The 57,291-nt window shown below is 70.6% G+C and carries 44 protein-coding genes and 2 pseudogenes; 19 read left to right on the top strand and 27 right to left on the bottom strand.

Translation table 11 applies throughout. The features are described 5' to 3' along the window. The first annotated feature begins 372 nt into the window (after window positions 1-372). From ACWDR4_RS25795 to ACWDR4_RS25805, 3 genes are all read left to right on the top strand, one after another. Window positions 373-1,011, top strand: coding sequence for a hypothetical protein (locus tag ACWDR4_RS25795; RefSeq protein ID WP_450412052.1), 639 nt, complete (start codon window positions 373-375; stop codon window positions 1,009-1,011). 155 nt (window positions 1,012-1,166) lie between these two features. Continuing rightward, window positions 1,167-1,829, top strand: a complete 663-nt coding sequence (locus tag ACWDR4_RS25800; RefSeq protein WP_450412054.1) for a hypothetical protein — start codon at window positions 1,167-1,169, stop codon at window positions 1,827-1,829. Next, on the top strand, window positions 1,817-2,857 hold the full coding sequence (locus ACWDR4_RS25805) for a hypothetical protein (RefSeq protein WP_450412056.1): 1,041 nt from the start codon (window positions 1,817-1,819) through the stop codon (window positions 2,855-2,857). Before ACWDR4_RS25800 ends, ACWDR4_RS25805 begins: the two co-directional genes overlap by 13 nt. Before the next feature lie 126 nt (window positions 2,858-2,983). Here the strand turns inward: ACWDR4_RS25805 and ACWDR4_RS25810 are convergent, their stop codons facing one another. Both ACWDR4_RS25810 and ACWDR4_RS25815 read right to left on the bottom strand, forming a co-directional pair. Further along, the gene (locus tag ACWDR4_RS25810; protein WP_450412058.1) at window positions 2,984-3,391 is read right to left on the bottom strand and encodes an Imm50 family immunity protein; all 408 of its coding nucleotides are present in this window, start codon (window positions 3,389-3,391) and stop codon (window positions 2,984-2,986) included. Beyond that, window positions 3,381-3,980, bottom strand: a complete 600-nt coding sequence (locus tag ACWDR4_RS25815; protein ID WP_450412061.1) for an Imm50 family immunity protein — start codon at window positions 3,978-3,980, stop codon at window positions 3,381-3,383. Before ACWDR4_RS25815 ends, ACWDR4_RS25810 begins: the two co-directional genes overlap by 11 nt. A gap of 11 nt (window positions 3,981-3,991) precedes the next feature. On the opposite strand from ACWDR4_RS25815, the gene ACWDR4_RS25820 reads away from it, so the two are divergent. Next, window positions 3,992-4,504: a SigE family RNA polymerase sigma factor gene (locus tag ACWDR4_RS25820; RefSeq protein ID WP_450412063.1), complete on the top strand. Its 513-nt coding sequence runs from the start codon at window positions 3,992-3,994 to the stop codon at window positions 4,502-4,504. A gap of 110 nt (window positions 4,505-4,614) precedes the next feature. Further along, on the top strand, window positions 4,615-5,904 hold the full coding sequence (locus ACWDR4_RS25825) for a hypothetical protein (protein WP_450412065.1): 1,290 nt from the start codon (window positions 4,615-4,617) through the stop codon (window positions 5,902-5,904). Between the two features lie 14 nt (window positions 5,905-5,918). Here the strand turns inward: ACWDR4_RS25825 and ACWDR4_RS25830 are convergent, their stop codons facing one another. The 3 genes from ACWDR4_RS25830 to ACWDR4_RS25840 form a co-directional block, all read right to left on the bottom strand. After that, entirely contained in the window at window positions 5,919-7,256 is a 1,338-nt protein-coding gene (locus ACWDR4_RS25830; protein ID WP_450412067.1) for an Nramp family divalent metal transporter, read from the bottom strand. Between the two features lie 105 nt (window positions 7,257-7,361). Continuing rightward, window positions 7,362-7,907, bottom strand: a complete 546-nt coding sequence (locus tag ACWDR4_RS25835; RefSeq protein ID WP_450412069.1) for an ATP-binding protein — start codon at window positions 7,905-7,907, stop codon at window positions 7,362-7,364. Between the two features lie 136 nt (window positions 7,908-8,043). Continuing rightward, on the bottom strand, window positions 8,044-10,593 hold the full coding sequence (locus tag ACWDR4_RS25840; protein ID WP_450412071.1) for a LuxR C-terminal-related transcriptional regulator: 2,550 nt from the start codon (window positions 10,591-10,593) through the stop codon (window positions 8,044-8,046). Window positions 10,594-10,913: 320 nt separating this feature from the next. On the opposite strand from ACWDR4_RS25840, the gene ACWDR4_RS25845 reads away from it, so the two are divergent. Then, the gene (locus ACWDR4_RS25845; RefSeq protein ID WP_450412073.1) at window positions 10,914-12,272 is read left to right on the top strand and encodes a M14 family metallopeptidase; all 1,359 of its coding nucleotides are present in this window, start codon (window positions 10,914-10,916) and stop codon (window positions 12,270-12,272) included. A 65-nt stretch (window positions 12,273-12,337) separates the two neighbouring features. On the opposite strand, the gene ACWDR4_RS25850 is transcribed toward ACWDR4_RS25845, so the two are convergent. The 6 genes from ACWDR4_RS25850 to ACWDR4_RS25875 form a co-directional block, all read right to left on the bottom strand. After that, window positions 12,338-12,871: a hypothetical protein gene (locus ACWDR4_RS25850; protein WP_450412075.1), complete on the bottom strand. Its 534-nt coding sequence runs from the start codon at window positions 12,869-12,871 to the stop codon at window positions 12,338-12,340. Between the two features lie 98 nt (window positions 12,872-12,969). Beyond that, complete coding sequence (locus ACWDR4_RS25855) at window positions 12,970-14,535, bottom strand: AAA family ATPase (protein ID WP_450412077.1); 1,566 nt, start codon at window positions 14,533-14,535, stop codon at window positions 12,970-12,972. Window positions 14,536-14,626: 91 nt separating this feature from the next. After that, window positions 14,627-15,184: a hypothetical protein gene (locus ACWDR4_RS25860; protein WP_450412079.1), complete on the bottom strand. Its 558-nt coding sequence runs from the start codon at window positions 15,182-15,184 to the stop codon at window positions 14,627-14,629. After that, entirely contained in the window at window positions 15,181-15,381 is a 201-nt protein-coding gene (locus ACWDR4_RS25865) for a hypothetical protein (RefSeq protein ID WP_369035022.1), read from the bottom strand. The genes ACWDR4_RS25860 and ACWDR4_RS25865 overlap by 4 nt, the downstream gene beginning before the upstream one ends. Then, the gene (locus tag ACWDR4_RS25870; RefSeq protein WP_450412082.1) at window positions 15,378-17,168 is read right to left on the bottom strand and encodes a hypothetical protein; all 1,791 of its coding nucleotides are present in this window, start codon (window positions 17,166-17,168) and stop codon (window positions 15,378-15,380) included. The genes ACWDR4_RS25865 and ACWDR4_RS25870 overlap by 4 nt, the downstream gene beginning before the upstream one ends. A gap of 104 nt (window positions 17,169-17,272) precedes the next feature. Then, window positions 17,273-17,812: a hypothetical protein gene (locus ACWDR4_RS25875; RefSeq protein WP_450412084.1), complete on the bottom strand. Its 540-nt coding sequence runs from the start codon at window positions 17,810-17,812 to the stop codon at window positions 17,273-17,275. Window positions 17,813-18,093: 281 nt separating this feature from the next. On the opposite strand from ACWDR4_RS25875, the gene ACWDR4_RS25880 reads away from it, so the two are divergent. Continuing rightward, on the top strand, window positions 18,094-20,175 hold the full coding sequence (locus ACWDR4_RS25880; protein WP_450412086.1) for a caspase family protein: 2,082 nt from the start codon (window positions 18,094-18,096) through the stop codon (window positions 20,173-20,175). On the opposite strand, the gene ACWDR4_RS25885 is transcribed toward ACWDR4_RS25880, so the two are convergent. The 8 genes from ACWDR4_RS25885 to ACWDR4_RS25920 form a co-directional block, all read right to left on the bottom strand. After that, window positions 20,156-25,072, bottom strand: a complete 4,917-nt coding sequence (locus tag ACWDR4_RS25885; RefSeq protein WP_450412088.1) for a CHAT domain-containing protein — start codon at window positions 25,070-25,072, stop codon at window positions 20,156-20,158. The two genes, ACWDR4_RS25880 and ACWDR4_RS25885, sit on opposite strands and share 20 nt — an antisense overlap. A 45-nt stretch (window positions 25,073-25,117) precedes the next feature. Next, window positions 25,118-25,771 (bottom strand): RES family NAD+ phosphorylase, encoded by a 654-nt coding sequence (locus tag ACWDR4_RS25890; protein ID WP_450412090.1) that lies wholly within the window; start codon window positions 25,769-25,771, stop codon window positions 25,118-25,120. Between the two features lie 28 nt (window positions 25,772-25,799). Then, on the bottom strand, window positions 25,800-26,501 hold the full coding sequence (locus ACWDR4_RS25895; RefSeq protein ID WP_450412092.1) for a hypothetical protein: 702 nt from the start codon (window positions 26,499-26,501) through the stop codon (window positions 25,800-25,802). After that, window positions 26,501-27,634: a hypothetical protein gene (locus ACWDR4_RS25900; protein ID WP_450412094.1), complete on the bottom strand. Its 1,134-nt coding sequence runs from the start codon at window positions 27,632-27,634 to the stop codon at window positions 26,501-26,503. Before ACWDR4_RS25900 ends, ACWDR4_RS25895 begins: the two co-directional genes overlap by 1 nt. 181 nt (window positions 27,635-27,815) lie before the next feature. Beyond that, complete coding sequence (locus ACWDR4_RS25905; RefSeq protein WP_450412096.1) at window positions 27,816-29,267, bottom strand: GntP family permease; 1,452 nt, start codon at window positions 29,265-29,267, stop codon at window positions 27,816-27,818. A 147-nt stretch (window positions 29,268-29,414) separates the two neighbouring features. Further along, entirely contained in the window at window positions 29,415-29,837 is a 423-nt protein-coding gene (locus ACWDR4_RS25910; RefSeq protein ID WP_450412098.1) for a RidA family protein, read from the bottom strand. A gap of 17 nt (window positions 29,838-29,854) precedes the next feature. Continuing rightward, the gene (locus tag ACWDR4_RS25915; protein ID WP_450412100.1) at window positions 29,855-30,607 is read right to left on the bottom strand and encodes an IclR family transcriptional regulator; all 753 of its coding nucleotides are present in this window, start codon (window positions 30,605-30,607) and stop codon (window positions 29,855-29,857) included. Then, window positions 30,604-31,680 (bottom strand): sugar kinase, encoded by a 1,077-nt coding sequence (locus tag ACWDR4_RS25920; protein WP_450412102.1) that lies wholly within the window; start codon window positions 31,678-31,680, stop codon window positions 30,604-30,606. The genes ACWDR4_RS25915 and ACWDR4_RS25920 overlap by 4 nt, the downstream gene beginning before the upstream one ends. A gap of 168 nt (window positions 31,681-31,848) precedes the next feature. Between ACWDR4_RS25920 and ACWDR4_RS25925 the strand changes: the two genes are divergently transcribed. Continuing rightward, on the top strand, window positions 31,849-33,144 hold the full coding sequence (locus ACWDR4_RS25925) for an amino acid deaminase (protein ID WP_450412104.1): 1,296 nt from the start codon (window positions 31,849-31,851) through the stop codon (window positions 33,142-33,144). A gap of 38 nt (window positions 33,145-33,182) precedes the next feature. Beyond that, window positions 33,183-34,811 (top strand): N-acyl-D-amino-acid deacylase family protein, encoded by a 1,629-nt coding sequence (locus tag ACWDR4_RS25930; protein ID WP_450412105.1) that lies wholly within the window; start codon window positions 33,183-33,185, stop codon window positions 34,809-34,811. A 76-nt stretch (window positions 34,812-34,887) separates the two neighbouring features. Here ACWDR4_RS25930 and ACWDR4_RS25935 read toward each other — a convergent pair whose 3' ends face one another. The 3 genes from ACWDR4_RS25935 to ACWDR4_RS25945 form a co-directional block, all read right to left on the bottom strand. Then, window positions 34,888-35,781, bottom strand: a complete 894-nt coding sequence (locus tag ACWDR4_RS25935; RefSeq protein ID WP_450412107.1) for a S1 family peptidase — start codon at window positions 35,779-35,781, stop codon at window positions 34,888-34,890. Window positions 35,782-35,917: 136 nt separating this feature from the next. After that, entirely contained in the window at window positions 35,918-37,681 is a 1,764-nt protein-coding gene (locus ACWDR4_RS25940; protein WP_450412109.1) for a P-loop NTPase fold protein, read from the bottom strand. 53 nt (window positions 37,682-37,734) lie between these two features. Continuing rightward, window positions 37,735-38,448: a hypothetical protein gene (locus ACWDR4_RS25945; protein WP_450412111.1), complete on the bottom strand. Its 714-nt coding sequence runs from the start codon at window positions 38,446-38,448 to the stop codon at window positions 37,735-37,737. Between the two features lie 155 nt (window positions 38,449-38,603). Here ACWDR4_RS25945 and ACWDR4_RS25950 point away from each other — a divergent pair, with 155 nt between their 5' ends. The 5 genes and pseudogenes from ACWDR4_RS25950 to ACWDR4_RS25970 all read left to right on the top strand — a co-directional run bounded on the left by ACWDR4_RS25950 (window position 38,604) and on the right by ACWDR4_RS25970 (window position 42,098). Next, entirely contained in the window at window positions 38,604-39,815 is a 1,212-nt protein-coding gene (locus ACWDR4_RS25950; protein ID WP_450412113.1) for a pyridoxal phosphate-dependent aminotransferase, read from the top strand. 103 nt (window positions 39,816-39,918) lie between these two features. After that, on the top strand, window positions 39,919-40,338 hold the full coding sequence (locus ACWDR4_RS25955; RefSeq protein ID WP_450412114.1) for an SCO4983 family protein: 420 nt from the start codon (window positions 39,919-39,921) through the stop codon (window positions 40,336-40,338). A gap of 349 nt (window positions 40,339-40,687) precedes the next feature. After that, window positions 40,688-41,095, top strand: a pseudogene (locus ACWDR4_RS25960) (hypothetical protein); the annotation flags it as partial. Continuing rightward, window positions 41,075-41,458: pseudogene (locus ACWDR4_RS25965) on the top strand (vWA domain-containing protein); the annotation flags it as partial. The pseudogenes ACWDR4_RS25960 and ACWDR4_RS25965, both read left to right, overlap by 21 nt. After that, complete coding sequence (locus ACWDR4_RS25970) at window positions 41,445-42,098, top strand: hypothetical protein (protein WP_450412116.1); 654 nt, start codon at window positions 41,445-41,447, stop codon at window positions 42,096-42,098. The pseudogene ACWDR4_RS25965 and the gene ACWDR4_RS25970, both read left to right, overlap by 14 nt. Before the next feature lie 23 nt (window positions 42,099-42,121). Here the strand turns inward: ACWDR4_RS25970 and ACWDR4_RS25975 are convergent, their stop codons facing one another. Further along, window positions 42,122-44,146: a calcium-binding protein gene (locus ACWDR4_RS25975; RefSeq protein WP_450412117.1), complete on the bottom strand. Its 2,025-nt coding sequence runs from the start codon at window positions 44,144-44,146 to the stop codon at window positions 42,122-42,124. Window positions 44,147-44,377: 231 nt separating this feature from the next. Next, complete coding sequence (locus ACWDR4_RS25980; RefSeq protein WP_450412119.1) at window positions 44,378-46,225, bottom strand: phosphoenolpyruvate carboxykinase (GTP); 1,848 nt, start codon at window positions 46,223-46,225, stop codon at window positions 44,378-44,380. A gap of 327 nt (window positions 46,226-46,552) precedes the next feature. Between ACWDR4_RS25980 and trhA the strand changes: the two genes are divergently transcribed. From trhA to ACWDR4_RS25995, 3 genes are all read left to right on the top strand, one after another. Then, window positions 46,553-47,269: a PAQR family membrane homeostasis protein TrhA gene (gene trhA, locus ACWDR4_RS25985; RefSeq protein WP_450412121.1), complete on the top strand. Its 717-nt coding sequence runs from the start codon at window positions 46,553-46,555 to the stop codon at window positions 47,267-47,269. Window positions 47,270-47,398: 129 nt separating this feature from the next. Continuing rightward, window positions 47,399-48,994 carry an MFS transporter gene (locus ACWDR4_RS25990; protein WP_450412123.1) on the top strand — a complete coding sequence of 532 codons (1,596 nt, stop codon included), beginning with the start codon at window positions 47,399-47,401 and terminating at the stop codon, window positions 48,992-48,994. Window positions 48,995-48,999: 5 nt separating this feature from the next. Beyond that, window positions 49,000-49,623: a TetR/AcrR family transcriptional regulator gene (locus ACWDR4_RS25995; RefSeq protein WP_450412125.1), complete on the top strand. Its 624-nt coding sequence runs from the start codon at window positions 49,000-49,002 to the stop codon at window positions 49,621-49,623. 460 nt (window positions 49,624-50,083) lie between these two features. Here the strand turns inward: ACWDR4_RS25995 and ACWDR4_RS26000 are convergent, their stop codons facing one another. Further along, window positions 50,084-52,117: a thioredoxin domain-containing protein gene (locus tag ACWDR4_RS26000; protein WP_450412127.1), complete on the bottom strand. Its 2,034-nt coding sequence runs from the start codon at window positions 52,115-52,117 to the stop codon at window positions 50,084-50,086. A 225-nt stretch (window positions 52,118-52,342) separates the two neighbouring features. On the opposite strand from ACWDR4_RS26000, the gene ACWDR4_RS26005 reads away from it, so the two are divergent. Further along, window positions 52,343-55,549, top strand: a complete 3,207-nt coding sequence (locus ACWDR4_RS26005) for a tetratricopeptide repeat protein (RefSeq protein ID WP_450412129.1) — start codon at window positions 52,343-52,345, stop codon at window positions 55,547-55,549. 48 nt (window positions 55,550-55,597) lie between these two features. Here ACWDR4_RS26005 and ACWDR4_RS26010 read toward each other — a convergent pair whose 3' ends face one another. Both ACWDR4_RS26010 and mca read right to left on the bottom strand, forming a co-directional pair. Then, window positions 55,598-55,876 (bottom strand): hypothetical protein, encoded by a 279-nt coding sequence (locus tag ACWDR4_RS26010; protein ID WP_450412131.1) that lies wholly within the window; start codon window positions 55,874-55,876, stop codon window positions 55,598-55,600. Continuing rightward, a complete protein-coding gene (mca, locus tag ACWDR4_RS26015) occupies window positions 55,869-56,729 on the bottom strand; it encodes a mycothiol conjugate amidase Mca (protein WP_450412204.1) in 861 nt (286 codons plus the stop codon). Before mca ends, ACWDR4_RS26010 begins: the two co-directional genes overlap by 8 nt. 146 nt (window positions 56,730-56,875) lie before the next feature. Here mca and ACWDR4_RS26020 point away from each other — a divergent pair, with 146 nt between their 5' ends. Continuing rightward, window positions 56,876-57,274 (top strand): DUF4307 domain-containing protein, encoded by a 399-nt coding sequence (locus tag ACWDR4_RS26020; protein ID WP_450412132.1) that lies wholly within the window; start codon window positions 56,876-56,878, stop codon window positions 57,272-57,274. Window positions 57,275-57,291: the final 17 nt, after the last annotated feature.

The raw sequence follows: 57,291 nt of genomic DNA on the forward strand, positions 1-57,291 counted from the left end.
TGCAGCGTACGGGCCAGTTGACGCACCCGGTCCGGGTCACCCGGGGTGGGGTCCTTGTCCAGGTCCAGCACATGCCAATCCGCCGGCCGATACCCAGCCATCCCACAACCCCCGTGACACGAACCTCAACGGCAACAGTCGTACGCACACGCGAACTTACTGGACACGGGAGTTCGAGGTGAAGGTGCTACGCGCCGGTGAGCTGGTACTGGTGGACCTCTCGGGTCTCGTACCCGTCGTCGCCGGGCTCGGCGCGACCAGAAGGTCCTCGGAGGGTGATTGTCCGAGACCCCCGATACCGTATGGGCTTTGCCAGCACATCTGTCTCACGGGGAGTCGACTGTGAAGCGCCACGCTCCGCCCATTGCTGCCGTGTTCGTCGCGGCGGCGGCACTTCTGCTGACCGCGTGTGGCGGCAGCGACAGTGAGGGGACATCGAAGGACAACGACAAGGCCGCCGGATCCGATGGCGGGAGCGCAGTGTCCGCGTCGCCCACAGTCTCCAGGTCGGCCTCGGCAACTTCCGCCGGTCGCCCGAAGATCGAACTGTCGTCGGACATCACGCACACCTTTGCTCCCGAGGAAACCGGTGACCCCGTCAAGGACGCCGTCCTCAAGGACAACGCGGAGATGATCCGTGCGCTCGACGCGGCCATCGTCGCCCAGAACCCGCGCCTTCCCGCCCTTGAGTTCTACACGGAGGGGGAGGGAGCGGTGGCTGCCGAGCAGTGGGTGAAGGCATTCGCGGACGCAGGGTGGACGGTTACTGGCACCGTGAATTACTACGATCGCCAGGTCAACGTCAGCAGCGAGGACAGCGCTTCGCTGAGTTACTGCGGGGACGAGGGCAAGGGGTTCAGCAAGGTCATCAAGACCGGAGAGGTCAAGAAGACACCGGTCAGCAAGGACAGCTACGTCGCCTACGGCGTTCAGGTGCGGAAGAACAAGGCCGGCGTCTGGGAAACGGTGAAGGTCACGTCCACCCGTGGAGCCGACAAGTGCCAGCCGTGACGCAGCAGACACCGGAGACGGACGGGTCGAAGAGCACGTACGGCGACCAGTTCTTTGCCGTTGCCACAGCGCAACCTTGGCAGCCTGGCGGAACCACCGGTCCCACCGATACCGTCTAGGTTTTGCCAGCACATCTGTCTCACGGGGGTTCCACTGTGAAGCGCCGCTCTTTGCCCGTTGCTGCCGCGCTCGTCGCGTCCGCGGCCCTGTTGTTGACTGCCTGTGGCGGCGACGACGGCGAGTCCAAGGACAACGACAAGATCGCCGGGGCCGACACCGGGAGCGAGACCTCGGCATCGCCGACGGCATCCGCCTCGGCGTCGGCCGACTCGGCCGACCGGCCGAAGATCGAGCTGCCGTCCGATCTGACGTACACCTTCGAATGGCCCAAGACCGGCGACAAGGACAAGGACGCCGCTCTCAACGACAGCGAGCAGTTCCTCAAGGCCGTGGACATGGCGATCGCCGAGCAGGATCCGTTGCACAAGGCGTACCAGTTCTACTCCGAGGGCGAGGCGGCGGCCGGGAGTGAGAAGTTCATCCAGGCGTTCGTGGACAACAAGAGCCGCATCACCGGCGCCAAGCGGTACTTCGACGCCAAAGTGAACGTCAACAGTGACGGAACCGCCGGCCTCGTCTACTGCGAGGATCAGAGCAAGGCGTACGACAAGAGCCTCACGACCGGCAAGACCAACGTGACCGCGGCGTCGAAGAACAGCTACGTCCTCTACAGCAGCCGACTGCGGGTCAATGAGCAGGGCATTTGGATCACTGAGACGCTGACATCAGAACGGGGGAGTTCCGTATGCCAGCCCTGATACACCGAACATTCGCAGGCCCGGCAGTTGTCGCCTTCACCGCCGGGGCCCTGTTGCTGTGCCCTGCACCGGCGTTCGCCGATTACGGGGACGGAAACACCAACGGCACCGGGACCCAGGTGGCAGGCGGCCAAGACGGCCAGAACCTCACCGCCACCGCCGGAGCCGTCGTCTACGACCGTTCCAAGAACGGGACCGGGGAGTCGGCCGGGCCTGTCACCGCGTCCACCAGCTGGACGCCGCCCGCTTGCTGGTATGCCCCGACGTACTCGCCGGACGAGCTTCAGAAGGTCAAGGAGCCGGTCTGGGAGGCGGAGTCCACGGGGTACGAGTGGGATGCCGAGCAGCGGGAGAAGTACCTGAACAAGGACGATCCCTCGAAGGACTTCAACAAGGACAAGGCCGGCAAGGGCTACTGGTGGGGCTCGTACGTCAACAAGTCCTACCCGCCGGGCTGGGACTCCTGCACCGAGGACTACTTCTGGGTGGACACGGGTGATGCCCCGCCTGCGAACATCCCCAACACGATCACCCCGGAGATCCTCGCCGGACTCGCCTACAACGAGATCCGCGTCCCCTCCACCAAAGTGACCCTCGCCCCCGCCGGCGAAACCAAGGTCAACCTTCCCACCTGGGCCTGGCTGGACGCGGCGCAGTTCAAGCCCGTCTCCGTGACCGCGTCCGTTCCGGTTCTGGGGATGGAGGCCACGACCGTCGCCGAGCCCGTCTCCCTCAGGATCGAGCCCGGTACCGCCGACGCCCAGGTCTACCCCGCGTCCGGTGTGTGCACCTTCGTCAACGGGCGTATCGGGGAGCCGTACGCCGCCGGGAAGGCGAGCCAGACGCCGCCCTGCGGTGTGAAGTACCTGCGCTCCTCCGGCGACGGGTCCTATCCGCTCCGTGCCACCATCACCTGGAAGATCTCCTGGACCGGGACCGGCGTCAACGTTCCCGTGGACCTGCCCGACGGGGAGTTCGGCGCCGAGCAGGCCGTCGTCGTTCAGGAGATCCAGGCCGTCAATCGCTGAGCCACCTCTCTCCATCGGCCCTTGCTGCCCCTCCTACCCGATCCGCACTTCGCCGCCGCGAGGTTCGGTCGGGTGTGGAGGGGTGGCTGTCGTGGACGGCCATCCGGAGTGTGGCGGATTTCAGGGTCAGGGGTTGTTCGAAGCTAGGTAGGCGCGTGTTCTGCTCAGACGGGCCGCAGCGGCACGGAACGTGATGCCGGACGTCTCGGAGCCGAGGGTCACGTCGAAGCGTCCTCCGTCTTGGGCGGTCAGAGCGGTCGTCTTCGCTTCGGAAGCTCCCCAGCCCGTGACCCGGAGATCGGTCACCCCTGTGAAGAACAGGTGGAATTCGAAGGCGTTGAAGTCCTTTCCCCGCCATTCGGGGGGCAGGTTCGCCGGGAAGGCCCTGGTGTCGAAGCCCAGGGTCACCGAGTTCTCCCGTTCGTCGATGTGCACGTAGAAGAGGTCGCACGCGTCGGTCGGGGGTGGGGTGCCGTCGTACAACTCCCCCAGGTATTCGGCAGATGCGAGGAGTTGCGACCACTCAGCGCTCATAGAACGTCTTCTCATCGGTCAGGGGAAGGAAGGTGTGCCGTCGGGCGTCGATCCTGCTCACGAAGAGATGCGGTCCGTTGTCCGATCCGTCGGCCTGGATCTGGAACGCACTGACATGGCTGACGCGCACGGACTCGCTGCAGTCGAATCGGAGCGCCACGCCTCGGCCGTCTGCGGTTACCCGCATGCGGCGCTCCCTGCCCCATGGGGACATCTCTACGCTGCCGACTGATGGCGGGTCCCAGTCGGTGAGGGAGATGTTCTCCAGTGCCAGGAACTGGAGTTGACACTGCACCGTGTCCATCCCCGCATCGGTCCACTCCTGTGGTGCCGAAGCGGGGAAGGAGGGCAGGTCGACACGGAGCGTCAGTGTGGGCCCGCGCCAGTTCAGGTTGATCGATCTGATTCTGACGTCGCTGAGGGCACTGACGTCACTGAGGACATTGACGTCCAGGACATGGCCGTGGAGCCAGTTGAGTGCTTCCGGGTTCACGAGAAGATTCTCGATGGTGAAACATTTCCCCGTGTCCACCGCATCAATGAGGTGAGGACAGTTCACACGCGCATGACGTCGGTGCGTCGCAGGCACAGGGGGAACGTATGAGAAGGGTCCGCGCTGACGAGTACGCGGAGTTCGCGGCGGCGCGTGCGGGGTATCTGTACCGCTCCGCGTGTCTGCTCACCGCCGGGGACACGTATCTCGCGGAGGACCTCGTGCAGGAGACGCTCGGGCGGCTGTACGTCAACTGGGGACGCGTCTCCCGCGCCAGCAACCCGGCGGGGTACGCGCAGACGGTGCTCACCCGTACCTTCCTCGCGCATCAGCGGCGCCGCAGCAGTACCGAGCGGGCCACCGACGTGCTGCCCGAGTTCCCCGCTCCCTCCGCCGGTGGCGATGTGACCATGCGGCTCACCCTTGTCGAGGCGCTCGCCCAACTCCCGCCGAAAGACCGGGCGGTGGTCGTCCTGCGCTATTGGGAGGACCGTTCCATCGAGGAGACCGCGAGCGCGATGAACGTCAGCTCGGCCGCCGTACGCACCCGTTGTGTCCGCGCCCTCGCCCGGCTGCGCGCCCTCCTCGGTGAGGAACTCGGCGAGTACGCGGCCCGCTGAGCGGTAGTTCGCCAAGGTCCGCTCTCCGAGGCCCGCTCTTCCCGAGGCCCCTGACTGCTCCCTCCCCCTTCCGGTACACATTCCCTACACAGCAGAAGTGGTGGTTCGCCATGCCCGTTGAACAACGTGACGACCAGTTCGAGGAGCGGCTCGGCTCCGCCCTGCGCAACGCCGGTGGTGCCTTCGACGCCGATCGTGCCGCCCTCGTCGCCGGTGGCGAGACCCGGGGGCGCAGGCTTCGTATGCGCCGCCGGACCGCTGTCGTCAGCGGTGCCGCCGCGATCGCGCTGGTGGGGGTGGGCGGCGCGCTGGTCGCGCCCTGGGGCGGCGACGGGACCGGGCAGCGCGCCGTGGGGGCCGGCGGGACGACCGTCGGACCTGGTGATGCCACCGGAACCGCCACTCCATCTCCGGTCTCCGGCGCCCAACTGCTCGCCTCCCTCAAGGAGTTGCTTCCCGCGGGCGGTCAGTTCAGCAACGAGTCGGCTCGTGGCACTGACGCCAGGACCGGGCCGTACGCGTACGCCGTGTACGACGACGGGAAGGGCGCCGCCGCGCTCTCCGTCAGCCTCGGCCGGGTCGAGCCGGGGAGCGGGCGGGCCCGGGAGACGACCGAGTGCCCCGACAAGACGCTGACCCCGTACGACGACTGTGTGTCGAGCACGCTGTCCGGTGGCGCGGTGCTCAGGATCCTCAAGGGGTACGAGTATCCGGACCGCCGCGTGGACACCAAGCTGTGGACGGCCGACCTCGTCACGCCCGAAGGGGAGCATGTGTCGGTGATGGAGTGGAACGCCGCCGCCGAGAAGGACGCGCCCATCAGCCGGGACGAACCTCCGCTGGACAGCGCGCAGTTGAAGACCCTGGTCACCGATCCGGCGTGGCTCAGGGCCGTCAACGCCATCCCGAAGTCGACCGAGGTCGAGACCTCGCCGACGCCCACCACGCCTCCGGCGGCCGAGGGCGGCGCCATCCTGACGACGCTCACCGGTCTGCTCCCCGCCGGCCTCGACGTGGTCTCCAAGGGCGGCCAGGAAGCCGAGTACGGGTACGTCGTGGTCGACGACGGCAAGGGCAAGAGCTTCGTCCAGATCAATGTGCAGCCCGATATGTCGGACGTCGAGGACCAGCTCTTCGGCCCCGACCGGAACCCCGAGACCCTGCCCGACGGGACGAAGGTCGTCGTCAAGCAGGGCATCGGCGACGACAAGGGGCTCGGGCTCATCATGCGGACCGCCGACACCATCCGGACCGACGGTATGCGGGTGGTCGTCATGGCCTTCAACTCCGGCAGCCAGAACACCGGCCCGACCCGTGCCACACCCGCCCTGACCCTCGACCAGCTCAAGGCGATCGCCACCAGCCCGAAGTGGCGCGAGCTGGTGCCGAGCACCGACTGAGAACCGACCTAGGGTCAGAAGAACTCCGACCACGGCTGGTCCCAGATCTGCTTCACGCACAGCACCAGGAACAGCAGACCCGCGACCGCCAGCATCGTGTTGCTGAGCAGCCGGTTGCGCCATTCGGCGGGCGTGCGGGAGGAGTTGAGCAGGACCAGCAGGGTGCCGGCCAGGAAGGGGAGGAAGGCCGCGCCCAGGACGCCGTACAGGATGATCAGCCGGAAGGGCTGGTCCTGGAAGAGCAGGACGATGGGCGGGAAGGTCAGCCACAGCAGGTACGCGCGGAACGGCCACGACCGTTGCCGCGCGCCCGAGGCGACCTCCTCGCCCGTGGTCCGGGTACCGCGGAAGCGTTCCACGAAGTCCGCGAACATCAGGCTCACTCCGTGCCAGACGCCGATCAACGACGTGTAGGAGGTGGCGAAGAAGCCGATCAGGAAGAACTTGGCGGTCGCCGTGCCGTACTTGTCCTCCAGGATGTCGCTCAGCTGGATCAGGCCCTTGTCGCCGCTCGCGATCGCCACGTTCGCCGAATGCAGCAACTCCGCGCCCACGAACAGCATCGAGACGACGAAGATGCCCGTCGTCGCGTACGCGACCCGGTTGTCGAAGCGCATCACCTTCATCCAGCCCGTGTTCGTCCAGCCCTTCGCGTTGACCCAATAGCCGTACGCCGCAAGGGTGATGGTGCCGCCCACGCCGCCGATCAGGCCCAGCGTGTTGAGGACCGAGTCCTTCTCGTCGGGGAGCACCGGCAGCAGGCCCGCGAAGGCGTCCCCGAGGTTCGGGGTGACGCGGATCGCCAGGTAGACCGTGACGACGAACATCACGCCCACCAGCACGGTCATGACCTTCTCGAAGACCTCGTACTTGTTGAACCAGACGAAGACGAGGCCCGACAACCCGCAGGCGATCGCCCACCACTTGAGGTCCATGACGTCCGGGAACAGCGCCTGCAGCGGCAGCGCGCTCGACGACATCGCCGCCGCGCCGTACACGAAGCCCCAGATCACCACGTACGCGACGAAGAAGTACGTCGTCCAGCGGCCGAGGCTCGCCCAGCCGTCGAAGAGGGTGCGGCCGGTGGAGAGGTGCCAGCGGCCCGCCGCCTCGGCGAGGGAGATCTTCACCAGACAGCCGAGTACGGCGGCCCACAGGAGCGTGTAGCCGAAGTTGCTGCCCGCGATGAGCGTCGCCACCAGGTCGCCGGCGCCGACGCCTGTCGCGGCGACCACGATTCCCGGGCCGATGTACTTCCAACTGGACTTGCGGGGACCGGATTCGGGGCCTGGGGTGACGCCTGTGGCCCCTGCTTCCGTGGTGTTTCCGGAGTTTCCTGTGGTGTCCGCCATGTACGTCAAGAAAGCGCAAAGGGGCTGGTCGCACAAGAGGGCGTTCCGGAGCCGGAGGGTGGACAGCCGGGGCATCCGGCGTCCGGAACTGGGACCTGCGGGACGCTACGGCTGTCGCCGACCACAGCCGTCGGACCCGCAGGTGCCGAGCTCGAACCAGACGGTCTTGCCCGGCCCGTCCTGGTGGCAGCCCCAGCGCCTCGCGAGCGCGTCCACCAGGAACATCCCCCGGCCGCTCTCCGCGGCGCCCGCGTGCCGGACGCGCGGAGTACGGCGGCCGGTGTCGGTGACCTCGCAGCGCAGGATGCCGTGTGCGGCCGTCAGGGTGAGCCGGAACCGGCTCGCGGCGTGCAGCACGGCGTTGGTGACCAGCTCGCTGACGAGCAGTTCCGCGACGTCGACGAGGTCGTCCCGGCCCGTCGGATCGTCCCGGTCGTCCCGGTTCTCCCGGTCGGTCAGGTCGTCGCGGTCGGTCAGGCCCCACTCCTCCAACTGCCTGCGCACCTCCGCCCGGGCCTCGCGGGCCGCGGTGGGGCGCGGGTCGTACTCGACGCTCAGATGGCCTGCCCCCAGCGGGGGTTGGGGGTACGAGCCATACCGAGGGACGGGATCCGGGACGTGTCCCCCGGAGCCCCCGGAGAGTTGCAGCATGCCTTCAGCATCGCCTCCACGGGCGCCCCCGCGCGCGGGTAGAAATACCTGTTTCCGGCTCCCCCGGTCCCCCACTGCCCCCGTACGCACCATCAACGAAGCGGTCTCAACGGTGCACGGTTTCAACCGTGCGGTCTCAACGATGTGTTGTCACCCAGGCCGCGATCTGGGTGCGGTTGCTGAGGCCCAGTTTGCCGAGGATGCGTTCCACGTGGCCCTCGGCGGTGCGGCGGGCGATCACCAGCCGGTCTGCGATCTGCTGGTTGGCCAGGCCCTCGGCGATGAGTGCGGCGACCTCGGTCTCCCGGCGGGTGAGACGCGTACCTCGGTCGCTCAAGCCGTGAGGACTGGACGACGACGGCGGTGGTTCGGATCTCCCGTCCCCCGAATCCTCCTCCCTCAGCGCGTACTTGACGATCCCCGTGAGCCCGAAGCGCTCTCCCCGCCGGTACGCCCGCTCGTACGCCCGTCGCCCGAGACCCTCGCGCGCCCCGGTCCCGGCGTCCTGCCGTACGGAGTCGGACGGGGTGGACCGTACGCGGTCGGCGGCGCCCAGCAGGACGGCGGCGCGTTCGTGGGCGTGGTGGTGGGCGGTCGCGGTCAGGGCGAGCAGGTCGAGGGCGGGGGCGATGCCGAGGACGTCGTGCAGGGTGTGCGCGACGCTCAGGGCCTCGCGGGCGGGCGGTTCGGCCCGGCGCCAGTCCTCGCGGAGGGCGTGGGCGTGGGCGAGCGCGCGCAGGGCGTACGAACGCACCCACTGCTCGCCGTGCTCCCCGCACACCCGCAGGACGTTCTCGCAGAGGGCGACCGCCCGGTCCGCCTCGCCCAAGGCCGCGAGCGCACAGGCGAGTTGGACGCGTTCGAGCCCAATGAGGGCGGTATGACCGCCGGGTACGGGTCCCCGCGCCACGGCGTCCTCGAAGTGCCGCAGGGCAGCGGCCGGTTCACCGCCGAGCAGCAGGCCGACCCCTACGGCGTACCCGGCGTGCGCGGCCTCGGCGGCGTCACCTAGGCGTCGGGCGAGGGCTCGCGCCTCCTCGGCGCGCCGCCGTCCCCGGGCGAGTTCCTCGGGCGGGCCGGAGAGCAGCCCCAGCAGTCCGGCGGCCCACAGCGCGCGGGCCCGTTCCCGGCTCGGCTCGGGGTTCGCTTCGAGGGCGCGGTCGAGCCAGTACCGGCCTTCACCGGGTACGCCGGACGCGTACCAGTGGAACCAGAGGGCGCCGGCGAGACGGAGGGCGGCGCGGGGGTCGTCGGGGGCTCCCCCGCCCGCCCTGATCTCCGTACCGGGGCTTTCGGGGCTTCCGAGCCGTCCGAAGCCTCCGGAGCTGAAGTCCAACTCACCACGGAGGCTGGCCCGATCGACACCGAGGCCGGGGCGGCGGCCTTCGGAGCCCCCTCCGCCGGCCCTGACCTCTACTCCGGGGCCTCCAGAGCTGCCGGGGCTCCCGGGGCTTCCGGAGCCGCCAAGGCTGAAGTCCAGCGCAGCCCGGAGGTTGGCCCGGTCGGCGCGGAGGCGGGCGGCCAGCTGTCGCTGGTCGGGGCCGAACCAGGCCTGTTCGTACGCCGTCGCCCGGGTCCCGGTCCAGTCGCGGTGCCTGCGCCGGGCGGCCCGTTCCGCTCCGGGCCGCTGCCTCAACCGGTCGAGGCCGTACCGCCGGAGGGTGTCGAGCAGCCGGTACCGTACGCCGCCGTCCGGGTCGGTCTCCCGGCTCAGTACGGACTTGCCGACCAGCCCGGTCACGGCTTCCAGGACGTCGTCGGCGCCCTCCCCGCACACGGCCTCCGCCGTCTCCAGGTCGAAGTCTCCGGCCAGCACCGACGCCCGCGCCCACACCAACCGCTCTTCCGGCGTGCACAGTTGGTGGCTCCGGTCGATCGTCGCGCGCAGGGTGCCGTGGCGGTCACCACGACGACTGGCTTGCTCGTCATCGATGCGGGTCTGCAGGCCGGTGATGTCCTGGTCGCCGAGTTCGCCCATGCGGGCCGCCGCGAGTTCGATCGCCAGGGGGAGGCCGTCGAGGCGGTGGCAGAGGCGGGCCACGGCCGTGCGGTTGGCGGGGGTGAGGGTGAAGCCCGGGAGTACCGCGGCGGCCCGGTCGGCGAAGAGGGCGAGGGCCGGGTGGCGGTGGGCCGCGGAGAGGTCGCCGTCCGGGTCCGGGAGCGGCAACGGGCGTACGTCCAGCAGGTGTTCCTCCGTCAGGCCCAGACGGTGCCGGCTGGTGGCGAGGACACGTACGCCCGTGGTGCGGTGCAGGAGTGCGCCGGCGAGTTCGGCGCAGGCCCGGTGCAGGTGCTCGCAGTTGTCGAGGACCAGGAGGAGACGGCGGGTGCTCAGCCGGTCGGCGAGGGCGTCCAGCTGACGGTGCCCGGCGTGGCCGTGCAGACCCAGCGCGTCGGCGACCGCCCGCGGTACGAGGTCCGGGTCGTCGAGGTCGGCGAGGTGGGCGAAACGGACGCCGTCCGGGAAGGCACGGGCCACGCGGGTCGCGACACGTACGGCGAGGCGGGTCTTGCCGACGCCGCCCGGGCCGGTCAGCGTGACCAGCCGGGCCTTGGCCAACAGCGCGCGGACTTCGGCCTGTTCGTCGCGGCGGTCGACGAAGCTGGTGGTCTCCGACACCGGCGGTTCGGCTGGTGTCCGCCCGGCCGGTGAGCGGCAGTCCGTTCGTGGCGCTGATCCGCCCATGATCGGTACCTTCCAACAGCTCCCCGCGGATACACACACGCGGTCACACACACGTGTGCACTTGCCGAGGAGCCGGGACGGGCGGCGCGGGCACGCGTATCCTGCGCGCCGCCGACACGCGACCTCCTTGCCAGCGGCCCTTTCCGGCCCGTACGGCCGGCCCGTTCACGCCATCGCCCTTTAGGCGCTCTTGACCTGCTCATGCCATAGCCGCACCATGAGCGCCACACCCGCACCAGTCCGTCGCACCGGAGAACCACCCCCCGCTCCACTCCCAGCTTCCGGAGATCCCGGAACTACCGGAGAAATCAGGAGACTTCATGCGACTTCGCATACGAGGCTCAGGCGCCCGCAGCGGCAGACGATCCGCCGCTGTCGTCGGCCTGCTGTCCCTCGCGCTCGCCGTCGGCGTCACCTCCACGACACCCGACGCCACCGCGACCAGCGCCAAGCGTCCGGCCGCCTCGGCGGACGACATCCGCCAGTACGAGATCAACTTCGCGAACTCCACGTCCGACGTCCGCACCGACATCATGGCGTCGGGCGTGACCGTGGACGAGGCCGACGAGGAGACCATCGTGGTCTCCGGTCGCGCCGACCAGGCCAAGAAGCTGGCCCAACGCGGTTACGAGATCACCCTGTTGGGCTCGGCCCCGGACCGCTCCAGCAGCGCCGACGACGTACGGCTGCTCGACTTCCCCACGGCCGACTCCCGCTATCACAACTACGCGGAGATGACGACGGAGATCAACTCCCTCGTCTCGGCCAACTCCTCCATCGCCAGCCAGCGGGTCATCGGTACGTCGTACTCGGGCCGGAACATCGTCGCCATCAAGCTCAGCGACAACGTCGGCACCGACGAGGCCGAGCCGGAGGTGCTGTTCACCCACCACCAGCACGCCCGTGAGCACCTCACCGTCGAGATGGCGCTCTACCTGCTGCGCAACCTGACCTCCACCTACGCCACCGACTCCCGGGTCAAGGCCATGCTCGACTCCCGGGAGATCTGGATCGTCCCGGACCTCAACCCGGACGGCGGCGAGTACGACATCGCGACCGGCTCGTACCGCTCGTGGCGCAAGAACCGGCAGCCCAACTCCGGTTCGTCGTACGTCGGTACGGACATGAACCGCAACTGGAACTACCAGTGGGGCTGCTGCGGCGGCTCCTCCGGGTCGACGTCCTCGGAGACCTACAGGGGTACGGCCCCCGAGTCCGCGCCCGAGGTCAAGGTGGTCGCCAACTTCGTCCGCAGCCGGGTCGTCGGCGGCGTCCAGCAGATCAAGACGGGCATCGACTTCCACACGTACAGCGAGCTGGTGCTGTGGCCCTTCGGGTACACGACCGCCAACACCACGACGGGGATGACCCAGGACGACCGGGACGCGTTCGCGACGGTCGGCGGCAAGATGGCGGCGAGCAACGGGTACACGCCGGAGCAGTCCAGCGACCTGTACATCACCGACGGGTCGATCGACGACTACCTCTGGGGCAGTCAGAAGATCTTCGCGTACACGTTCGAGATGTATCCGACGTCCAGCTCGGGGGGTGGGTTCTATCCGCCCGATGAGGTGATCGACCGGGAGACGGCTCGTAACCGGGATGCGGTGTTGCAGCTGCTGGAGAACTCGGACTGCATGTACCGGTCCATCGGTAAGCAGGCTCAGTACTGCTCGTGAGGGGTGTCTGAGGTAGTGGGGAGCTGCGGGCCGGCTGTGGCTGGTCGCGCAGTTCCCCGCGCCCCTTAGGGGGCGCTCTCCTCGACCTCTTTCTCGTCTTCGAAGTAGGTGTCCAGGACCTTGTCCAGGTCCGTTTCCCACTCCGCGTGCTGAGACTTCGCCTTCGCTTCGATCTCGACCGGGTACCAGCGGCGGTCCGGGGTGTGGACCGTCACCGTGAACCGCTTGCCGAAGCGGGACGTCTCCGTCTCCACGGCGCCGATCTCGTCCCAGCGGAACTCGCACTCCTGGTCGTCCAGGGAGAGCCGTACGCCGCTGTGGTCGGCGATGATCTTCGCCCGGCGGTCGGACGCCTCGAAGACGGGGCCCTCGGCCTCCGGGGTCTCCGTCTCGACCTCAGAGGTCTCGGTCTCGGCATCAGAGGTCTCGGGGGTCTCCGAGTCCTCGGGGGCCTCCGCCTCCGAGGTGGTCTCCTCCACCGGGTCCGGGGTCCCGTCCTCCGGCTCCGCCGGCACGGGTGAAGTGAGCCCGGGGATGGCCGCCGGGTCGACCGCGGCGGTTTCCAGGGGCTTGCTGCTCGAACCTATGCGCTGCTCCACAGGCGGAAGTATGGCGGACATTGCTGTGTCATGGGACAGCAGGGGCCCGAGAGATCCGAAGAAGACCAGAAGAGATCGCCCGTCCCCCACCAATCCGTTCACTCGTCCATGAAGACGATCTTCCGCCTCGGTGCCGCCGCGCCCGCCGCCGTGGTCGTCGCCGAGCGGCCCGCCGGTACCGCGCGCTCCCGGCCCCAGGCCCTGATCTCCTCGATCTGCTCGGGGTTCACCCTGCTCAGCGGAACCGTGTTGGCGAAGGTGTCCAGCAGGAACGACGGCTTCAGCCGGTCGGCACCGCCCGTACGGAACGCCTCCTCGCCCACGTCGTGCAGCGTGGACTCGATGTCGGAGCCCGCGAAGCCCTCGGAGAGGTCGACCAGCCGGTCCACCTGTTCAGGGCCGGGGTCCATCTTGAGGTAGCGGCGGTAGTACATCTCGATGATCTCCTTGCGGTCCTGGCTGTCGGGCAGGTCCACGAAGAACAGCTCGTCGAAGCGGCCCTTGCGCAGCAGCTCGGGCGGCAGACTGCGCACGTCGTTCGCGGTGGCCACGACGAACGCCCTCGACCGCGACTCCTGGAGCCAGAACAGGAACTGCCCGATGATCCGCTGCGGTACGCCGGACATGTCGTCCTTGCCCGCCAGGCCCTTCTCGATCTCGTCGATCCACAGGATGCACGGCGCCACCCGGTCCGCCATCGCCAGCGCCTCCCGGAACCGGCCCTCGGACTCTCCCAGGTACTTGCCGTGGATGCTCGCCATGTCGAGCCGGTAGAGCGGGAGCTGCCACTCGTGCGCGATGGCCTTCGCGGAGAGCGACTTCCCACAGCCGGGTACGCCCACCAGCAGCACGCCCCTCGGGGGCCGCAGCGCCGTCTCCCTCAGGTCGGCGTGCATCATGTCGTGCTTCCGCTTCAGCCACTCGCGCAGGCTGCTCAGGCCGCCGACGGTGTAGTCGCCCTCCCTGAGCTGGACGCGTTCGAGTCCGGTGAGGTTGCTGAAGATGCGGTCCTTGGCCTGGGCGAGGCCGAGGACGTCCGCCTTCTGGATCGAGCCCTTCGCCGCGATGGTCGCCATCAGGTTGATGCACTCGGCCTCGGTGACCCCGCTGAGGAACTCGGCGGCGCGCCGGGCGTCGTCCTCGTCCCACTCGATCGGGATGACGCCGTTGTGGTCGCCGAGGAAGCCGGCGAGGGTGCCGTACATCTCGTCGGTGTCCGGCAGGTCCAGGTGCAGGCTCATGCCGAGCCGTTGCAGGCCGCTCCAGATCGGGGCGTCGGTGACCAGGACGATGCTGCCGCTGTTGTTGTCGGCGAGGCGGGCGAGTTCGGCGATGTGGCGGGTGACCGGGGTGTCGTCCTCCAGGTGGTCGGGGTCGACCAGGATGACGGTGGCGTTGGCTCTGCCGCTGAACTGGGTCGCGGCGAAGTCCATGGCTCCCGTGAGGGAGCGGTCGTCCTGTACGGGGGTGTTGGTGCGGAGGTCTCTGAGGCCTGTTGCTCTGGTGTAGATCCAGAAGGGCATGCTGCTGCGGCGGGGTTGGAGGGCTGCGTCTCGGAGGAGGCGTAGGGCTCGTTGTTGTTCGATGGTGCGCATGCCGATTACTGGGACGCGGGCGGAGATGTAGCTGTCTAGGTGGTCGAGGCTTTCTGAGTAGTTCGACATGCGGGCCTTCGGTTCGCCTTCGGTTCGGGGTGCGTTGGGTTGTTCGGCGGGTGCCGGCCGGTGGGGGCTTGTCGCGCAGTTCCCCGCGCCCCTAGGTGTCAGTGATCACCCGGCGCTTTGGACGTTCCTGTCCCTGTGGCTGAGCCCATGGGTCCGCCACCGGTACCGAACTCGCCACCGTGAGCGGGTTGTCGCGGAACGTCCGTCTGCGCTGCTCCACCCACCTCTGGTCCGTGCCGTTCGCCGCCGCCAACTCATCCAGTTGACGTTCCAACTGGCGTTGCAGGTCGGTGATCTGGGCCTCGACCAGTTCGGTGAAGCGGGTTCGGGTGGACTCGGGGAGGCCGGGGTGGCCCGCGACCGCCCGCACCGTGGAGAGCCCCGTCCTCGCCTGGGCCAGGGCTCGGCCCACCGAGAACTCGTCCGAGGCCGCGAGGAGGGCCTCGGTGAGCCGGTTGGCCCAGGCGGTGAGGCGGGCGTCGAGGGCCGTGCCGAGGTGACCGGCGAGGCGGGTCCAGGTCTCGCCCGGGAAGTCCTCCTGGTCGAGGGGAGGAAGCGCCTCCGGGGACACGTCCTCCTCGGCGGACCAGCGGCGCAGGAAGTCCACCCAGGTCTCGTACGGGCCGCCGTGACCCCAGTACGTGGTCACACCGTGCCGCCCGGTCTGCGGACGACGGTCTCGCCGGGTGGCAGGGGCTCCCAGTCGGGCAGGCCCTCGACGACCTTGCGGACGCGGCTGGTCGCCCGTTCTCCGGCGGGCTTGCGGGTGGCGCCCCAGGGGGAGGCTCCGGCGGACGACCACTGCGGGTCCCCGGGGGGCCTGCGGGGCGCGGGCGGGGTGCTCATGACGCGGAGTCCTCCTGGGCGGTCGTGGCTGAGCCGGAGACGGTGCGGCCCTCGAACGGGGAGGCGCCCTGGGTCGCCGTGCGCAGCGACTGGATCAGCTCCCGGCACTGCGGTTCCACCGCGTCGGCGGTGCGCAACTTGGCGTTCCAGTCGGTGAGTTCGGCGGAGGCCGCGCGCAGATTGTGCACGGACTCCTGTTTCGCCGCCTCCAGGATCCGGCGGGCGTTGTCCTGGTGGCGGCGGGCGGCCTGGGCGCCGTTGTTCAGGATGAGCCCCCAGACTCCGCCGACGAGGATCGCGATCACCAGCGCGGCCGGGAACGAGAACATCCCGATGACCACCAGGATGCCCAGCACGGTGAGTCCGAGCGGGGTCGCCTTCTTGGCCCACGGGTAGGCGAACCGGTCGATGAAGGGCCGGGTGTAGTGGTCCCAGTGGGCCGTCAACGACTGTTCCAGGTCCGCCAGTTGCTGGGTGAACGAGCCGACCCAGGGCGGGAGGTGGAAGGTCTGGGCCGCGACCGTGTACGCCGTACCGAACTGTGCCTGTACGTCCGGGGGTACGGCTGCCCGGTAGTCGCGGGTGAAACCGGCGTGCGCCTGGAGGAACCACTCCTGGCAGGCGGCGACCGACAGCCGCTGGGTGGCGGGCGAGGTGCCGATGGCCGCCGGGTTGAGGGCGGCGGTCGTCTGCACGGTCAGGTAGTCGAGGGTCTCCTCGTACGAGGCCGAGTCCGCGTCCGCCGTTCTGCGGGCCGCGTCCAGGTCGCCGCCGTGGTCGATGACCGCGTGGTTGAAGGCGAGGTCGCGGCGGAGCGGCAGTTCCTCGTTGTCGTACTCGGAGACCAGCCGGTCCAGGATGTCGTCGACGGCGTCCTCCAGCCGCTGCGAGGGCTGGAACTCGCGGTCCATGATGGCCCGGTACTTGTCCAGCACGACCTGGTGGGCACGGGCCCGGCCGAGCACCGCGTCCAACTGCGGCCACTGCGGGGACACTTGGGCCAGGCGCAGGAACTCCGCCGAGGCCGAGGGCTGGGCGAGGGAGTCGATCTCGTCGCGCCAGCGGGTGATCTGGCGCTGCTGGGCCTGGTCGTCGCCCATCAGCTGCTCGCGCCAGCCGTGCAGCGTGTCGTCGAGGAGTTCGCGCCCGGCGGGTCCGAACGCGCCCTGGGCTATGGACTCCAGGATGACCGCGAACTCACGGCCGAGTGCCGCCGGGTCCTGGGCGAGGAGGTAGTGGCGCAGCCAGCGTACGGCCGCCTGGGCGCGTTCCTGGCGGCGCAGCACCAGGGCGAAGAAGAGGGAGGTCCGGTCCGGGGAGCGCCGGAATGCCTCCTCGACCGCCTTCTCGCACAGCGACCTGTCGTCGGCCGACCAGGAGGCGAGGGCCACCAGGGCGGGCGCGAGCCAGTAGCGGGGCGTCTGGAGCATCAACTGGTCGCCCACAGCACGGACGTTGTCCTCGGAGACCAGGCCCAGGTCGAAGGCCTGGAGCATGCCGACGGCGGTGCGCCGTACCGTCTTGTGGTGGCCGAACTCGTGGTCCACCTGGTCCTGGATCACCCCGACCCGGGTCTCGGCGCGCTGGACGTTGGCCGTGAGCTGGGCGGTCTGCACGAAGGCGAGGAACTCGTCGCGCAGTTGCTGGAGTTCGGTGCGGGTCTGCTGCTGGTTGGCCTCGACGGCCGAGACCTGGCCGGACACCGAGCCGACCTGCTCACTGAGCCGGACCACGAGGTTGCTGACCTGCTGCACCTTCTGATGCAGTGCGTAGTCCACCTCGGACATTCGTTTCTCCGATCACATGGCTGGCGCATGGCTATGGCGTTGGGAGGGGGTGCGGGTGGGGGGTGAGAGTGAGGGTGTGGGGGGCGCGGTCGATCGGGGTGGTGTCAGGGACGTACGACCGTGCCGTCGTCCAGGACCGGCAGGAGCAGGCCGCCGGAGTAGACCTCGACGAAGGCGTAGCCGCCCGAGCGCACCAGCATCCGGGCGCCCGAGAACGGGTCGGGCACCTGGTCGGACGGGGCGAAGTGGCGGACGATCACCTGGAAGAGGTCCAACTGGTGATCGACGTAGGGCGGGCCCAGGTAGCAGCGGGCGAGGAAGCCCAGCGGGATCTCGCCGTAGTTCGCCCGGTACTCCTCGCCGATCCACTCGGCCAGTTGCCGGCGCGTCTGTTCGTCCAGGCCCGCGTCCAGCCGGCCGACCGCGTCGCGCAGCGCCTGCGGACGCGGGGCGAGCCGCTCCCGGCGCAGGGGTGCGGCGGGCGCCGGTCCTGATGTGCCGACGGTTCGGCGGGATCCGGCGGTGCTGCCCGCCCCGGCCGTGCCCTGGTCCGTACGGCGCAGCGCGTCCGACGACGTGGTCTTCGGCGCGACGGCACCGCCGCCCGGCTGAACGACGCGCCGAGGCCGCTCCAAGTGGCCCATGTGTCCCCCGACTTGAGTTGACTTGCGAGAAGCGTGAAGCGTGAAGCGAGGTGCGTGAAACGAGATGCGTGAAACGGGATGGTGCTGCGACCGGGTGCAGGAAGTTGATGCGAGCGAGTGAAGACTAGTGACGTTGAGTCAATAGTGCGACCGAAGCGGCCACTTGGCACCCTGATATGTGGTCCCGGACCCGAACTCGCCCCGTTCCCGACCCGTTCCCGCCCGGTTCTCCCACGACTTCGCCCAGGTTGCGGCCGGGCGCGGCTGACAGACTTCCCGTCATGGGGTCGATCCACACGTTCATGGCGGGCATCAACGACTATCCGCCCGACATCGCCACGCCGCTCAGGGGCTGTCTCAACGACATCGCCGAGGCCCACCGGCTGGTGACCTCCCGCACCGGGGGCGGCGCCCGGGTGCGGACCGCGCTGAACGGCGCCGCGACGGTGGCGGCGGTCGAGGACGGCATCCGTACGTTCCTGGGCGCGGCCGGGCCCGGTGACACCGCCCTGTTCTGGTTCTCCGGGCACGGTACCCGCCAACTCGCCTCGGGCTCCGACCTGTTGATCGAGGCGACGGGGTGGAACCAGGCGCTGGTCTGCGCGGACGGGCCGCTCCCGGACAAGCGGCTGGGCGCGCTGCTCGCCGAGGTCGCGGCACGCGGGGCGGATGTCGTCGCGGTCATCGACTGCTGCTACTCCGGCGGCGCCGACCGGGAGAGCCAGCTGGCCGGGGCGACGGCACGGTTCGCACCGCCCCGGCCCGGCTGGCGGCAGCCGGCGACTGGACGGGAGGTGGCTGTTCCCCAAGGGCCCCCGCGACACCTGCTGTTGGCGGCCAGCCGCCTCGACCAGCTGTCGTACGAGGACCACTTCGGCGGCCGACGGCACGGGGCGTTCACGTACGCCCTGCTGGGCGCGGCGCGCGCGGCCGGGCCCGACGCGACCTACCGGGAGCTGCTGGCCGCTGCTGACGCACGGGTGCAGCGCACCGGGATCCAGCAGCGGCCGGTGCTGTCGCCGGAGACGCCGGGCGGCCCGGCCGACCTGCCGTTCCTGGGCGAGGTCACACGGGGTGCCGCCCCGGGGGCCACCGGCGAGCATCTGCTGCGGTTCGCGGCGGACGGCTGGGAGGTGGACTGCGGCACCGGACACGGGCTGCGGGACGGGGCGGGCGCCGAGGGCACGGAGTTCGGCGTGGTCGGTGGCCGGGCCGAGGGTGCGGGGGTCGGCATCGTCGGAGACCGGGCCGAAGGTACGGGGATCGGCATCGTCGGAGACCGGGCCGAAGCTACGGCGAGGCTCGTGCGCGCCCGGCTCGTCCACACCGACCGCACGCTCGTGGACCCGCTCGGCTGGTCCCCCGACCCCGAGCGCGTGTACCCGGTCACCCCGACCGCCCTCGCCACCCCGCCCGCCACACTGACCGTCGACGAGGACCCCGCCCGCCCCGGGGCCGCCGCGCTCCTCCGGGCGACCGTCGCCTCGTACGGTCCCGGCGGCGGCCCCGCGCCCCTCGTACGGGTGGTCAACTCGCCCGAAGAGTACGGCGATCCGCACTTCCGGCTGGTCGTACGCGGGGACACGGTACGCGTACTCGGCCGGGACGGCACGGAGTTCGTGGCGCCCCTGCCGTTCCGCGGGGGGACGACCGGTGACCCTCGGCGGATCGTGGACTGCCTCTCCCACCTCACCCGCTGGTTCCGGCTCCGGGATCTCACCTCCAGGCCCTCCCTGCTCGACAACCTGGTCCAGGTGGAGGTCGTCCCGTGGGGCGACATCGACGGGCCGGCTCTCGTGCCGGACGGCAGCGGCGAGATCGTCCGCTCGTACGCCCCCGAGGGCGCCCCGGGCCCGCGTGAACCGTGGGTCACGATCCGGCTGCGCAACCGTTCCCCGCAGCGCACCCTGTGGTGCGTGCTCCTCGACCTCACCGACCGCTACGCCTCCGACCCGGTCCTCTTCCCGGGCCACTTCATCGGCCCCGGCCACACCGGGTACGCCCTGGACGGCGACCCCGTACAGCTCTCGCTCCCGGCCGAACGGGCCGTCGTACCCGGGGCGGAGTCCCGTGACTGGCTCAAACTCATCGTGGCGGAGGGGGAGTTGAGCACGACGCCTTTCCAACTGCGGCCGTGGGACCCGTACGAGGAGGCGGGCGCGAGGGAGAGCGGGGCGGGGGCGGACGGCGTGCTGCGGTTCGACGGTCCCCAGACGTCGTACGGTCGGCGCGAGTTGGGTCCCGTGGCCGGGGGCGGCGGGCCGGGACGCTGGGCGACCCGGACGATCGCCCTGCGGACGGTCGTACCGCCCCCGCTGCCCGCGCCCTCCCGGGCTCACCGGTTCACTGGCCGAGGTGGGTGAAGCCGGCCCAGGCGCTGAGGTCGTCGGGGTCGATGTGCCGGGCCCGTTCGGCGAGACGGGCGGGCAGGCCGGCGGGCAGTTCGCGCTCCGGGTCGAGCATCCAGAGCTGGGCGCGGCGCAGGGCCCTGGCGGGCGGCTCGTTCTCGGTGCGCAGGAAGTGGTGGGTCAGGAACATCAGGACGGAGGTCGCCTCGTCCGGCACCGGCCACAGCGAGCCGACGACCGAGCGCGCACCGGCGACCAGGAAGGCGGTCGCGAGGCTGAACGCCTCGTTGTGCCCGCGCCCCGACACATGACTCCGACACGCGGCGAGCAGAACGAGACCCAGCCGTGAGCCGCCCGCCCCACCGACGGCCTCGGTGAGTTCCTCGGCCGCCAACTCGCCCCCGTGGAGGGAGAGATGGGCGGTCCGGCGGGCGGTACGCGCGATGGAGGCATGGCAGGCCAGATGCAGCACCCCGCCCTGCTCACCCTCCTCCGCCGCCGGGTCGAGGCCGTCCCCCGTCAGCCAGTCGAGAACCTCCTGCGGGGTGCCGAGCCCGTCCGCACCGCCATCGGTCCCGCCGCCCTCACGCCGCCCCAGGAAGCGCCCGCGCGGATAGAAGACCCGCTGTACGGCGTCGGCCTCCTCGCCCGCCCAGTGCAGGTCCCCGGTCGGGTTGCCGACGACGAGCGCGGCCCCGGAGTGCACGGCCTGCGGCCGAGCGGCCACGTCGCACAACAGTCGGGCCGAGGCGGCGTACGAGATCTCCGCCTCCTCCAGCACATAGCGCCGCCGCCCGTCCTCGTCCTCGGCCCAGGCCGCGTGCCAGGGCACCAGCCCGAGCGGCCCCATCGGCACGAACACCAGCCGGGGTACCCGCCCGCTGGCAGTGGCGAACACATCGAGCAAGGGCCGCGCCCCGGCATACCAGGCCCAGCCGCACAACCGATCGAGCCGCCGCCGCAGCGACGGAGTGTCCGGCCGCGCGGCAGAAGCGGCCGACGACCAGCCGGGGACGGGCCCCATCTCCCGCTCGTCGTCCCGGAGTTGATCGGCACGCACATCGGCGGAGTCTCCCGGCACCCGGGCGTACGCCCGCAACGAATCCCCGTCCCCGGCGAGCGACGGGCCACCCGGCCGGACAGCGGCCGACGCCGACCAGCCAGGGCCAGACCCCGCCTCCCCCTCCACGTCCCCGAGTTGATCCGCGCGCACCTCCGACGAGTCACCCGGCACCCGGACATACGCCCCCAGCAGGTCCTCGTCCCCGGTGGCTGACGGAGCGCCCGGCCCGACAGCGAACTCCGCCGCCGGCGACCCGCCGGGTGCGGAACTCATCTCCCCTTCCCCGTCGCGGAGTTGGGCAACGCCTACCTCCGCCGAGCCGCCCGGAACCTGCGGATACGCCCCCAGCGGGCTCCCGTCCCCGGTGAGCGACGGCGGACCCGGCCGGGCGGTGGACGTCGGCGACGACCCGCCAGGGCCAGACCCCACCTCCCCCTCCTCCTCCCGGAGTTGATCCGCGCGCAGCCTCGCCGGCTCGCCCGGTGTTCGGGCGTACGCCCGTAGTGGGTCCGCGTCCTCCGTGAGCGTGGGGAGGGGGATGGAGTGGACGTCTCCCGTGGTGGTGATGACGACTGCGGTGCCGGGGGTGTCAGGGGTGGCCGGGACCAGGTAGACGAGGGCGTCCTTGCGGAGGGTGCGTAGGGCGGTGGCGATCTCCGACGGGGTGGGTGGGTCCAGGAGGCGGTCCTGGAGGGAGTCCGCGCCGGTGAGGGCGGCCAGGACCCGGCGGCGCAGGGCGCTGGGGACGGACAGGGGTTCGCGGAGGGCGGTGAGCGGGTCGGCGGCGTCGGACGCCAGGCCCGCCGCCCGCCACTCCTCGGCCAACGCGCCGTGGCCCGCCGCCACCAGGCGCTCGGGGACCGTGCGGGACGTGGTCGCGGCGTGCAGGAGGAGGCCCCGGCAGGCGTCCAGGGCCTGGACGGCCTCGTCGAAGGCGTTGTCGCGCAGACACCAGCCAGCGACTTCGAGCGCGGTCCCGGTGGCCTCCGCCACCGCCTCCTCGGCGTGTGCGGTGCCGGACTGGACCAGAGCCGCCCAGGCGTGGCCGCGCAGCGCGTCGAGGCCGATCCGGCAGGCAACTCCCTTGTCGTCGCGGCGCAGTTCGCCCCGGGTGCGGTAGGCGCGGCCGAGGGCGAGTCCGGTGGCGGCGTAGAGCCGGTGCTCGGGGCCGCCGGCGGTTCTGAAGGCCTCCTCCAGCAATGTGATGCCCTTGGCGAGGTGGCGGGCGCGTGCCGTGGGGAGGGGAGTCACCCCGGCGAGGACGCAGTGGCCCGTGCCCAGGCAGTGGCCGTAGCGGAGTTTGCTGTCGCTGCCCTCGTCGACCAGTTCGTAGGCCTCCTCCAGCAGTTCCATCGCCTCGGCGAGAGCGGTCGCGTCCTGGGTCCGCCCGGCCCTCGAGAACCGGGTGATGCCGTTGTCGCCGAGCACCCAGGCCCGGTGGTCGCGCGGCAACGAGCGTGCCGCGCGCCGCAGTCGGGCCACCGAGGGGCGGCCGACGAGCGGCGGTGCGGGCGGGGCGCCGAGCTGCTCGGCGAGCCGGTCGCGGGTGGCGCGGGCGTTCTCCAGCATCGTCCAGAGTTCGATACGGGCGGTGTCGTCGGGGTCGAGTTCCGTGTGGGTCGTGGCGAGTACGGCGATGTGCTCGTCGGCGCCCGCGAGGTCCCCGCGCTGGGCGGCGGTCTGGGCGTCGAACCCGGCCTGCTGGGCGGTCATGACCTTGCGCATGTACGGGGTGAGGCGTGGGCTGTCGCGCAGCCGCCGCCACATCCGGCCGGCCGACTCCATGTCGTCGCGCACGCCCGCGGTCTGCCCCCGGTGGGTCATGGCGGCGAACCGGGCCATGTCGATGCCGTGCCCGAGTTCGTCGTCGAGGCCCCGCCCGGCGCCGGCAGCGGTCGCCGTACCTGCGGAACCGGCAGTACCGGCTGAACTGGCAGCCCCGGCAGTACCCGTGGTCCCGGCGGAACCCGTGGGGTCCGCCGCCGGCGCCCCGGCCGCATCCGCCCGCGCGAGATGGTCGAGCACCGCGTCCATGCCCCGCCCGGAACCGGCGAGTTCGTCGCGCAGCCGGGTCTGGGCGACCACGGCGTGGGCCCTGCGCTGCCAGTCCGGATCGTCCTGGCCGTAGGTGAGGACCGTGTCGATCAGTTCCGTCTTCTGCGCCTCGGTGACATGGGTGCCGTGCGGGTCGAGGACCATGCCGTGGGAGAGCAGGTTGAGGGCGAGGTACGCGCGCTCGGCCCGCGATGCGGAGGCGGTGAACTGGTCGTACCCCATGTCGAACGCCTCCCCCAGCCGCCCCGTCCCGCCGAAGCTCCTGAGGATGCCCGGGAAGTCGTCGTCGACGTCGTTGAAGTCCAGGGACCCGTGCCCCTCGTTGAGGCCGTCCAGCATGCCGCGGTAGGCGTCCGCGGCGCCCTCGGCGGTCATCGCCGCCGGGATGTCCGCCGGGTCGGCGGGGGTGAAGCCGTGGTCCGTCTCCAGCGTGTTCCAGGCCCAACTGCCCATCATCTGGGCGATCTTGCGCAGGTCCCCGTCGAAGTTCTCGTCCGCCAGGACCAGCGCGCTCCCCCTGGTGACGTCATGGAGGCGGTCCACGTCCTGGTCCTCCCGGTAGCGGCCCTGCTGGAACACCGCGAGGAACAGGCCGGTGGTGGTGGGCAGTCCGTCGCGTTCGGGCACCCACTCGTCGAGGGCCTTCCGGATCAGCCCGATCGCCCGGTCCTGGCCCGGTCCGTCGCCACGCACGCTCGTCCGCTCGTACAGCATCCGTCCGAAGCTGTCGAGGAACACCGGGACCAGCCGGTCGACGTCCGCCGGGTCGGCCAGCAGCCCGCCCAGCTCCACCTCGGCCGCGGCGGCCTGTGCCTGGTCCTTCCAGTGCCCCCAGATCAGGAACCGTACGAACGCGCTGCGGATCCCGGCCTCCCAGGCCCAGGACGGCTCCTCGCCGGTCGCCCGCCGCGCTTCGAGCAGCGCGTCGCCGAACTCCTCACGAGCCTGCTCCAGTTCGGCCCGGTCGGCGGTGGCCCGGCCGTGCATCATGAGGCCGAGGCCCAGGCTGTAGCGGACGAGCGGCAGATCGCTGGTGGGCAGCGCCGCGTCGAGCACGGCCCGGTAGTGCTTGGCGGCGGCCTCCGCGTCGGCCGGGTCGCCGCCCAACTCCTGCCGCTCCAGGTGGAGATACCCCCGGGCCTCGGACAGATCGGCGGCCTCCTCGCTGCCGGGCTCCAGCACGGCGGCAGCCGCCTCGTGCCGCCGCAGGGCCTCGTCGACGAGTTCGAGACGCTGTGCGCGCGTTCCCTCGAAGCCCAGGTAGCGGTACTTGGCGACCGAGGCGAGGAGTTGCAGGCCTTGCATGCGCACGAGGTCGTGGTCGAGGTCCGGGGAGAGGCTGTCGGGGGACAGTGCGGCCACGCCCGCGTTCAGCAACTCCCAGGCCTCGTCCAGGAGTTCGACTCCGGGCTCGATGTCGAACTGACAGGCCCTGACATGACCGAACATGATCCGCCAGGCCGCCCACTCCCCGGCGTCGCCGGGCGCCTTGAAGGCAAGCGTGAAGGCCTGGACGGCCAGCTCCAGATCCCCGGACTCGCCCCGTTCACCCCCCTCACCCTGTTCATCAGGTTCATCAAGTTCATCAAGTTCATCCGGTTCGTTCACCAACATGTGGAGCCGATAGCTGAGTTCACCGGCCGTCGCGCACAGCTCGGGGGCCTCCGGGGCGTCGGAGGCCGTCGCGGCGATGGCGTCGAGGATCTCCTCGCGACGGGCGCGGAGTTCGTCGACGAAGGCGAGCAGATCGCCGTCATCGTCGTCGGGGTGCGGCTGCGAGGCGTCAACGGTCACGGTTCGAGCTTCCCAGGGTTCCGGAGTTCTCGTGAACGCCTGTTCTCAGGGAGCGAGTTGGACGTAGTACGGCAGCAGGAGGGAGTTGAGCCACTCCCGCCCTTCCAGGGTGCCGAAGTCCATGGCGTCGCCCTCCTCGACACCGACTGCGCCCTCCGGGCAGCGGTCGTCGAACAGCACCACCGTACGGTCGGCCGGTTCCCGCTTCGACGACCACACGAGCCCCTGCGCCCACGGCTCGGTGTGCCGGCGGATCCAGTGCGCCCAGTCCCTGGTGTACGGGTACTCGTGCGACTCGGTGTGCACCAGCCAGGTGTCCTGGTGCACGGCGGCCAGTTCCTGCGCGGACGTCAGCGGCAGCACCCCGATGTCGGCGGTGAGCCGCAGGGTGCTCAGCCGGCGCCCCTCGACCGCACGCCGGGGCAGCAGCCGGGGACCGCCCGACGGGTCGAAGGGCAGCGAGCGCAACAGGGTCTCGCAGACGGCGGCGGCTGCGCTGAGCCCGGCGTACAGATAGCCGTACGGATCACAGGAGGTGGCGTCGAAGCGGCCTCCCCCGTAGAGGCAGTGCGAGGGGATCGGGTTGAACTCGGCGGCGCCGCGATGCGAACCGTGGATGCGGTACAGCGTGGTGCCACGGGCCAGCGTGACCTTGCCGGGGGTGCCGGTGAGCGCCTCGGGCGGCCGGTAGTTGGGCACGGCTCGTCACTTTCCCTGGGGCATGTGTCTAGTCACTCTCCATCAGAAACCGTGCCGTCTCCACGAGTTGGCGGTCCCGCCCGCTGCCGAGCAGCTCGACGGGGCTGGTGCCGCCGAGCCAGGCGTTGGCGGACAGCCACCAGTCGGCGGCGCCCCAGGGGTCGTGGTCGGCGTCGAGCAGCGCGTTGACCTCCAGGACGGGGAGCCAGGGCAGGGTGTCCTCGCTGAACTGGAAGCGGGGGAGGCGTAGTCGGCCCCCGGGACCGCGGAGCCGGATCAGATCGGGCGAGTGGGGCGAGCCGCCGCCTCGCTCGACCTCGTCGGCGTCCAACGCGGGTTCTGCGAGCAGGCGTTCGCGTACGGGGCCGAGGACGGGGCCGACCATGCGGTGGCCGTCGATGAGGAGGACGGCGAGGTCCTCCGCCGCGAAGCCCTGGACGGTCGGCGGCCCACCAGCAGCCTCGTGCACGGCGACGAGCCGAGCGTGCCCGCCCGCCCCGAACTCCTCGGGGAGCGCCTCCCCCAGCAGGCCTGCGGCCCGAGCGGCGCTGAAGTGGCGGGCACGGGTGTTCTGTTGGGGATCGCGTACGACGGTGAGCAGCGCGACCAACCGGGCCCGCAGGTCCTGCCCGAGTCGCCCGGAGACCCGGTCCCAGCGCGCGGCGGCACCGGCCAGGGTGACGTACGAGCCGGTGAACGGGTCGCGCGGTTCCTCCGGCGAAACCCCCATCAGTCCCCCTCCCCCAACCCGGCCAACAACCGCTCCACCAGATCCGCCCGCGCATGCCGCCGTACGACGAAGTGAATCTCCCACTCCGCACCCCGGGCCAGTTCCGCCTCGACGGCGGCCCACAGGGCCCCGAAGCTCTCCAGCGGAGTCAGCCCGCCGCGGCCTGCGCCGAGCAGGGGCAGGCAGACCGAGCGCAGGGGCGGGTCGTACTGGCCTGCTTCCTCGGTGAGTTGGGCGAAGACGCGGGCCACGCCCCGGGTGATGTCGGCGGGCTGGACGTCGTAGTCGTTGCTCTCGGGGCGGGGTACGGCCACGGCGACGTGGTAGATGCGCCGGATGCCCTGCCCGGCCAGCGCGCCCGCCGAGGTGACGGCGACCGTGCCAGGCAGGGCCGCCCGGCCGGGAGCCCCGTGCCGGGCGGCCCATCCCCCGAGCTCGTCGTGGATGCGGTCCTCGACGAGCCCCCCGGTGGCGTCCCTGCGTGCGCCCGCACGGCGCAGGGTCGCGGAGACGGACGACTTGTAGGGCGCGGGCAGCGCGAAGTACGTGTTCGAGGGGGACACGACGATGTCGATGTCCCGCAGCAGATCCACGGAGTGGACGTGCACGGTGACCGGGACGGTACGGCCGTGCACACGGACGTGGAGGGCACGGTGGGCGTCGGGAAGCCGGTCCGCCGGGGCGGCCACAGCCGTCGCCGCAGTCGCCGCCGTCGCCCGGTCCCGCTGCGCGACCTGCACGACCTGCACTATCTGTTCCGCGATCTGCCCGAGGACCATGAACTCGTGGTGTTTGCGGAAGCGTTCGACGCTCACCCCGTACACCTGGGCGGCCCGTCTGCGCCGGTCGGCGGCGGGCCAGTCGCGGGTGCCCTGGGCGAGGCCGAGGCTGTACTCGGCGGCGGTCTGGAGCGTACCGCCGCCCATCCGTGAGACGGCGAGCCGCAGCACCTTCTCCACCGGTCCCCCTGGCAACTCACCGTCTCCCGACGGAGGTTGCGGAAGCTCACGGGCGACCCCGGCGAGCACCGGCACGGCGAGCTCGCGCAGTCTGACGACTCCGGCTCGTCGCACCTTCCGCACCTCCGCGAGGACCGCTCCGTGATCGAGCTGGTGGGGCGGCGGCGACGGCATGACGATCAGCATCGCACCGGCACCGCAGGCCTCACAAGGCTGTTCCGCAGCCCGTTCCGTCCTTCCGCCCTTCCCTTCCATTGCAGCGCACGGGCCGGTCGGGGACGGGTCGCGAACAGGTCGGTTCCAGGGCGCGTGGGGGGCGCCCCGAAACCGACCGGTCCAGAGAGGGACGGGACCGCTATACGAACAGGCTCAGTACGGCCGCCACCGCGAACCCCGCCACCGACAGCACCGTCTCCAGCACGGTCCACGTCTTGAGGGTGTCCCGTTCGCTGATGCCGAAGTACTTGGCGACCATCCAGAAGCCGCCGTCGTTGACGTGCGAGGCGAAGATCGAGCCCGCCGAGATGGACATGATGACGAGGGCGACGAAGGCCTGCGAGTGGTCGCCCTCGCTGAGCAGCGGCGCCACGATGCCCGCCGTCGTCACGATCGCGACCGTCGCCGAGCCCTGGGCGACCCGCAGCACCACGGAGATCAGATAGGCGAGGACGAGCACCGGCAGGCCGACGTCGTTGAAGGTGTCGGAGAGCGCCTGCGCGACCCCGCTGGCCTTGAGGATCGCGCCGAAGATCCCGCCGGCGCCGACGACGAGCAGGATGTTGCCGACCGGCTTGAGGGACGCGGTGGACACCGTCTCCAGGGACTTGCGGGACCAGCCCCGCCGAATGCCCAACAGGTAGTACGCCATGAACAGGGCGAGCGTGAGGGCGACGAACGGGCTGCCGAGGAAGGTGACGACCGACCGGAAGGTGGAGGGGTCGAGCGCGATCGACGAGAACGTGGCGGCGAGGATCAGCACCAGCGGCGTACCGATGATGGCGAGGACCGTGCCGAGCGGTACGGGCGTCTCCTGGGGGGCCACTCCGGCCTCGCGCTGCTCGTCGAGGACCGCCTTCTTGGCCTCGTCGGCGGCCTCCAGCATGTCCTGCGGTACGGGGACGAAGATCCGCTTGCCGATCCACGCCGACCACACCCACGCGGCGACCACGGCGGGCAGTCCGCAGACGACGCCCATGAGGATGACCCAACCGAGGTCCACGTGCAGGAGTCCGGCGGCGGCGACCGGGCCGGGGTGCGGCGGCAGGAAGGCGTGGGTGACGGAGAGACCGGCCAGGAGGGGCAGGCAGTAGAGCAGGATCGACTTGCCGGAGCGCTTGGCGGCGGCGTACACGATCGGTGCGAGGACGAAGATGCCGACGTCGAAGAAGACGGGGATGCCGAAGACGAGGCCGGTGAGGCCCATGGCGAGGGGCTCCCTCTTCTCGCCGAAGAGGTTGAGCAGCCGGGACGCCAACACCTCTGCCCCGCCGCTGACTTCGAGGATCGCGCCGAGCATCGTACCGAGGCCGATGATGATCGCGACGTGGCCGAGGATGCCGCCCATGCCGGACTCGATGACGGAGACGGCGTCGGAGCGCTGGACTGTCCCGAAGAGTTCGGTGACGCTCAGGCCGGCCCCCAGGCCGACGGTTATCGAGACGGCCAGGAGGGCTACGAAGGGTTGGAGGCGGAGCTTGATGATCAGGACGAGGAGCAGGGCTATGCCTAGGGCGGCGACCGTCAGCAGTCCTGCGGTGCCGTCTATGAGGAGGAGCAGGCCGCCGGTGTGGGGTGGGGTTTCGGACATGTGGGGGTCCTCTGTTGTTTAGTTGCATGGCGAATTTGGGCAGGGGGGAGCCCGTTGGTGGCTGGGTGCGGGTTGTTTGTGGCTGGTCGCGCAGTTCCCCGCGCCCCTGAAGGGGCCTGCGGCCCCTTCAGGGCGCGGTGGTGGGACTCAGTTGTCCAGTACTGCCAGTGCGTCGATCTCGATCAGCAGGCCCGCCGGGAGGCCGACGTACACCGTCGTGCGGGCGGCCGGAGGAGCCGTCAGGTCCTGCTCCTCGAAGTACTGGTTGTAGATGCCGTTCATCTCGGCGAAGTGGTCGACGTCCGTGAGGTAGACGCGGATCATCATGACGTCGTTCCAGGTCGCGCCGCCCTCCTCCAGGATCGCCTTGACGTTGGCGAGGGTCTGGAGGGTCTGTTCGCGCAGGGTCGGGCCGGCCGGTGTGGGGGGCTTGCCCTCTTCCGCCGGGAGGAAGCCGACCTGGCCGGCGACCTGGAGGATGTTCCCCTTCTTCACGCCGTGGGAGAACTTGGCGGGCGGGGTGGTGTGGGTCTTCGGGGTGAGGGCGATCTTCTCGGACTTCTCGGTCATCAGGTGGCTTCCTAGGCTCAGGCTGCTGGTGTTCTTCCGGAGTACTCACCGCTGATGGCATCCGCCGTACGGCGCACCAGTGGGAGCAGGGTGAGGAGTTCGTCGGCGGTGACGACGACGTTCGGGGCGGAGACGGACATGGCGGCGACCACGCGGCCGTCGGTGCCACGGATGGGGGCGGCGACGCAGTTGATGGACTCCTCGTGACCACCGAGGTCGGTGGCCCAGCCCTGGTCGCGCACCTTGTCCAACTCCCGCAGGAACGCGGGGGCGTTGGGGGTGGAGCGGGAGGTGTACATGGGGTAGTCGAGCTTGTCGGCGAGGGCGCGCCGCTCGTTCTCCGGCAGGTCGGCGAGCAGCAGCTTGGCGACGGCGGCGACGGTGATGGCGACGGGCTTCCCGATCCGCGAGTACATGCGCACGGGGTAGCGGCTCTCGACCTTGTCGATGTAGAGGACCTCGCCCTCCTCGTGCACGGCGAGGTGGACGGTGTGCCCGCAGATCTCGTTGAGGCGTACGAGGTGGGGGTGGGCGATCTCCCGGACGTCGAGGTTCTCGACGGCTTCCTGGGCGAGCGCGAAGAGGCGGGCGCCGAGGCGGTAGCGCTGGTCGGACTGGCGGTAGACGAGGCCGTGTTCGTGGAGGGTGCGCAGGAGGCGCAGGGCGGTGGACTTGTGGACGCCGAGGCGGTCGGCGACCTGGCCGAGGTCGGCGGGGCCCTCGGCCAGCAACGGCAGGATGCTCAGCGCGCGGTCGACGGTCTGGCTCATGGGGTGGGTACCTCCTCCGGGGCCTGCTCGGCTTGCGTCCAGCCGGGGCCGAGTCGAAGTGTCCCCCACGCCGTGTCGTCGAGGGTGACCAGCCGGTCGGCGTGGTCGCGGGCGGGCGGCGCGGCGAGGTCGCCGGGGGCGGTGAGGACGGCGGCGGCCATGAGGTGGCCGTGCCGGATCCGGTCCCGTACGGGAAGACCCCTGAGGGTGGCGGAGAGGAACCCGGCGGCGAAGGCGTCGCCGGCCCCGACGGCGGCCACGACGTCGACCCGGGGCGCCCGGACGTGGGTGGCGACACGATCGGCGTCCTCCACTCCGTCCAGCGCGTCGGGGTTCTTGTCGAAGGCGACGGCGCCGCCCCTCCCCTGCTTGACGACCACGAGGTCGGGCTCGGGCAGCGCCCCCGCGATACCGCGCGCGCCGCGCAACCCCCACGCGGCCTCCGCCTCGTCGGCGCCCACGAAGACGAGGTCGGCCCGCCGGGCCAGGTCGAGGAGCACCCGGGGACCCTCGGCGTCGGCCCACAGTCCCGGCCGGAAGTTGACGTCGAAGGAGACGAGCGGCCGGCCGGGCCGGGGCTCGGTCAGCTCCCAGAGGAGGTCGAGACAGTCGCCGGACAGCGCCGCCGTGATCCCGGACAGATGCAGGACACGCCCGGCGCGCACCGCCTCCAGGTCCAGGTTCCCGGCGGACATCACGGAGGCCGCCGAGCCGGCCCGGTAGTACGCCACCTCGTGCGCGTCGGTGGCCCGGTCCCCCGCCGTACGGAAGTACACGCCTGTCGGACGCGCCGGATCACGTCGTACGGACGCCACATCCACCCCGTACGACCCGATCGTCTCGACGAGGTGGTCGCCGAAGCCGTCGGCGCCGACGCGGCTGATCCAGCGGACGGAGTGGCCGGCGGCGGCGAGCGCGCAGGCCACGTTGGACTCGGCGCCGCCGATGGTCCGCGCGAAGGACGGTACGTCGGCGAGGCGGCCCGGCCGGGAGGGCAGAAACGTGACCATGGACTCGCCGAGCGCGACGACGTCCACGACGTCGGGGGCATTGCAGGGTCCGGTGACGGTCACGATCGTCGTAGCTCCTCGGTGATTGCGGGGGAGGCGGCGGCTCCGTTGACCCCGCGTGAGCGAGATGTTAGACAGCGGTAAGCGGTATACGCAATGCTGATTGCACATGTTGCAACGCGCGCTCGTGCGGCGCATTACAGTGCGGCGCAGTCGAATCAGGGAGGTTCCATGGGCACCGAGAGCAGCGAACGTGCGGGGGCGCTCGCCCGCCTGGCCACCGAACGCGTCGACGCCCGCTTCAAGGGCCTCCCGCCGGACGCCGCCGGGCTCACGGTCGGCGAGCTGACCGCCGAGCGCCGCAACCTCTTCACCGGCGGCTTCACCACCCCCGTACTCACGCTCTCCGCCGAGCACCTCACCCACAACCTGGAGCTGATGGAGACGTACGCGACCCGCCACGGCCTCTCCTTCGCCCCGCACGGCAAGACCTCCATGGCCCCCCAGCTCTTCCAGCGCCAGCTCGACCACGGCGCCTGGGGCATCACCCTCGCGGTCCCCCACCAGGTGCGCGTGGCAAGGGAGTTCGGCATCCAGCGCGTCTTCCTGGCCAACGAACTCGTCGACCCGTCCGCCCTGCGCTGGATCGCGGCGGAGCTGACGGCCGACCCGGACTTCCGCTTCGTCTGCTACGTCGACTCCGTGCGCGGAGTGGAACTGATGGACGCGGCTCTGATGGGCGCCGGGGCCCGCCCCCTGGATGTCGTCGTCGAACTCGGCGCCGGTGAGGGTGCCCGGACGGGTGTGCGTATGGAGGCGGAGTGCGCGGCGGTCGCGGACGCCGTGGCTGCCACCGGGACTCTGCGGCTGGTCGGGGTCGCGGGGTACGAGGGCGAGGTGCCGGACTCCGACCCGGAGCGGGTGCGGGCGTGGCTGCGACGGCTGGTGGCGCTGACGGCGGACTTCGACAAGGCGGGCCGGTTCGCCGACACGTCCGTCGAGGAGATCGTGGTGAGCGCGGGCGGCAGCGCCTGGTTCGACGCGGTCGCCGACGTCTTCGCGGAGATCCCCGAACTGTCGCTCCCGGTACTGAAGTTGCTGCGCTCGGGGGCGTACGTCTCGCACGACGACGGCCACTACCGCGAGATCACCCCGTTCAACCGGGTCCCGGAGGAGGGCGCCCTGGAGCCCGCGTTCCGCCTCTGGACGCAGGTGGTGTCCCGCCCGTCCCCCGAGCAGGCCTTCGCGAACGCGGGCAAGCGCGACGCGGCCTACGACCTGGATCTGCCCTTCGCCCAGGTCGTACGGAGGGAGGGCGCTGCGGAGCGGCCCGCCACCGGCATCTCGGTCACCGGCCTCTCCGACCAGCACGCCTGGCTGCGTACGGCCCCCGGGGCGGATCTGGAGGTGGGCGACTGGCTGGGCCTGGGCCTCTCGCACCCGTGCACGTCGTTCGACAAGTGGCAGCTGATCCCGCTGACAGAGGCGGACGGCACGGTAGTCGACTACATCCGCACGTTCTTCTAGACCGAAGAGCGCAGACCGAGGATCGAAGGAGGCCTGGCATGGAAGAGCTGGTCATTCGGGACGCGGACGTCGTGGACGGCTCGGGCGGCCCGTCGTACCGCGCGGATGTGGTCGTGGACGGTGGCCGGATCGTCGGGATCGTCCAGGAGGCGGCGGCAGCGGGCTGCCAACGCCCGAGGGCACGGAGGGAGTTGGACGCCTCCGGGCTCACCCTCTCCCCCGGCTTCATCGACATGCACGCCCACAGCGACCTGGCCCTCCTCCGCGATCCCGACCACAGCGCGAAGGCCGCGCAGGGGGTGACCCTCGAAGTCCTGGGCCAGGACGGGCTGTCGTACGCCCCGGTCGACGACCGCACCCTCGCCGAGGTCCGCCGCGCGATCACCGGCTGGAACGGGTACGGCGACGACATCGACTTCGACTGGCGGTCGGTGGGCGAGTATCTGGACCGCCTGGACCGGGGTTTCGACGGGGAGGGCATCGCCGTCAACGCGGCCTACCTCATCCCCCAGGGAACCGTCCGCATGCTGGCCGTCGGCTGGGAGGACCGGGAGGCGACGCCCCAAGAGCTGGACCGGATGCGGCAGTTGGTCGCGGAGGGGATGGAACAGGGCGCGGTAGGCATGTCGTCGGGGCTCACGTACACGCCCGGCATGTACGCCAAGGACGCCGAACTCACGGAACTGTGCCGGGTGGTGGCGCGGTACGGCGGCTACTACTGCCCGCACCACCGCTCGTACGGGGCGGGGGCGTTGGAGGCGTACGCGGAGATGGTGCAGCTGGCGAAGGAGGCCGACTGCCCGCTCCACCTGGCCCACGCCACGATGAACTTCGGCGTGAACAAGGGCCGAGCCCCAGACCTCCTGACCCTCCTGGACGAGGCGCTGGCGGCGGGGGCGGACCTGACCCTGGACACGTACCCCTACACACCAGGCAGCACAACGCTGGTGGCGATGCTGCCGAGTTGGGCGAGCGAGGGCGGCCCGGAGGAGATCCTGAAGCGCCTGGCGGACCCCGACACAGCCGAACGCATCCGCCACCACATGGAGATCGTGGGAGCGGACGGCTGCCACGGCGTCCCCATCGAGTGGAACACGATCGAGATCTCGGGCGTGACGGACCCGACGCTGAACGACTTCGTGGGCCGCACGATCCAGGAGTCGGCGACTGCGCGAGCCGAGCCCCCGTGGACGACGGCCCGCCACCTCCTGCTGACCGACCGCCTGGGCACGACGATCCTCCAGCACGTCGGCCACGAGGAGAACGTCCGCGCGATCATGCGCCACCGCGTCCACACGGCCGGCTCGGACGGCATCCTCCAGGGCACGAAACCGCACCCCCGCGCGTACGGCACGTTCCCGCAGTATCTCGGCCGGTACGTACGGGAGTTGGGGATCCTCTCCCTGGAGGAGTGCGTGGCCCACCTGACCTCACGCCCGGCGGCCCGCCTGCGCCTCCCGGACCGAGGCCTGATCCGCGAGGGCTACCGAGCCGACCTGGTCCTCTTCGACCCGGCGACGGTGGCAGCGGGCTCGACGTTCGAGACCCCACGCACACTACCGACGGGCATCCCGTACGTGCTGATCGACGGCCGGTTCGTGATGGAGGACGGCCGCCGAACAGACGTACTGGCGGGCAGGTCGGTCAGGAGAACCCCGCGCCCCTAAGGGGCGCGGGGAACTGCGCGACCAGCCACAACGCAGCGGCAGCCGCGCCACAACCGATCCCACCCCCCACGGAGCGCTACGGCTTAGGCAAGGTGCAGCCGCTCGCGCTCAGGTCCAACTTGTTGTCGAGCCCGAAGCACGCAGGAATCTGGTAGGTCTCCTGCGCGTAGTTGATGCCCTCGCGCACGGTCACCGTGCCGTTGGCGTCAACCTCACACGGGTTGTTGTCGGTACAGGTGCCGCCATCCTCATTACCGGTGTTGTTGACGGCAACGACATTCCCCGTGGCGTTGTCGACGACCGGCGACCCCGAGGTCCCGCCGATGGTCTGGCAGGCGGAGGTGTAACGGACCGAGTCCTTCCAGGTCCACTCCCCCTCCTTGAGCCGGTAGGCGAAGCCGTCGATGTTGCAGGCGTACGTCCGCTTCCAGTAGCCGGAGACGACCGTGATCGCGGTACCGGCGACCGGGTGGGTGTCGTTGAGGGTGAGCGGGCTGATGCCGTAGCTGCTGGCGATCTGCGCGTACGTGGTCGTGAGCTGGTAGATCGACACGTCCGTGTCGGTCATCGTCGCGTACGCGATCTTGCTGGCGCGCAGGGTGGCGACGCGGGTCGCCGCGGCGTTGAGCAGCCCGAAGGTACGGGTGGACGCCTGGTCGACGATGACCTCACCGGCGGCCGGGAAGCCCGTCTCCAGGCAGTGCCCGTTGGACATGACCAGCGCCGGGTCGTCGGACTCGGAGCTGGGGAAGCGGACGAGCGAGCCGGAACAGTTGGAGAGCGAGACGGTGCCGGCGAAGTTGACGGCCTGGATGGCCGGGGCGGCAGCCGCCTTGACGGTGGTGCTCGCGGCGATCGTGGTGCTCTTCCCGACGGACACGGCCGTGTCGGCCTGCGCGGCGACCGCGGGTACCGCTCCGGCCCCGGTGATCACCAGGGCTGCGAGCGCGGCAAGGAGAGGCTTGTTCATGTGGGGGGTCTCCTCTGAAACTCTGAAACTCTGAGACGGCGGCGACCGGAGGTCTTCCGGCCACACCCCGTCTTGTCATGTGCATTGTGAGCACAGAGGGGCTGGTGGGCAAGGAGTTGTTTCAGGACGCGCTGTTTCAGGACGCGCGTTGGCGGATTTCCGTACACGCGTCGTCGATGTACTCGAAGAGCGTGTTGCCGCCGTCGGCGATACGTGCCCCGAGTTCGCGGGAGCGCCGCTCGCGGGCGGGGGTGACCCGGCCGGCGAAGAACACCGCGGGACCGTCGAAGAGCCGCAGGGTCCGCCAGTTCGCGAGGTCCCGGAAACCGGCGTCCGGGTCCAAGCTGCGGGCCACGTCGGAGATCAGCACGTCCACCTGCTGGGTGCTGAGGATCCGCTCGGCGGTCCAGCCGTTCTCGGCCACCAGGACATCGGCGCCGTGCGCCTCCAGATGACGCCGGTAGGTCCGGTTCCGCTCCGGACGGTCGTCGACCCAGAGGATGAGCATCCCCCGGTAGGCGGAGGCACCCACGGCCGTCTCACCGTTCTCCGGATCGTCCTCGGCCCGGATCGAGGTGACCGGCGCCGCCCCGCCCTCCTGCAACTGCGTGACCAGTTCGTCCACTTGGGGCAGCGCCATCCACTCCTCGACGAGGTGGACGAAGTTCTGGTCGCGCACGAGGACCGGGAACGCGGTGGGCAGTTCCTCCTCCAGCCGGGCGAGGACGGCTTCCCAGCTCTCCGCGTCCTCCGGCTGCGGTTCGGGCAGACCGTGCCCGGTCACCGAGTCCACCGTCGTCCGCCAGACCTCGGGAACCGCCTGCTCCCACCGGCTGAGCACCCGCCGGGCCGTCCGGTACTCCAGGAACTCACGGGCCGCGTGCGCGTACGTGCCGTCGCCCGCGACGAGCAGCCGGTAGAAGTCCGCGTACAGGTGCTGGAGCAGCAGCGTCCGCACGACCGCCTCCGACTTGAACCGCGCCCAGACCGGGTTGAGCGCGCACTCCAGACCGAAGCCGTTGATGAGCCGCTTGATCCGGCGCGGATTGCGGGCGGAGCGGTCGGCGATGAGCCGGACCAGGTCGTCGTCGAACAGCTCGCGCAGTCCGGCACGCTCGGCGCAGTGGCGGACGTACGTCTCCAGGTCGGGGCCGCCCGCCACCGGCAGCCGGTAGCTCGTCTGGAAGACCTTCTCCATGAACGCGGACCCGGCCGGACCGAGGTCCCGCAGCAGCCCGGACGGTCCGAGCGCGGCCCGGTCGCAGCCGATGACGAAGGCCAGCCCCGGCACGTCCAGATAGACCTTCACCGCCTCGCAGACCGCGAGGACCGTCTCCTCCGAGCAGCGGTCGAGGTCGTCGACGAAGACGACCAGCAGCCGACGCGGTTCGTGCTCCGCCGAGTCGGCCCACTCGGTGGCGAGGTCGCGCAGCGCGTCCCGCATGTCGTTGCGGGCCTTCGGGTCGACCGACAGGTCACGCCAGAACTGGTCGACGAGCCCGGCCACCCCGAACGGCGCCGAGGCGATGGTGAGCGTCGCCCGCACGGCCCGTATCAAGGTCCCGTGTTCCGACGCACCGTGGATCATCCGCCGCAGCAGACGCCGGTCGAACTTCATCAGGACCGACTTGATGAGCCCTTCGAGCGCGTCGGCGCCGGTGGAGGTCCAGGCGTTGTACCAGACGATCTCGACGTCCTCACGCTGCCGCAGCTCGGCCTCGACGAGCCGCATGAGGCTGCTCTTGCCCATCCCCCACCCGGCGTCGACGGAGAGAGTGAAGGGGGTCGCCGTCCGCGAGTCGTGCAACAGCCGGGCCAGTTCCCGCGCGGCCCGCCCGGTGCCGAGCAAATCGGCTTCCGGCACGGTCACGGGCTCGTCGTTCAGCAGCGAGAATTTCATGAGCCGCCTCCCCCCTCCATGAGATCGCCGGGTCAACATACCCAGGTCCAGAGCTACTTGGGCTTCTTGGTGGCGCCCTGTCCCCGGCCCGGGTTGCTTCCCGAGTTGCCCGGGCCCGAGTCCTCGGTCGCCGTGGCGGTGGCGGTCGGTGAGGCGGAGGCTGCCGTTGCGGCACCGGAAGGGCCGGCTGACGCCGTGCCGCCGGACGCGCTCCCGACAGCACGAGCAGCGGACGGCCCCTCGGACGGCCCGGTGGTGACGGGGTCCGAGAAGGGGGTGGCGGACGGCTCCCCCGGCCCCTTGGCCGAACTCACGGACGCCCCCGCCGACGGACGCACCCCGTCCTCACCGTCCCCCGTGGACGCGTCCGACCCGACGAAGCCCACGACCAGGGCGGCCACCGACACCACACCCACCCCGCCGACGACGGCACCGACGAGCAGACCGCGCCGCCCCGACGCCCCCTCCTTCCGGCGCCGCCCACCGCCGCTCCCTGCTCCCGTGCCCGGGGGCGCACTCGTCACCGGCAGCTCGGCCGTCGCGTCGTACGCGTTCTGCCAGCCATGGGCCGCGGCCGGGTCCGTGTACGCGTCGTACGCCGGGGCCGGGCCGGGGTCGGCCTGCGGGTGGTACACGTTCGGCTCCTGCGGGGGCCCGGCCGACTCCGGGCGGGCACCCTGACCGTCGTACGCGCCGACCGCCCCGACCGGCTCGTTCGCGCCGTACGTCTCGCCGTCCGCGCCGTGCGTCCCGTTCTGCCATGACATGAGCGCGCATTCCAGGGACGAAAGGGCTTGCGGAGACAGTCGGGGACGGTTATCGCCGGGAACCTGCGCGGCGACGCGCCCGGCCACCCCCACCCCGATCTCACGTGGCGGATAACACGAAGCCCGACGCGTTACCGCCCCGTAAACTCACCGCCATGCAGCTGATCCAGTCGACCAAGCTCGCCAACGTCTGTTACGAGATCCGGGGCCCGGTTCTCGAAGAGGCGATGCGGCTTGAGGCGGCAGGCCACCGCATCCTCAAGCTGAACACCGGCAACCCGGCCGCCTTCGGCTTCGAGGCCCCGCCCGAGATCCTGGAGGACATCCTCCGGAACGTGTCGTCGGCCCACGGCTACGGCGACGCGAAGGGCCTGCTGGCCGCGCGCCGGGCGGTCGTCATGCACAACCAGACCCTCGGCATCGAGACGGACGTCGAGCACGTCTTCGTCGGCAACGGCGTCTCCGAGCTGATCGTGATGGCGATGCAGGCCCTGCTCGACGACGGCGACGAGGTGCTCGTCCCCGCCCCCGACTACCCCCTGTGGACGGCGGCGGTCTCCCTGTCCGGCGGTACGGCGGTCCACTACCGCTGCGACGAGCAGTCCGACTGGATGCCGGACCTCGCGGACATCGAGCGCAAGGTCACCGACCGCACCAAGGCGATCGTCATCATCAACCCGAACAACCCGACGGGCGCGGTGTACGACGACGCCATGCTCCGGGGGCTGACAGACATCGCCCGCCGCCACAACCTCCTGGTCTGCTCGGACGAGATCTACGACAAGATCCTGTACGACGGCACCACGCACACCTCGACCGCGAAGATCGCCCCCGATCTCCTCACGCTCACCTTCAACGGCATGTCGAAGGCGTACCGCGTCGCCGGTTACCGGGTCGGCTGGATGTCCATCTCCGGCCCGCGCGCGCACGCCGACTCCTACATCGAGGGCCTGACGATCCTGGCGAACATGCGCCTGTGCGCGAACATGCCGGGCCAGCACGGGGTGGTCGCCGCGCTCAGCGGACGCCAGACGATCAACGACCTGGTGCTCCCGGGCGGGCGGCTCAAGGAACAGATGGACGTCGCCTACGACCTGCTCACGCAGATTCCGGGCGTGACGTGCGTACGACCCAAGGGCGCGCTCTATCTCTTCCCGCGCCTGGACCCGAACGTCTTCAAGATCAAGGACGACCGGCGGATGGTCCTGGACCTGCTCCGCCGCGAGAAGATCATGGTCGTGCACGGTACGGGCTTCAACTGGCCCGAGCAGGACCACTTCCGCGTCGTGACACTGCCCACGGTCGGCGACCTGCGCGACGCGGTGACCCGCATCGGCACGTTCCTGGACGGCTACAGCCAGCCGTAGCAAGGAGCCGTAGTCAGGGGCTCACTGTCCGCGACCGGGATCAACTTTAGACGAAATCTAAGCTAGGATGGTTTCCTGTCAGCGCACAGGAGGCCATCTCCCCATGTACGAACCGATCCGCACCCCGTCGGTCCACAGCACGCTGGCCGGCGCCGCCCCGGACTTTCCCCACAGATCGCGCGAGGAAGAGCTGGACATCCAGCTGGCCGGCCACCTCGCCGCACTCCTCACCGCGACCGACGAACTGCGCGCCGTCGCGCCCTCCGCCGACCTGGACACGGCCGCGGAGCGGCTGACCGCCGAGGTGAGCAGGTTGCGGCGCGGGCGTACGCCGGCCCGTGCATCGGCGCCCCGCAGCGCCGGCCCCGATGTCGCCGCCCTGCACCGGCGGGCCCACGCGCTGGCCGGGCGGGCCCTGGTTGTCGCGGCCTCGCGGGCCGATACGGCCGCCGCGATCCTGGCCGCCGAACGTATGGACGCCCACGCGGAGGCCAGCGGGCCTCGCGCGCTCGCGTCCCGCTAGCCCCCCCTCCCGGGGCTCCCTCGACGGCCCCGGTCCGCGCGCTCCCGCAGCGACGTGCGGACCGGGTGCCACGCACTGCGTTCGCTTGAGCAGGGTTGATTTTGTGGCCCCGGGTCGATGAAGTGCCGTTGGTTGCGGTGCGATTCGCCGTAGGGGTTCTGTGGTGTGCGGCTGCGGCCCGTCCGTGGCTTGTCGCGCAGTTCCCCGCGCCCCTTTCGGGGCTACCGCCCCTCAGGGGGGGTGCAGTCCCGCTGGTTGACCGGGGCGCGTTGCGTACCGGGACGGGTGCTTCACCCTCTGTTCATGCTTCTGGGCGGGGAACGTTGGGTTCCGGGAGCACGCTCTCGGCGTGAGACGAATCGTAGGGATTGTCCTCGCGGTCCTGCTGATCGGTGGCGTGGTGGCAGCCGTCGTGGCGGGCCGGGACAACGGGGACCAGGGCACGGCAACGAAGACCGTGCACGGAGTTGTGGGATCGGAGAAGGCCGAGTTCTTCGCCGATCCCGATGTGGTGAAGGCCCTTGCCGCCAAGGGCTACACCGTGCGGACGGAGACCTCCGGGTCGTGGGCCATGGAGGGCCTCGACCTGAAGGGCTACGACTTCGCGTTCCCGTCCAGCCAGGCCCCCGCCGACGAACTGGCCGCCAGGTACAAGGCACGCCAGCCGCTGCCGAGGCCCTTCTACTCGCCGCTCTTCGTCGTGGCCCACCGCAACGCCGCCGAGGTGCTGGCCGCCAACGTCGTGAGCCCCACCGATCCGCAGAGCGGGCTCGACGCGATCCGCCGGGACACCGACGCCCTCGAAGCCGACGGCGACACCGCGATCTACACCTCGCTGGAGAAGGCGTACGAGCAACTCGGCGCCGACCGCGACACGTTCACGTCGATCGTGCTGATGACGGACGGCGAGAACACGGCGGGCGCGAAGGCGGCGGAGTTCGACGGCTTCTACCGCCAACTCCCTTCCCACCAACGGGAGATACCCGTCTTCCCCATCCTGTTCGGCGACTCCGACCGCGCCGAGCTGGCGCACATCGCCGAGCTGACCGGCGGCCGTCTCTTCGACGCCCAACAGGGCTCGCTCGACGGCGCGTTCAAGGAGATCCGTGGCTACCAGTAGATCCGTGACCGACAGCAGGTTCGTGGGGTTTCTGGAGTCCCGGAAGAACATCGCCGGCAGCGCGTGCGGGCTGGTGGGCCTGGTGCTGACCTTCACGGGCGTGGCGGGACCGTACTGGCCGGTCGTCGTCGCCGGTCTGTACGGCGCGGGCGCGCTGATCGCCCCGCCGGAGCGGCAGCCGCTGCCGGAGTTTCCCCACCCGTCGGCCCAGATCTCCGCCCAACTCGACGAGCTGCGCGGGGACTTCGAGCGGCTGGGCGCCTACCTGGGGCAGGTCGAGCTGCCCCCGGCGGCGGCCGGGCAGGTGACCGAACTGTCCGGGCTGGTCGGTGCGTTGCTGGAGCCCGGGTGGGTGACGGACGTACTGGCGCAGGACCCGGAGGGCGTGCACGCGCTGTCGCGGATCGTGCGGCAGGATCTGCCCGAGGCGGTCGACAGCTTCGTACGGGCGCGGTGGTGGACGCGGCTGACGCCGGGTCAGGAGCCGCCGGAACGGCATCTGGAGCGGCAGCTCGGGCTGTTGCGGGACGAGGCCGAGGGGCTGGCGGCGGGCCTCAGGGAGATCGAGGCCCGCCGCCAGGAGTCGCACACCCGCTATCTGGAGGGCCGGGGGCCCAGGAGCGGCGGGCTCGGCGACTGACGTACGCCGTCGGTCGTCGGTCGTCAGGGGCAGCTGATGCGGACGTCGCCCGGGTCGGTGGTGCAGGTGTCGGAGCCGGTGCCGCCGTTGGCGGTGTCGTTGCCTCCGACGCCGTCGGCGGTGATGAGCCGGTCGTTGCCGATGCCGCCGTTCAGGGTGTCGGCGCCGGACGCGCCGTCGATGTTGTCGTTGCCGAAGTTGCCGTGGACGGTGTCGTTGCCGTTGCCCGCGCGGATGATGTCGTTGCCGCCGAGACCGCAGATCACGTCGTTGCCGCCGGTCCCGTTGAGGGTCTCGGCGGCGCTGGTGCCGGTGATCGTGCAGCCCCGGGAGTTGTTCACGGCGGTGGTCGCCGTGGCGGTGTTGTTGGCCGGGATCGGGTCGGTCTGGGTCGCGGCGGCCGTGGCGGTGTTCCTGAGGGTGCCGGTGGCGCGGGGTTCCACGACGATCGTCACCGTGGCGCCGACGGTACCGGCGGCGAGGGTGCCGAGGTCGCAGGTGGCGCCGGTGGCACTGGTCGTACAGCTGCCCTGGGTGGTGGTGGCGGAGACGACCGAGGCGGCGGGGCCGCTGAGCGTGTCGGTGAGGGTGACGCCGGTCGCCGTGGTGGCGGCAGTGGTGTTGGTGACCGTCACGGTGTACGTGGCACGATCGCCGATGCTCACCGTGCCGGTGCCGCTCTTCGTGACCGACAGGTCCGGGGCCGTCGGGGGCGGAGTGGTGCCACCGCCCTCGAAGCGGGCCAGGGCGAAGTCGCTGTCCGGTCCGCCCCCGCCGGCGGCGACGATCCGGCTGGCGGAGTCGAGCCGCACGCCGTACGCCACGTCGATGCCGCCGAAGTCCGCGGTGGCCCGCCCGCCGGTGCCGAAGCCGCTGTCCAGGCTGCCGCCGGTGGTGTACCGCAGGACCGAGAAGTTGCCGGCGGTGCTGCCGACGGTGACGATCCGCCCGTCCGGCTGGAGCACCATGTCGGTGGCGCCGGCGGCGGGCGTGACGACCCGGCCGTCACCGTCGAAGCTCGTGTCCGGGCTGCCGTTGGGGAGGTAGCGGGCCAGCGCACCCCGGTCGTCGCTGCCGCCCGCTGCGACGATCCTGCCGTCGGGCTGCACCGCCAGCGACTCCACGGCCTCGTAGCCGCCGAAGTCGGTGCGGACGATGCCGTCGCCGTCGAAGCTCGTGTCCACGCTGCCGTCGGCGTTGAAGCGCATCAGGGCGAAGTCGAAGCGGGTCGAACCGACCTCGCCCCCGACGACGATCTTCCCGTCGGGCTGCAACGCCAGGGCACGGCCGTCGCCGCCCTCCTGGAGGACCGGCCCCGCCGGATTGGCGGTGACCGTGCCGTCGCCGCCGAACGTGGTGTCCGGCGTGCCGTCAGCGGTGAGGCGGAGCACCGCCATGTGGCCGCCCGTGTAGCCGGCCGCGACGATCCGGCCACTGGAGTCGATCGCCACGTCCTTGGCCTCGGTCGGACCCGCGATGTCGGCGAAGACCCTGCCGTCGTCGCTGAAGGTGTTGTCCAGGGTGCCGTCAGGGTTGTAGCGGGCCACCACGAACCAGCAGCAGTCCTCGTACTCCCGCCAGCTCATGCCCACGACGACGATCTTGCCGTCGGCCTGCAGCGCCACGGCGTTGGCCTCGCTCCACTGGAGGGCCGGGCCCATGTTGTTGACGGCGGTCGTCACTGTGCCGGCCTCGTCGCCGTCGGCGCCGCCGAAGCCGGTGTCCAAGGTGCCGTCGGCGTTGTGGCGCGTCAGCGCGAAGCGGCTCTCCAGCAGCGATTCGTCGGTGGAGGCGCCGACGGAGACGATCTTCCCGTCGGGCTGCACCGCCACATCGCGGGCCTGGTCACCGTCGGCGAAGTCGGTGAGCACCCTGCCGTCGCCGCTGAAGGCGGGATCCAGATCACCGGGGGCGGCGATCGCGGTGCCGGGCAGAACCAGGACGAGCGTCAGTCCGACGGCCGCCACGACGCCGGTCCGGGCCGCCCATGACCTGCGGTGCCCTTCGCGGTACCGGCGCCAGGCCGGTCGTACATGAGAGATGAGCATGTCGGCAGCTATGCGCCGAACACACGGCGTTCCACCCGCCCGGGGGCCGCATTGCGCTCTCTGGCCGCCGGAAAACCATCACCCCGGGTGATCAACCGTACGAAGGTACGACTGTATGTACGACCCGTGGGGATGGCGGTCACCGCGGCCGGCCGTGACGACGTCGCAGGTCAGGGCAAGTCCGACCGGCCGCGGAGTTTTTCGGGCCGTGAGGCCGTGGGGCCGTGGGGGTCAGCCCAGACGCTGCACCAGCGCCCGGTACTCGTCCCACAGCTCCTTCGGGGTGTGCTCGCCGAACGTGTTGAGGTGCTCGGGGACCAGGGCGGCCTCCTCGCGCCACACGTCCTTGTCGACCGTGAGCAGGAAGTCGAGGTCGGACTCGGAGAGTGCGAGACCGTCCGTGTCGAGCGCGCCCTTGGCCGGCAGCACGCCGATCGGTGTCTCGACGCCCTCGGCCCTGCCGTCCAGCCGGTCCACGATCCACTTCAGGACGCGGCTGTTCTCACCGAAGCCGGGCCAGACGAACTTGCCCTCGTCGTTCTTCCGGAACCAGTTGACGTAGTAGATCTTCGGCAGCTTGGACTGGTCCTTGTCCTTGGCCACGTCGATCCAGTGGGCCATGTAGTCGCCCATGTTGTAGCCGCAGAACGGCAGCATGGCGAAGGGGTCCCGGCGCAGCTCACCGACCTTGCCCTCGGCGGCGGCCGTCTTCTCGGAGGCCACGTTGGCGCCCAGGAAGACACCGTGGTTCCAGTCGAAGGACTCCGTGACGAGGGGTACGGCGGTGGCGCGCCGCCCGCCGAACAGGATCGCCGAGATCGGCACGCCCTTGGGGTCCTCCCACTCGGGCGCGATGATCGGGCACTGGGAGGCGGGGGTGGTGAAGCGGGCGTTGGGGTGGGCGGCCGGCACGTCAGAGGACGGCGTCCAGTCGTTGCCCTTCCAGTCGGTCAGATGGGCCGGAGTCTCCTCCGTCATGCCCTCCCACCAGACGTCGCCGTCGTCGGTCAGCGCCACGTTGGTGAAGACCGAGTTGCCCCACAGGGTCTTCATCGCGTTGGCGTTGGTGTGCTCACCGGTGCCGGGCGCGACGCCGAAGAAACCGGCCTCGGGGTTGATGGCGTACAGCCGGCCGTCCTCGCCGAAGCGCATCCAGGCGATGTCGTCGCCGATCGTCTCCACGGTCCAGCCGCGGGTCGTCGGCTCCAGCATCGCGAGGTTCGTCTTGCCGCAGGCCGACGGGAATGCGGCGGCGACGTACTTGGACTCGCCCTGCGGAGGCGTCAGCTTGAGAATCAGCATGTGCTCGGCGAGCCAGCCCTCGTCCCGCGCCATCACGGACGCGATGCGCAGGGCGTAGCACTTCTTGCCGAGCAGCGCGTTGCCGCCGTACCCGGAGCCGTACGACCAGATCTCGCGGGTCTCCGGGAAGTGCGAGATGTACTTCGTGGAGTTGCACGGCCACGGCACGTCGGCCTCGCCCTCGGCCAGCGGCGCCCCGAGCGTGTGCACGGCACGCACGAAGAAACCGTCGGTACCGAGTTCGTCGAGGACCGGCTGCCCCATGCGCGTCATCGTGCGCATGGACACGGCGACGTACGCCGAGTCGGTGATCTCGACGCCGATCGCGGAGAGGTCCGAGCCGAGCGGGCCCATGCAGAACGGGACGACGTACATCGTCCGGCCCTTCATGGAGCCACGGAAGACGCCCTTCTCCCCCGCGAAGATGTCCCGCATCTCGGCGGGATCCTTCCAGTGGTTCGTCGGACCCGCGTCCTCCTCCTTCTCGGAGCAGATGAAGGTGCGGTCCTCGACACGCGCGACATCGGTCGGGTCGGAGGCCGCGTAGTAGGAGTTGGGGCGCTTGATCGGGTCCAGTTTCCTGAAGGTGCCTTTTTGGACGAGCTCTTCGCACAGTCGCTCGTACTCGGCCTCGGATCCGTCACACCAGACCACGCTGTCCGGTTGCGTCAGTTCTGCGATCTCGTTCACCCACGAGACCAGTTGCTTGTGGTTGGTCGGGACGGTGCCGGAGAGGGAGGTGCCAGAGAGAACGGGAGCCGCGATGTCGCGCGCCACGATTGCTCCTTGAATGAGGGTTTTTTGTTGACTGCCCCTTGGGGGCCGCGACCCGGATGCTTCACGGAATGGATCTCTGGCGCTCATCCGGTGCCGACCGCACTCATTTGATCATCCGACTGGAGCGCCCATCTGTCCAGAGGGCCCTACACCTGAGCGACGTGACCATCGCCACTCACCCGCTGCCCGCTCAGAGGTTTCCTCCGGGTCACCACGCATTCACCTGCAGTGCCCGAACGCCAAGGCGCGTGAGAGGATGGCCACTTCTCGCCCCTCCCTGTGCCGCACTGACACGTAACTTACGGTTACGTAGGTACGATGCCGGTCATGACTGCGTCCGCCCCCGACGCGCCTCTGGACTCGCCGACCGTCGGCCGTGGTCCCATGGCGCTCTCGCTGCCACATTCCGATGAGATCAAGCCCAAGCTGCGCGGCTGGCTGCATCTCGGCATGTTTCCGGCCGTACTCATCTCCGGTCTGGTGCTCACCGCACTCGCCGGTTCGAGCCGGGCGCGCATCGCCTGCGGGATCTTCACCCTCACCGCCTGCCTGCTGTTCGGCGTGAGCGCGCTCTACCACCGGGGCACCTGGAGCCCGCGCATGGACGGCGTCCTGCGCAGGCTCGACCACGCGAACATCTTCCTGATCATCGCGGGCACCTACACACCGCTGACGATGCTGCTGCTCCCGGAGAGCAAGGGGCAGTGGCTCCTGTGGGGCATCTGGGGCGCGGCCGCGGCGGGCATCGCCTTCCGGGTGTTCTGGGTCGGCGCCCCGCGCTGGCTCTACACCCCCTGCTACATCGCGATGGGCTGGGCGGCCGTCTTCTTCCTGCCGGACTTCATGCACGCGGGCGGCATCACCGTCCTGGTGCTGGTCATCGTCGGCGGCCTGCTCTACAGCGCGGGCGGCGTGATCTACGGCATCAAGCGCCCCAACCCGTCACCGCGCTGGTTCGGCTTCCACGAGGTGTTCCACTCCCTCACCCTCGCGGCGTTCGTCACGCACTACGTGGGGATCTCACTGGTGGCGTACCAGCACTAGTCCCCTCGTCTCCCCCTACTGGCCGCGGCTTCCGAGCCGCGGCCATTTTTCATGCCCGGACACTCCCACTCCAGCCCCCTCCGGGAAACGGATTGACACTCACCACCTTTTGAGAGCTACTCTCATTTCATGGCTACTGTCACCAACACAGACGTGGGCGTGGAAGACGCCCCACCCCTCGACCCCCGCCGCTGGTGGGCCCTGGGCGCCCTGGTCTCGACCATGCTGGTCCTCGGCTTCGACATGACGATCCTCAATGTGGCGCTGCCGACGATGGCCGAGCAGCTCGGCGCGTCCACCGGCGAGCAGCAGTGGATGGCGGACGCCTACATCGTCGTGTTCGCGGCGCTGATGCTCCCGGCGGGCCTGCTGGGCGACCGCTTCGGACGGCGCCGGATGCTGATAGCCGGCCTCGGCATCTTCCTGGCCGGTTCACTGGTCGGCGCACTGGCCCCTGACGTGAACTGGGTCGTCGCGGCCCGCGCGCTGATGGGCGTGGGCGCGGCCCTGGTCATGCCCCTGGGCCTGTCGGTCCTCCCGTCCCTCTTCCCACCGCACGAGCGCACCAAGGCCGTCGGCATCATCTCGGCGGGCTCGGCGCTCGGCATGCCGCTGGGCCCGATCATCGGCGGCTGGCTCCTGAACCACTTCTGGTGGGGCTCGGTCTTCCTGATCAACGTCCCGATGGTCGCCATCGGCATCACGGCCTGCCTGTTCCTGCTCCCCGAGACCAGCGACCCGTCCTCCCCCAAGGTGGACATGGTCTCCACCGCGCTCACGGCGACGGGCCTGGGCGCACTGATCTACGCGATCATCGAGGCCCCGGGCCGAGGCTGGACGGACGCGTTGGTCCTGGCCCTGTTCGCAGCGGCGGCCGTACTCCTCACCACCCTGGTCCTCCGCGAACGCCGAGCCACCCGCCCCATGCTCGACATGACACTGCTCTCCCAGCGGGGCTTCCTGCTGAACACGGTCGCGGCGACGCTGGTGATGTTCGTCCTCTCCGGCCTGATGTTCGTCCTGCCGCCGTATCTCCAGGCGGTGCTGGGCACTGACGCGCTGGGCACGGGCGTACGGCTGCTGCCGATGATGGGCGGTCTGATAGTGGCCGCGCGGGCGGCACAGCCCGTAGGGGCAAGGTTCGGCTCAAGGGCAACAGTGACCGTGGGCCTGGTGATCCTGGCCTTCTCGGCGATCCTGGGCAGCCGTACGACAGTCGACGCGGGCTACGGCTACACGGCCCTGTGGCTCACCATCGCCGGCCTCGGCTTCGGCTTCGCCGTCGTCCCGGCGATGGACGGCGCCCTCGCCGCCCTGCCCGCCGACCGCGCGGGCAGCGGCTCCGGGCTCCTGATGACGATGCGCCAGGTCGGCGGCGCGATCGGCATCGCGCTGCTGGGCAGCCTGCTGGCGGGCACGTTCCGCGACCGCCTGGACGTCACGGGCCTGCCCGCCGGCGCGGCGGACACTGCCGGGGACTCGGTGGTGGCGGCGCACCTGATAGCGGAGAGAACGGGTTCGGCACAGCTGCTGTCCTCCGCGAACAGTGCGTACGTCCATGGCATGGGCGTCGTCCTGCTGGTGAGCGGAGTGGCGGCTCTGGTGGCGGCGCTGCTGGCCGGAGCGTTCCTGCCCAACACCCCGGAAGCCGTGGCCGGTCCCCCGGCCGAGACCCCGGCCGAGACCCCGGACATGGCGACCGACCGGCCCGATGGCCGACAATGACGCGTATGACGGCCGCACGAACCTCTCCCCTCACCGACCTCCCCCAGCTGGGCCTCCGTGAGCGGAAGAAGATCAAGACCCGGATGGCGATCCGTGCCGCGACGTACGAACTGATCGAGGACCAGGGGTACGACGCCACGACGATCGAACAGATCGCCGAGCGCGCCGAGGTGTCGCAGTCCACGGTCTTCCGCTACTTCCCCACCAAGGAGGACATCGTGCTCACCGACGAGTACGACGCCCTGATGGAGGAGGAGCTGCGCGCCCGCCCGGCGGACGAACCCTGGTTCGACTCCCTGCGGTACGTCCTGACGAAGGCCCTCGGTGCCGCCCGGGCCGAGGAGCCCGAGATCACCCGCCTGCGCAGCCGGCTGATGCTTCAGGTACCGGCGGTCCGCTCCCGCATGATCGAGAGCATGTCCGACACGGGCCGCCTCCTCTGCCGAGTCATCGCGGAGCGCACCGGCCGCGACTCCACCGACCTGGAGGTCCGCGTCTACGCGATGTCCCTGATCGGCGGCCTGTCGGAGATCACCATCTACTGGGCGGAGAACAACTGCGAGGGCGACTTGGGCGACCTGGTGAACCGAGCGCTGAGTGTCTTGGAGCATGGGTTGCCGGGGGAGTGAGTCAGGGGGCGAGGCGTCTTTCTCGCCCCCGCCGCCCCTACCCGTCCCATCCTCGGGGGGCTGCGCCCCCCGAGCCCCCGCTACGGCCCTGAACGGGCCTTGTCCTCAAACGCCGGACAGGCTGAATACCCAAGCTCCGGCCGGCACCATCCAGCCCGTCCGGCGATTGAGGACAAGCGCGTTCGGCGCGAGCTTTTCCCCACCCACCCCACCGCACCTTCACCCCGGACCCCAGGCACCCCAGCCCGTCCGGCGATTGAGGACGAGGCCGTCCAGGCCGAGCTTTTTTACCCACCCACCCGCCGCACCCTCCACCGCAGCCCCCAGGCACCCCAGCCCGTCTGGCGTTTGAGGACGAGGCCGTTCAGGCCGAAAGGGGGGTCTGGGGGCGCAGCCCCCAGGGATGGGACGGGTAGGGGCGGCGGGGGCGAAAACAACCCCACTACGGACCGCACCCGTTTCAGCCACCCAACGCGACCCGCAACCCCTCCGGATCAGTAGTCGGCGCATCACACGTGAAGTTCCGGCACACATACGCCGTCGGCGCACCCCCCACCAACGGCCGCCCCGCAAGCAACGGCAACTCGTCACTGTCCGCAGCCCCCACAGCGACAACAGCCCCCGGAGCGGTAGCGAGAAGTGCCGTACGGTGCAGCGCAACTGTGGCCGGATCCCCCAGCGACGGCCCGACCACCGCAACCTCCCGAGGCCCGTCGAGCAACGCCTCGGCAACAGCCAACCCCCACCCGATGAACCGAGGCACACGCGGCCCAAGCGCCTTCACCACCCCCAACGCCCGCTCGGCGGCAGCCCGATGAGGCTCGGCCCCGGTCTGCGCGGCGTACCCGAGCAACGCCCCCGCAGCAGCACTCCACCCGGAGGGAACCGCGTTGTCGGTAGGGTCCTGAGGCCGCCGGATGAGCTGCTCGGCGTCACTCGCCGTGTCGTACAGGGAACCTGACTCCGCGTCGACGAACCGCACGAGCACATGGTCGAGCAGGAACCCCGCGAACTCCAGCCACACCCCCTCCCCCGTCACGGAGGCCAGCGCGAGGAACCCCTCGGCGACATCGGCGTAGTCCTCCAACACCCCGGCGTTCGCCCCGACTTGACCGTCCTTGCTGGTACGGGCAAGGTGCGCCCGGTCGTCCAGATGAACCCGTACGAGAAGATCGGCGGCGGCCAGCGCGGCGTCCACGAGGTCGGGCCGCTCGAAGTAGGCGCCGGTCTCGGCGAGAGCGGCGACGGCGAGCCCGTTCCAGGCGGCGACCACCTTGTCGTCGCGCCCGGGAGCGGGCCGCGCGGCACGGGCGTCGAGCAACCGCACCCGGATGGACTCGACCTTCTCGGCGTCGAACACCCCCTCGTGCTGCGGAAGTTGAAGGACGGAGGCCCCCTCCTCGAAGGTGCCGTCCACCGTGACCCCGAAGTAGTGCGCGGCAAGTTCCGCGTCCTCATCGCCGAGCACCTCGGCGAGCTGGGCCGGCGTCCAGACGTAATAGGCACCCTCGACATGTCGACCAGCCCCGTCATCGCTGTCGGCGTCGAGCGCGGACGCGAACCCCCCTTCATTCGTGCGGAGTTCACGCACCATGAAGTCGGCGGTCTCCAGAGCGACGCGCCGGGCGAGTTCGGAGCCGGTGGCACGCCAGAGGTGGGCGTACACACGGCACAGCAGCGCGTTGTCGTACAGCATCTTCTCGAAGTGGGGCACGACCCACTCCCGGTCGACGGAGTACCGGGCGAAGCCGCCACCGAGCTGGTCGTAGATCCCGCCCCGGGCCATGCGCTCACAGGTGTCCTGGGCCATCTGCAACGCCCCCTCGGACCCCGTACGGGCCGCGTGCCGCAGCAGGAACTCCAGCACCATGGACGGCGGAAACTTCGGCGCCCCGCCGAACCCGCCGCGCTGGGCGTCGTACTCCCGGGTGAGCCCGAGCAGCGCCCGCGCCTGCTCCTCCTCACCGGGCGCCTCGGTACCGCCGTACTGGATCTCCCGCTCGGCGAGGTCCCGCGTGATCTTCCCGGCGACCTCGGCGACCTCGTCCCGCCGGTCGGTCCAGGCGGCGCGGACCCCCTCCAGCACCTGCCGGAAGGAGGGCATACCGCTGCGGGGCGCGGGCGGGAAGTACGTACCGAAGTAGAAGGGCTCGGCCTCGGGCGTGAGGAACACCGTCATGGGCCAGCCGCCCTGCCCGGTCGCCGCCTGGACGGCCTCCATGTAGACGGCGTCGACGTCCGGCCGCTCCTCACGGTCGACCTTGACGCTGACGAAGTGCTCGTTGAGGTAGCCGGCGGTGGCCTGGTCCTCGAAGGACTCGTGAGCCATCACATGACACCAGTGACAGCTGCTGTACCCGACGCTGAGCAGCACCGGTTTGTTGCCCCGACGCGCCTCCTCGAACGCCTCGGCCGACCACGGCCACCAGTCGACGGGGTTGTCGGCATGCTGGAGGAGATAGGGGGACGTCTCATGGGCCAGTCGGTTCGGCATAAGGCCCATCCTGCCGCAGGAGGACACGCCCTGCTTTTAAGGGGCGCGGGGAACTGCGCGACCAGCCCCCACGGCGCCGCACCCGGCAAACAACAGAAACCAAATCCACGAGTAGCCCCACCCCCGACGCCCCCTCGCCCCAATGCCCCCTACGCAGCACACTTGACCAAGGCACCACCGAGGACAAGCCGTTGTCGTCAGATCGCTGTCAGAGGGGGACACACCATGCGGGACAGCCACCGGGCGGAAGCCGAGCGGCTGTTGGTCCGGGCCGTCGAGGAAGAGGTACGGCGGTCCGGGGGGCGTACGGACGGGGGCGTGCTGCTGACGCGGGCGCGCGGCGCGCTGGACGCCATGGCGCAGTCGTCCGCGGAGGAGTACGCGGCGTACACGCGGGCGCTCGACGAGGCGAAGGCCGGACAGCTCACGTTCGGGCAGCGGTACGCCCGGGAGGGCGCCGGAACTCCCTTGCTGGTGGCGGCCGTTGCGGCGGTCGCGGCAGGCGTCGCCGACCTGGCGCTCGGCACCGGCACGGGCACCGCCGTGGGCGCGGCGCTCACTGTGGGCGTCGTGGGCGCCGCCGCGACCGTCCTCAAGGTGACCGCCTCCCATGTGCCCGCCGCCCATCACCGGGCCGGCGCCGTGAGCCAGCCCGGCGGGCCCGAGCAGCTGCGGCTGACCTGGCTGACGGCGCTGGAGGTACGCGGCATCCGCCCGTTCCTCGACCAGCAGCGGGTGCTCAGCGCGTCCACCGGGCCGAAGAAGACGGGACCGAGGCTGCGCGGCAGCGACAAGAGCGCGGCGGCCCGCAGCCGTAGCGTCCTTGAGCAGTCGTTCGCCCAACTCCCGGACCCGGACGAGCCGTTCGCGGGCCGGCGCCAGGAGCTGGCCCGGATCCGGCAGTGGGTGCACGCGGCCCGGGCGAGTACGGAGACCCGGCCGACCCTGGTCGTGCTGCACGGCGCGTCCGGCAGTGGCCGCAGCGCGCTGGCGATCCACGCGGCGCACGATCTGCGGGACCAGTTCCGGGGCGCGTGCGTGGTGGATCTGCGCGGCGACAGCCGGGAGGAGCCGCCGCTGCCCACCCGCGACGCCCTCCTGCACCTGCTGAACCGGCTCGGCGCCTCCCGCGAACAGCTGCTCTTCCGTGAGCGTTCGTCACCGGACCAGCAGGTCAGAAGGCTGGGCGAGCTGTACCACCAGCACCTCACCAGGGTCCCGGTGACCATCGTCCTGGACGACGCCCAGGACCCCGAGCAGGTCCGCACCCTCATCCCCGAGCGCTCCGACAGCCTTGTCATCGCCACCACCCGGCAGCCCCTCGACCTCCCGGCCGATCTGCCCTTCTGGGTCCATCAACTGCCCGTCGAGGCCCTGGACGCGGCAGGCTCGGACGAACTGCTGAGCGCGTCCGCGCAAACAGAACCCGGGCCCCACGAGGCCGAATCCGCCGCCCGAATAAGGGAGTTGTGCGGCGGGCTACCGCTCGCGCTGCGCATCGCCGGTTCCGCGCTCGGCCCGCGCAGCCCGCGCCTGCTGGCGGCGGACCTGGGCGCGTACGGCCCCGTGGAGCCGGTCGAGCGGGTGCTGTGGCTGCGCTACACCGACCAGTCGGAGCAGGCCCGGCGGCTGCTGCGCAGGCTGGCGCTGGCCGGACGCGCCTCGCTGGGCGTCGCCGCTGCCGCGTCTCTGCTGGGCACGGATCAGACGGAGGCGACCCGTCAGCTGGACGCGCTCGCCCGCGCGGGCCTGATCGACCATGTCCGGGGCAGCCGTTACCGGCTGCACGACCTGGTCCGCGCCTTCGCGCAGGCCCGCCTCCTGGACGAGGAGGAACCGGCGGAGCGCACGGCCGCGCAGGAACGTCTCATCGTGAACTACGGCGAGCTGGCCGACTCGGTGCTGCGACTGGTCGACGGCAACATGTCGACCCGCTCGGACCGCTTCAGCCCGCACGGCTTCACCTCCCTCGACGAGGCGCTGCGCTGGCTGGACGACGAGTCGAGCTTCATCACGGCGACCCTGCGGCACGCGGAGGGCGTCAACCAGGCGGCCGTGCTCAACCTCCTGGGCGCCCTGTGCGACTACTGCCTGCTGCGCGGCGACCTCTACCGGCTCGGCGAGATCAGCGAGCTGGCGGAGTCCGTCGACCAGGGTCTGCTGGTCCGCTCGGTGCAGTGGCGTACGGGCATCGCGGCCCGTCAGCTGGGCGAGCTGGACAAGGCGCGTACGACGCTCACCTCGGTCGTCGAGCTGTACATGGAGGCCCATCATGACGCGGGCGCCGCCCGGGCCCTGTGCTCGCTCGGCATCACGCTGCACCACCAGGGCAACCTGGTCGAGGCGGCGGCCAAGCTCCAGGAGGCGCTGGATCTCCAGCAGGCCCCCGAACTGGCGACCGACCGCGCCTGGACGATGCACGCCCTCGCCGCCGTGGAACGCGACCGCTCCCGCCTCGCCGAGGCCTGGGACCTGCTGACCCGCTCCCTGGTCCTGCACCGCGAGGGCGAGTCGATCCACGGCGAGGCGTGGGCCCACTTCCAGCTCGGCCAGCTGGCCCTGCGGATGGGCGACGTACCGCGCGCCGAGACCGAACTGCGCACGGCCCTCGATCTGTACGGCCGTACGCGCGACGCCCGTGGCGAGGCCTGGGCCCTGACCCAGCTGGCGCGGGCCCGGCTGGTCGCCGGGGACGCGTCGGCGGCGGTGGACGGGCTGCGGCAGGCGGCGGCGGTCCACCGGGACAACGAGGACGCGCGCGGCGAGGCCTGGTCGGTCTACTACCTGGGCCAGTCCCTGGAGGAGACCGGCAACCTGGATCTGGCGGTCCGCGAGCTGGAACGTTCCCGCACGATGTTCTCCCGCATCCGGGACGTCTACGGCCTGGCCTGCGCCCGCCATCACTCGGCCCGGGTCACCCGGGACCAGCGGGCGGTCCAGACGGGCTCGCTGCGCAACTCGGGCTTCGCCCGGCAGCTCCTGGTGGACGCCCGCGCCGACTTCCAGCGCATCGGGGTGGCCCACGGCGAGGCCTGGACCTGTCTGGAGCTGGCGGTGGTCGACGCGGGCAACTCCCGCACCCAGCAGGCGCTCGCCCTGTGCGACGAGGCGATCGGCCTGTTCACCTCGTACGGCGACCGGCGCGGCGAGGACTGGGCCCGCTTCCTGCGCTGCACCCTGCTGCCGTACGCGGCCCCCGGCGGCGTCGACATCGGTACGGCCGTGGCCCAGGAGGAGCTGTCCCAGCTCTCCCGCGCCCGCCACCCGTCCCGCGACGAGAAGCTCGACGACTTCGCCGAGGCCTACCAGCTCCTTCTGGAGCGGGGTGTGGCCCTGGAGTCGGGCTGGCAGGCGTGGCGCCTGGGCATGATCCCGAACCGGCACGCCCGGGAGGTCATGGGGGTGCCGGTGGCGGCGGCCGGTCAGCGGTAGGGACGCGGAGGTGAGCCGCACCGGGTGCCGGGCACCCGGTGACACGCCTCACTCCCGCGGGGAACCCTTGGCCGCCGCCCCCTTGACGGCTTCCTTGGGTGCTTCCTCGACGGCACCGGAGGTCTCTTCGGCCTCCGGTGTCTCCTTGAACTCGATCCTGCCCATCTGCTTGTTCATCGACTTCATCAGGCCCCACACCGCGAGAGCCATCACCGCGAACACGATGAAGCCGAGGACACCGGGGGTCACCTTGTCCTCGTCGACCTCCGCCGCGAGCGGGACGAGATGCGTCATTGCCAGGCTTGCGCTTGCGCTCATGTCAGGCATTGTCGCGGATGCCCGCAAAGAGGTCGTCCTCGGGGAGGGAAGTGTCCACGAACGACTTCGCCAGCTCGTACTCCTCCGTCGGCCAGACCTCCCGCTGGAGCTCCAGCGGCACCCGGAACCAGCCCCCGTCGGGGTCGATCTGGGTGGCGTGCGCGAGCAGCGCCTTGTCACGGATCTCGTAGAACTCCGCGCACGGAACGTGCGTGGTCAGCGTGCGCTCGGTGCGCTCGAACTCCGACCACCGCTTCAGCCAGTCCCCGTACGGCGACTCCATCCCGCGCTCCAGCAGCGCGTTGTGCAGCGCCTCGGTACGCGGCCGGTTGAAGCCCTGGTTGTAGTACAGCTTCTGCGGCTGGTAGGCCGGGCCGTACTCCGACTCCGGGTAGGTCTCGGTGTCGGCCGCGCCCTCGAAGGCCACCATCGAGATCTTGTGGGTCATGATGTGGTCGGGGTGCGGGTACCCGCCGTTCTCGTCGTACGTCGTGATCACCTGCGGGCGGAACGAGCGGATCTGCTTGACCAGCTCCCCGGCCGCCTTGTCCACGTCCTCCAGGGCGAAGCAGCCTTCGGGGAGCGGGGGCAGCGGGTCGCCCTCCGGCAGGCCGGAGTCGACGAAGCCGAGCCACTCCTGCTTGATGCCGAGGATCTCGCGGGCCTCGTCCATCTCCTTCTTGCGTACCTCGTGGATGTGCTCCTCGATGTACTTGTCGCCCTGCAGCTTGGGGTTGAGGATGGAGCCGCGCTCCCCGCCGGTGCAGGTCACGACCAGCACGTCCACCCCCTCGGACACGTACTTCGCCATGGTGGCCGCACCCTTGCTCGACTCGTCGTCGGGGTGCGCGTGCACGGCCATCAGTCGCAGCTGGTCAGTCAAGACTCAATCCTCGTAAGTCGGCGCCCGGTGTGAACGGGTGCGATGAGCGGCTTCTATAGTGACCGAACCGAGCGGCCAATAATTCCGGGGCCCGGCTTTCCAGGGCCCGCGCGGAGAGGACGATCATGAGTACGGCGACCACGCGACCGCCCGAGGGACGGTACGGCCGCTCCACGGACGAGCGCGCCGACCGCAAGCTCAGGATCGCCGCCGCCGTCCTCGGAGGGGTACTGCTCGTCGTGCTCGGCTGGTTCGGCTACCACTATGTCGTCGGCAACAAGATCAGCGCCGAGATCATCACCTTCAAGACGTACAGCACCTCGGTGAAGGTTCACCTGGAGGTCCGCAAGGACTCCGGCACCAACGGCTACTGCACGGTCCGCTCCCAGGCCGAGAACGGCGCCGAGGTCGGCCGCGCCGACTTCCGCTTCGACGGCGACGCCACCCGGATCGACCAGGTCGTCACCCTCCGTACGACGTCCCAGGGCACCTCGGCCGAGCTGCTCGGCTGTCACGCCGACTGAGGCCGCCGCCAGGGCCT

The organism is Streptomyces sp. NPDC000878 (genome assembly GCF_053599695.1).

Coding starts and splice junctions, on each gene's coding strand:
- ACWDR4_RS25975 (WP_450412117.1), bottom strand. CDS start 44,146: ATGCTCATCTCTCATGTACGACCGGCCTGGCGCCGGTACCGCGAAGGG.
- ACWDR4_RS25805 (WP_450412056.1), top strand. CDS start 1,817: ATGCCAGCCCTGATACACCGAACATTCGCAGGCCCGGCAGTTGTCGCC.
- ACWDR4_RS25900 (WP_450412094.1), bottom strand. CDS start 27,634: ATGCCGTCGCCGCCGCCCCACCAGCTCGATCACGGAGCGGTCCTCGCG.
- ACWDR4_RS25830 (WP_450412067.1), bottom strand. CDS start 7,256: ATGGCGGACACCACAGGAAACTCCGGAAACACCACGGAAGCAGGGGCC.
- ACWDR4_RS25880 (WP_450412086.1), top strand. CDS start 18,094: ATGGGGTCGATCCACACGTTCATGGCGGGCATCAACGACTATCCGCCC.
- ACWDR4_RS26000 (WP_450412127.1), bottom strand. CDS start 52,117: ATGCCGAACCGACTGGCCCATGAGACGTCCCCCTATCTCCTCCAGCAT.
- trhA (WP_450412121.1), top strand. CDS start 46,553: ATGACTGCGTCCGCCCCCGACGCGCCTCTGGACTCGCCGACCGTCGGC.
- ACWDR4_RS25905 (WP_450412096.1), bottom strand. CDS start 29,267: ATGTCCGAAACCCCACCCCACACCGGCGGCCTGCTCCTCCTCATAGAC.
- ACWDR4_RS25825 (WP_450412065.1), top strand. CDS start 4,615: ATGCCCGTTGAACAACGTGACGACCAGTTCGAGGAGCGGCTCGGCTCC.
- ACWDR4_RS25820 (WP_450412063.1), top strand. CDS start 3,992: ATGAGAAGGGTCCGCGCTGACGAGTACGCGGAGTTCGCGGCGGCGCGT.
- ACWDR4_RS25925 (WP_450412104.1), top strand. CDS start 31,849: ATGGGCACCGAGAGCAGCGAACGTGCGGGGGCGCTCGCCCGCCTGGCC.
- ACWDR4_RS25895 (WP_450412092.1), bottom strand. CDS start 26,501: ATGGGGGTTTCGCCGGAGGAACCGCGCGACCCGTTCACCGGCTCGTAC.
- ACWDR4_RS25910 (WP_450412098.1), bottom strand. CDS start 29,837: ATGACCGAGAAGTCCGAGAAGATCGCCCTCACCCCGAAGACCCACACC.
- ACWDR4_RS25945 (WP_450412111.1), bottom strand. CDS start 38,448: ATGTCATGGCAGAACGGGACGCACGGCGCGGACGGCGAGACGTACGGC.
- ACWDR4_RS25840 (WP_450412071.1), bottom strand. CDS start 10,593: ATGGGCGGATCAGCGCCACGAACGGACTGCCGCTCACCGGCCGGGCGG.
- ACWDR4_RS25955 (WP_450412114.1), top strand. CDS start 39,919: ATGTACGAACCGATCCGCACCCCGTCGGTCCACAGCACGCTGGCCGGC.
- ACWDR4_RS25855 (WP_450412077.1), bottom strand. CDS start 14,535: ATGTCGAACTACTCAGAAAGCCTCGACCACCTAGACAGCTACATCTCC.
- ACWDR4_RS26020 (WP_450412132.1), top strand. CDS start 56,876: ATGAGTACGGCGACCACGCGACCGCCCGAGGGACGGTACGGCCGCTCC.
- ACWDR4_RS25810 (WP_450412058.1), bottom strand. CDS start 3,391: ATGAGCGCTGAGTGGTCGCAACTCCTCGCATCTGCCGAATACCTGGGG.
- ACWDR4_RS25935 (WP_450412107.1), bottom strand. CDS start 35,781: ATGAACAAGCCTCTCCTTGCCGCGCTCGCAGCCCTGGTGATCACCGGG.
- ACWDR4_RS25940 (WP_450412109.1), bottom strand. CDS start 37,681: ATGAAATTCTCGCTGCTGAACGACGAGCCCGTGACCGTGCCGGAAGCC.
- ACWDR4_RS25865 (WP_369035022.1), bottom strand. CDS start 15,381: ATGAGCACCCCGCCCGCGCCCCGCAGGCCCCCCGGGGACCCGCAGTGG.
- ACWDR4_RS25915 (WP_450412100.1), bottom strand. CDS start 30,607: ATGAGCCAGACCGTCGACCGCGCGCTGAGCATCCTGCCGTTGCTGGCC.
- ACWDR4_RS25870 (WP_450412082.1), bottom strand. CDS start 17,168: ATGTCCGAGGTGGACTACGCACTGCATCAGAAGGTGCAGCAGGTCAGC.
- ACWDR4_RS25950 (WP_450412113.1), top strand. CDS start 38,604: ATGCAGCTGATCCAGTCGACCAAGCTCGCCAACGTCTGTTACGAGATC.
- ACWDR4_RS25875 (WP_450412084.1), bottom strand. CDS start 17,812: ATGGGCCACTTGGAGCGGCCTCGGCGCGTCGTTCAGCCGGGCGGCGGT.
- ACWDR4_RS26005 (WP_450412129.1), top strand. CDS start 52,343: ATGCGGGACAGCCACCGGGCGGAAGCCGAGCGGCTGTTGGTCCGGGCC.
- ACWDR4_RS25995 (WP_450412125.1), top strand. CDS start 49,000: ATGACGGCCGCACGAACCTCTCCCCTCACCGACCTCCCCCAGCTGGGC.
- ACWDR4_RS25845 (WP_450412073.1), top strand. CDS start 10,914: ATGCGACTTCGCATACGAGGCTCAGGCGCCCGCAGCGGCAGACGATCC.
- ACWDR4_RS25930 (WP_450412105.1), top strand. CDS start 33,183: ATGGAAGAGCTGGTCATTCGGGACGCGGACGTCGTGGACGGCTCGGGC.
- ACWDR4_RS25835 (WP_450412069.1), bottom strand. CDS start 7,907: ATGCTGCAACTCTCCGGGGGCTCCGGGGGACACGTCCCGGATCCCGTC.
- mca (WP_450412204.1), bottom strand. CDS start 56,729: ATGGCCGTGCACGCGCACCCCGACGACGAGTCGAGCAAGGGTGCGGCC.
- ACWDR4_RS26010 (WP_450412131.1), bottom strand. CDS start 55,876: ATGCCTGACATGAGCGCAAGCGCAAGCCTGGCAATGACGCATCTCGTC.
- ACWDR4_RS25990 (WP_450412123.1), top strand. CDS start 47,399: ATGGCTACTGTCACCAACACAGACGTGGGCGTGGAAGACGCCCCACCC.